The 52,275-nt window shown below is 59.8% G+C and carries 50 protein-coding genes and 9 pseudogenes; 29 read left to right on the top strand and 30 right to left on the bottom strand.

Annotation, left to right across the window (positions count from 1 at the left end; genetic code table 11):
• The first annotated feature begins 105 nt into the window (after positions 1-105).
• The 6 genes from C8024_RS11595 (at position 106) to C8024_RS11575 (ending at position 5,033) form a co-directional block, all read left to right on the top strand.
• On the top strand, positions 106-1,320 hold the full coding sequence (locus C8024_RS11595; RefSeq protein ID WP_173205303.1) for an acyl-CoA dehydrogenase family protein: 1,215 nt from the start codon (positions 106-108) through the stop codon (positions 1,318-1,320).
• 121 nt (positions 1,321-1,441) lie between these two features.
• The gene (locus C8024_RS21670) at positions 1,442-2,035 is read left to right on the top strand and encodes an acyl-CoA dehydrogenase family protein (RefSeq protein ID WP_254305834.1); all 594 of its coding nucleotides are present in this window, start codon (positions 1,442-1,444) and stop codon (positions 2,033-2,035) included.
• Positions 2,032-2,565 carry an acyl-CoA dehydrogenase family protein gene (locus C8024_RS21665; RefSeq protein ID WP_367947297.1) on the top strand — a complete coding sequence of 178 codons (534 nt, stop codon included), beginning with the start codon at positions 2,032-2,034 and terminating at the stop codon, positions 2,563-2,565. Before C8024_RS21670 ends, C8024_RS21665 begins: the two co-directional genes overlap by 4 nt.
• Before the next feature lie 164 nt (positions 2,566-2,729).
• Positions 2,730-3,488: a crotonase/enoyl-CoA hydratase family protein gene (locus tag C8024_RS11585; RefSeq protein WP_173205300.1), complete on the top strand. Its 759-nt coding sequence runs from the start codon at positions 2,730-2,732 to the stop codon at positions 3,486-3,488.
• Between the two features lie 9 nt (positions 3,489-3,497).
• Positions 3,498-4,457 carry an alpha/beta fold hydrolase gene (locus tag C8024_RS11580; protein WP_173205297.1) on the top strand — a complete coding sequence of 320 codons (960 nt, stop codon included), beginning with the start codon at positions 3,498-3,500 and terminating at the stop codon, positions 4,455-4,457.
• 150 nt (positions 4,458-4,607) lie between these two features.
• Positions 4,608-5,033, top strand: a complete 426-nt coding sequence (locus C8024_RS11575) for an RcnB family protein (RefSeq protein WP_254305833.1) — start codon at positions 4,608-4,610, stop codon at positions 5,031-5,033.
• 158 nt (positions 5,034-5,191) lie between these two features.
• On the opposite strand, the gene C8024_RS11570 is transcribed toward C8024_RS11575, so the two are convergent.
• From C8024_RS11570 to C8024_RS11540, 8 genes and pseudogenes are all read right to left on the bottom strand, one after another.
• Positions 5,192-5,836 (bottom strand): PspA/IM30 family protein, encoded by a 645-nt coding sequence (locus C8024_RS11570; RefSeq protein WP_173205295.1) that lies wholly within the window; start codon positions 5,834-5,836, stop codon positions 5,192-5,194.
• A gap of 80 nt (positions 5,837-5,916) precedes the next feature.
• The gene (locus tag C8024_RS11565; protein ID WP_100093517.1) at positions 5,917-6,894 is read right to left on the bottom strand and encodes a nitronate monooxygenase family protein; all 978 of its coding nucleotides are present in this window, start codon (positions 6,892-6,894) and stop codon (positions 5,917-5,919) included.
• Between the two features lie 70 nt (positions 6,895-6,964).
• A complete protein-coding gene (locus C8024_RS11560; protein WP_173205292.1) occupies positions 6,965-7,858 on the bottom strand; it encodes an acyl-CoA dehydrogenase family protein in 894 nt (297 codons plus the stop codon).
• 132 nt (positions 7,859-7,990) lie between these two features.
• Positions 7,991-8,986: an acyl-CoA dehydrogenase family protein gene (locus tag C8024_RS11555; protein ID WP_217272163.1), complete on the bottom strand. Its 996-nt coding sequence runs from the start codon at positions 8,984-8,986 to the stop codon at positions 7,991-7,993.
• Positions 8,959-9,144, bottom strand: coding sequence for a hypothetical protein (locus C8024_RS20275; protein ID WP_217272162.1), 186 nt, complete (start codon positions 9,142-9,144; stop codon positions 8,959-8,961). The genes C8024_RS11555 and C8024_RS20275 overlap by 28 nt, the downstream gene beginning before the upstream one ends.
• 108 nt (positions 9,145-9,252) lie before the next feature.
• Positions 9,253-9,621 (bottom strand): alkyl sulfatase C-terminal domain-containing protein, encoded by a 369-nt coding sequence (locus tag C8024_RS11550; protein WP_173205289.1) that lies wholly within the window; start codon positions 9,619-9,621, stop codon positions 9,253-9,255.
• A 99-nt stretch (positions 9,622-9,720) separates the two neighbouring features.
• A pseudogene (locus tag C8024_RS11545) lies at positions 9,721-10,844 on the bottom strand (alkyl/aryl-sulfatase); the annotation flags it as partial.
• A 478-nt stretch (positions 10,845-11,322) separates the two neighbouring features.
• Positions 11,323-12,120 (bottom strand): enoyl-CoA hydratase-related protein, encoded by a 798-nt coding sequence (locus tag C8024_RS11540; RefSeq protein ID WP_173205283.1) that lies wholly within the window; start codon positions 12,118-12,120, stop codon positions 11,323-11,325.
• A gap of 103 nt (positions 12,121-12,223) precedes the next feature.
• Between C8024_RS11540 and gspH the strand changes: the two genes are divergently transcribed.
• The 13 genes and pseudogenes from gspH to C8024_RS11480 all read left to right on the top strand — a co-directional run bounded on the left by gspH (position 12,224) and on the right by C8024_RS11480 (position 23,788).
• The gene (gspH, locus tag C8024_RS11535) at positions 12,224-12,703 is read left to right on the top strand and encodes a type II secretion system minor pseudopilin GspH (protein ID WP_173205280.1); all 480 of its coding nucleotides are present in this window, start codon (positions 12,224-12,226) and stop codon (positions 12,701-12,703) included.
• Entirely contained in the window at positions 12,700-13,104 is a 405-nt protein-coding gene (gene gspI / locus C8024_RS11530; RefSeq protein WP_173205276.1) for a type II secretion system minor pseudopilin GspI, read from the top strand. The genes gspH and gspI overlap by 4 nt, the downstream gene beginning before the upstream one ends.
• A 90-nt stretch (positions 13,105-13,194) precedes the next feature.
• A complete protein-coding gene (locus tag C8024_RS21660; protein WP_254305832.1) occupies positions 13,195-13,503 on the top strand; it encodes a hypothetical protein in 309 nt (102 codons plus the stop codon).
• On the top strand, positions 13,401-13,943 hold the full coding sequence (locus C8024_RS11525; RefSeq protein WP_367947296.1) for a 6-phosphogluconolactonase: 543 nt from the start codon (positions 13,401-13,403) through the stop codon (positions 13,941-13,943). The genes C8024_RS21660 and C8024_RS11525 overlap by 103 nt, the downstream gene beginning before the upstream one ends.
• A 127-nt stretch (positions 13,944-14,070) precedes the next feature.
• Complete coding sequence (locus C8024_RS11520; RefSeq protein ID WP_173205273.1) at positions 14,071-15,606, top strand: acyl-CoA synthetase; 1,536 nt, start codon at positions 14,071-14,073, stop codon at positions 15,604-15,606.
• A gap of 12 nt (positions 15,607-15,618) precedes the next feature.
• Positions 15,619-16,917, top strand: a complete 1,299-nt coding sequence (locus C8024_RS11515) for a cytochrome P450 (protein WP_173205270.1) — start codon at positions 15,619-15,621, stop codon at positions 16,915-16,917.
• A 74-nt stretch (positions 16,918-16,991) separates the two neighbouring features.
• Complete coding sequence (locus C8024_RS11510) at positions 16,992-18,422, top strand: aldehyde dehydrogenase family protein (protein ID WP_173205267.1); 1,431 nt, start codon at positions 16,992-16,994, stop codon at positions 18,420-18,422.
• A 134-nt stretch (positions 18,423-18,556) separates the two neighbouring features.
• Positions 18,557-19,728: pseudogene (locus tag C8024_RS11505) on the top strand (acetyl-CoA C-acetyltransferase).
• 62 nt (positions 19,729-19,790) lie between these two features.
• Positions 19,791-20,571 (top strand): annotated as a pseudogene (locus C8024_RS11500) (SDR family NAD(P)-dependent oxidoreductase).
• A gap of 62 nt (positions 20,572-20,633) precedes the next feature.
• Positions 20,634-21,505 (top strand): annotated as a pseudogene (locus tag C8024_RS11495) (crotonase/enoyl-CoA hydratase family protein).
• A gap of 34 nt (positions 21,506-21,539) precedes the next feature.
• On the top strand, positions 21,540-22,172 hold the full coding sequence (locus tag C8024_RS11490; RefSeq protein WP_173205264.1) for a TetR family transcriptional regulator: 633 nt from the start codon (positions 21,540-21,542) through the stop codon (positions 22,170-22,172).
• 24 nt (positions 22,173-22,196) lie between these two features.
• Positions 22,197-23,177, top strand: a complete 981-nt coding sequence (locus C8024_RS11485) for an MBL fold metallo-hydrolase (protein ID WP_173205261.1) — start codon at positions 22,197-22,199, stop codon at positions 23,175-23,177.
• 32 nt (positions 23,178-23,209) lie between these two features.
• On the top strand, positions 23,210-23,788 hold the full coding sequence (locus tag C8024_RS11480) for a hypothetical protein (protein WP_173205258.1): 579 nt from the start codon (positions 23,210-23,212) through the stop codon (positions 23,786-23,788).
• Here the strand turns inward: C8024_RS11480 and yghU are convergent.
• From yghU to C8024_RS11455, 5 genes are all read right to left on the bottom strand, one after another.
• Positions 23,704-24,594: a glutathione-dependent disulfide-bond oxidoreductase gene (gene yghU, locus C8024_RS11475; RefSeq protein WP_173205255.1), complete on the bottom strand. Its 891-nt coding sequence runs from the start codon at positions 24,592-24,594 to the stop codon at positions 23,704-23,706. The genes C8024_RS11480 and yghU overlap by 85 nt on opposite strands.
• Before the next feature lie 114 nt (positions 24,595-24,708).
• Positions 24,709-24,945, bottom strand: coding sequence for a DUF1330 domain-containing protein (locus tag C8024_RS11470; protein ID WP_367947299.1), 237 nt, complete (start codon positions 24,943-24,945; stop codon positions 24,709-24,711).
• 86 nt (positions 24,946-25,031) lie between these two features.
• Positions 25,032-26,228, bottom strand: coding sequence for an acyl-CoA dehydrogenase family protein (locus tag C8024_RS11465; RefSeq protein ID WP_173205252.1), 1,197 nt, complete (start codon positions 26,226-26,228; stop codon positions 25,032-25,034).
• A gap of 3 nt (positions 26,229-26,231) precedes the next feature.
• A complete protein-coding gene (locus tag C8024_RS11460) occupies positions 26,232-27,464 on the bottom strand; it encodes an acyl-CoA dehydrogenase family protein (RefSeq protein ID WP_173205249.1) in 1,233 nt (410 codons plus the stop codon).
• Between the two features lie 35 nt (positions 27,465-27,499).
• A complete protein-coding gene (locus C8024_RS11455; protein ID WP_173205246.1) occupies positions 27,500-28,711 on the bottom strand; it encodes a CaiB/BaiF CoA-transferase family protein in 1,212 nt (403 codons plus the stop codon).
• A 91-nt stretch (positions 28,712-28,802) separates the two neighbouring features.
• On the opposite strand from C8024_RS11455, the gene C8024_RS11450 reads away from it, so the two are divergent.
• Positions 28,803-30,326 (top strand): hypothetical protein, encoded by a 1,524-nt coding sequence (locus tag C8024_RS11450; protein ID WP_173205243.1) that lies wholly within the window; start codon positions 28,803-28,805, stop codon positions 30,324-30,326.
• Here C8024_RS11450 and C8024_RS11445 read toward each other — a convergent pair.
• Positions 30,316-31,353, bottom strand: coding sequence for a PLP-dependent cysteine synthase family protein (locus C8024_RS11445; protein WP_173205240.1), 1,038 nt, complete (start codon positions 31,351-31,353; stop codon positions 30,316-30,318). The two genes, C8024_RS11450 and C8024_RS11445, sit on opposite strands and share 11 nt — an antisense overlap.
• Before the next feature lie 103 nt (positions 31,354-31,456).
• On the opposite strand from C8024_RS11445, the gene C8024_RS11440 reads away from it, so the two are divergent.
• Positions 31,457-31,927: an Lrp/AsnC family transcriptional regulator gene (locus tag C8024_RS11440; RefSeq protein WP_173205237.1), complete on the top strand. Its 471-nt coding sequence runs from the start codon at positions 31,457-31,459 to the stop codon at positions 31,925-31,927.
• Between the two features lie 31 nt (positions 31,928-31,958).
• On the opposite strand, the gene C8024_RS11435 is transcribed toward C8024_RS11440, so the two are convergent.
• Positions 31,959-32,276: a hypothetical protein gene (locus C8024_RS11435; RefSeq protein WP_173205234.1), complete on the bottom strand. Its 318-nt coding sequence runs from the start codon at positions 32,274-32,276 to the stop codon at positions 31,959-31,961.
• A 98-nt stretch (positions 32,277-32,374) separates the two neighbouring features.
• Entirely contained in the window at positions 32,375-32,503 is a 129-nt protein-coding gene (locus C8024_RS22575) for a hypothetical protein (protein ID WP_302051624.1), read from the bottom strand.
• Positions 32,504-32,707: 204 nt separating this feature from the next.
• Between C8024_RS22575 and C8024_RS11425 the strand changes: the two genes are divergently transcribed.
• Positions 32,708-33,430: an amino acid permease gene (locus C8024_RS11425; protein WP_173205232.1), complete on the top strand. Its 723-nt coding sequence runs from the start codon at positions 32,708-32,710 to the stop codon at positions 33,428-33,430.
• Positions 33,340-33,999, top strand: coding sequence for an APC family permease (locus tag C8024_RS11420; RefSeq protein ID WP_367947295.1), 660 nt, complete (start codon positions 33,340-33,342; stop codon positions 33,997-33,999). The genes C8024_RS11425 and C8024_RS11420 overlap by 91 nt, the downstream gene beginning before the upstream one ends.
• Before the next feature lie 69 nt (positions 34,000-34,068).
• On the opposite strand, the pseudogene C8024_RS11415 reads toward C8024_RS11420, so the two are convergent.
• The 3 genes and pseudogenes from C8024_RS11415 to hppD form a co-directional block, all read right to left on the bottom strand.
• Positions 34,069-35,076: pseudogene (locus C8024_RS11415) on the bottom strand (fumarylacetoacetate hydrolase family protein).
• 129 nt (positions 35,077-35,205) lie between these two features.
• Positions 35,206-35,754, bottom strand: a complete 549-nt coding sequence (locus C8024_RS11410; protein WP_173205226.1) for a VOC family protein — start codon at positions 35,752-35,754, stop codon at positions 35,206-35,208.
• A pseudogene (gene hppD, locus C8024_RS11405) lies at positions 35,754-36,853 on the bottom strand (4-hydroxyphenylpyruvate dioxygenase). The gene C8024_RS11410 and the pseudogene hppD overlap by 1 nt, the downstream one beginning before the upstream one ends.
• A gap of 275 nt (positions 36,854-37,128) precedes the next feature.
• Here hppD and C8024_RS11400 point away from each other — a divergent pair.
• The 4 genes from C8024_RS11400 (at position 37,129) to C8024_RS11385 (ending at position 40,371) form a co-directional block, all read left to right on the top strand.
• Positions 37,129-37,593, top strand: a complete 465-nt coding sequence (locus tag C8024_RS11400; protein WP_173205220.1) for an MFS transporter — start codon at positions 37,129-37,131, stop codon at positions 37,591-37,593.
• A complete protein-coding gene (locus C8024_RS11395; RefSeq protein WP_173205217.1) occupies positions 37,518-38,252 on the top strand; it encodes an MFS transporter in 735 nt (244 codons plus the stop codon). Before C8024_RS11400 ends, C8024_RS11395 begins: the two co-directional genes overlap by 76 nt.
• Positions 38,253-38,455: 203 nt before the next feature.
• A complete protein-coding gene (locus C8024_RS23390) occupies positions 38,456-39,715 on the top strand; it encodes a diguanylate cyclase (protein ID WP_173205214.1) in 1,260 nt (419 codons plus the stop codon).
• Positions 39,670-40,371, top strand: coding sequence for an EAL domain-containing protein (locus C8024_RS11385; protein WP_367947298.1), 702 nt, complete (start codon positions 39,670-39,672; stop codon positions 40,369-40,371). Before C8024_RS23390 ends, C8024_RS11385 begins: the two co-directional genes overlap by 46 nt.
• A gap of 33 nt (positions 40,372-40,404) precedes the next feature.
• On the opposite strand, the pseudogene C8024_RS11380 reads toward C8024_RS11385, so the two are convergent.
• The 9 genes and pseudogenes from C8024_RS11380 to C8024_RS11340 form a co-directional block, all read right to left on the bottom strand.
• Positions 40,405-42,089, bottom strand: a pseudogene (locus C8024_RS11380) (error-prone DNA polymerase); the annotation flags it as partial.
• 185 nt (positions 42,090-42,274) lie between these two features.
• Positions 42,275-43,458, bottom strand: a pseudogene (locus C8024_RS11375) (error-prone DNA polymerase); the annotation flags it as partial.
• 183 nt (positions 43,459-43,641) lie between these two features.
• Positions 43,642-44,021, bottom strand: a pseudogene (locus tag C8024_RS11370) (PHP domain-containing protein); the annotation flags it as partial.
• 99 nt (positions 44,022-44,120) lie between these two features.
• Entirely contained in the window at positions 44,121-45,677 is a 1,557-nt protein-coding gene (locus C8024_RS11365; protein WP_367947294.1) for a DNA polymerase Y family protein, read from the bottom strand.
• Entirely contained in the window at positions 45,565-46,419 is an 855-nt protein-coding gene (locus tag C8024_RS11360) for an ImuA family protein (RefSeq protein WP_217272159.1), read from the bottom strand. The genes C8024_RS11365 and C8024_RS11360 overlap by 113 nt, the downstream gene beginning before the upstream one ends.
• Positions 46,420-46,608: 189 nt before the next feature.
• Entirely contained in the window at positions 46,609-46,746 is a 138-nt protein-coding gene (locus tag C8024_RS11355) for a hypothetical protein (protein ID WP_173205189.1), read from the bottom strand.
• Positions 46,747-46,829: 83 nt separating this feature from the next.
• Positions 46,830-47,099, bottom strand: coding sequence for a hypothetical protein (locus tag C8024_RS11350; RefSeq protein ID WP_173205186.1), 270 nt, complete (start codon positions 47,097-47,099; stop codon positions 46,830-46,832).
• Positions 47,100-47,167: 68 nt separating this feature from the next.
• Positions 47,168-47,605 (bottom strand): glycerophosphodiester phosphodiesterase family protein, encoded by a 438-nt coding sequence (locus C8024_RS11345; RefSeq protein ID WP_173205184.1) that lies wholly within the window; start codon positions 47,603-47,605, stop codon positions 47,168-47,170.
• Positions 47,606-47,935: 330 nt separating this feature from the next.
• The gene (locus C8024_RS11340) at positions 47,936-48,430 is read right to left on the bottom strand and encodes a Dps family protein (protein ID WP_100093554.1); all 495 of its coding nucleotides are present in this window, start codon (positions 48,428-48,430) and stop codon (positions 47,936-47,938) included.
• Positions 48,431-48,678: 248 nt separating this feature from the next.
• Here C8024_RS11340 and C8024_RS11335 point away from each other — a divergent pair, with 248 nt between their 5' ends.
• Together C8024_RS11335 and C8024_RS11330 are read left to right on the top strand one after the other, a co-directional pair.
• Positions 48,679-49,416: a type 1 glutamine amidotransferase domain-containing protein gene (locus C8024_RS11335; protein ID WP_173205181.1), complete on the top strand. Its 738-nt coding sequence runs from the start codon at positions 48,679-48,681 to the stop codon at positions 49,414-49,416.
• Positions 49,417-49,432: 16 nt separating this feature from the next.
• The gene (locus C8024_RS11330) at positions 49,433-49,951 is read left to right on the top strand and encodes a hypothetical protein (protein ID WP_100093556.1); all 519 of its coding nucleotides are present in this window, start codon (positions 49,433-49,435) and stop codon (positions 49,949-49,951) included.
• A gap of 42 nt (positions 49,952-49,993) precedes the next feature.
• Here C8024_RS11330 and ribH read toward each other — a convergent pair whose 3' ends face one another.
• Both ribH and ribB read right to left on the bottom strand, forming a co-directional pair.
• Positions 49,994-50,416 carry a 6,7-dimethyl-8-ribityllumazine synthase gene (gene ribH, locus C8024_RS11325; protein WP_100093557.1) on the bottom strand — a complete coding sequence of 141 codons (423 nt, stop codon included), beginning with the start codon at positions 50,414-50,416 and terminating at the stop codon, positions 49,994-49,996.
• Between the two features lie 94 nt (positions 50,417-50,510).
• On the bottom strand, positions 50,511-51,827 hold the full coding sequence (gene ribB / locus C8024_RS11320) for a 3,4-dihydroxy-2-butanone-4-phosphate synthase (RefSeq protein ID WP_173205178.1): 1,317 nt from the start codon (positions 51,825-51,827) through the stop codon (positions 50,511-50,513).
• Positions 51,828-52,275: the final 448 nt, after the last annotated feature.

Genomic DNA, 52,275 nt, shown 5'->3' with positions numbered 1-52,275 from the left:
TTTTGCAATTTAATCGTTCAATTAACCCGCTATCGATTCAAGCAATATCGCAGGCAATGGGACCGTGCCACTGGCCCTATTGATAAGAAAACGGGAGCAAGACCTATGGCCGACAAACCGAGTGCAGCCGAACTGAAGGATTATGCCGAACAGGCGGACGCCTGGTTCAAGGAAAATACCGTCCGTGATCCCGGTTTCATGCTGCCGCTGACCTTCATGGAAGTGTCGACCGACCAGCAGTTCGATTTTCTCCGCGACTGGCAGCGCAAAGTCTATGAAGCGGGCTATCTCGGCGCCAGCTGGCCAAAGGAATATGGCGGTGGCGGACTGCACAGCGAATTTCAGCGGGTCGCCACAAGGGCGATGAAGAAATATGACGCGCCGATCATGCTCAACGCGATCGGCAACGGCTGGGCCGGGCCGCTGATCCTCGATCTTGGCAGCGAGGAGCAGAAGCAGAAATATATCAAGCCGATGCTCAGCGCCGAGGATATCTGGTGCCAGGGCTTTTCCGAACCGGAAAACGGATCGGATTTGGGTAACGCACAGTTGAAGGCCGTCAGGGATGGCGATGAATATGTGCTCAACGGCTCGAAAATCTGGACCTCGCTTGGAGACCGCGCGAAATATATGATCCTGCTGGCGCGCACCGATTTCGATGCGCCGAACAAATATGCCGGCCTCAGCTTCTTCCTCAACCCGATGAAGATCGACGGCATCACCACCAGCCGGATCAAGAAGCTGACCGGCGAATATGGCTTCGTCCAGACCTTCTTCACCGACGCCCGTATATCCGCAGACTGCCTGTTCGGCGGCGAGGGCAATGGCTGGTCGATGGCGATGAAGACGCTGGAATATGAGCGCGGCGCCAAGGTCAAGCCGGTGGGCGGTTTCTTCGTCAAGGAACTCGACGTGATGGAGATTGTCGAGCTGGCCAAAAATTCGGTCCGCAACGGCAAGCCCTTGCTCGACGATCCGGTGATGCGCGACAAGATGACGCAATATATGATCGATATTCAGGCGCTGAATCTGAACAACACGCGCCGGCGGATGCCGCAACTGATGCAGGACAAGCCGATGGGGCTGCCGCTGATGAACAAGCTGGCGCGCACCGAGCTGATCCGCGAACTGACCGAATTTTCGCTGGCCTTCCAGGGTAGCAAGGCGGGATATTATGTCGGCGACGAAAATGCGATCGACGACGGTTACTGGCATCGCAGCTATTTGAACAGTTTCTCGGCCACGATCGGCGGCGGGACATCGGAGATCCAGCGCAACATTGTCGCAGAGCATGCGCTGGGACTGCCGAAAACGCGATAAATCTGAAGCCGTGAACCGCCGTTCGTCCTGAGCTTGTCGAAGGACATTTTTCGACGGGAGAAGTGGTTCGACAGGCTCACCACGAACGGTCTTGAGGCCAATTTGGGAATTGAGGATATATATGGATAATCTAGGCACAATCGGGACAACCGAAGAGCAGATCGAACTGATGGACGTGGCGACCAATTTCTGTCGCGACAAAAGCCCGGTCGACAAGGTGCGGGCGCTGATCGAAGATGATCTGGGCTATGATCCCGGCATCTGGAAAGAAATCGGCGAGCTCGGCTGGCTGGCGATCGCGATTCCCGAAGCGCATGACGGGGTTGGCCTGTCGATGGCCGAAGTCGTTCCGATTGCCGAGCAAATGGGCCGCAATCTGATGAGCACGCCTTTCGGATCGACAACGCTGGCGGCACAGGCCTTGCTGGCCGGTGGCAGCGAAGCACAGCAGGCCGAGTGGCTCCCAAAAATCGCGGCGGGTGCAGCGGCAACGCTGGCCCTGCGCGAAGACAATGGCGACTGGGACCTGTCCAACATAGACGCGACCGGCGATGTGAGCGGCGACAATGTGAGCCTGTCCGGCAAGAAGCAGCTGGTGCTCTGGGCCGACAGCGCGGAACTGATCATCGCTTCGGTGAAGATCGACGGCGCGGTGCGCTTTGCCCTGATCGAACGATCAGCCTGCCGGAAGGATCGCTGCGCCGTGAAACGGTGATCGACGAAACCGCGCGCAGCTATGAAGTGAATCTGGATGGCGTGACTCTGTCGGCCAATGCATTGTTCGACGCATCACGGACCCGCGAGACGCTGGAGAAAATCGATCTGGCAGCGGGCCTGATCCATGCGGCTGAAATGACCGGCGGGGCGCAGTCGGTGATCGACTATACGCTGGAATATCTCAAGACCCGCAAGCAGTTCGGCAAGATTATCGGCAGCTATCAGGCGCTGAAACACCCGACGGTGAACAATTATGTCGAATATGAAAAAGCGCGGACGCATCTCTACAGCGCGGCGCACAGCTGGGGCGAACAGGGACGCGGCGAGGTTGCTGTCCGTATGGCGGCGGCGCAATCCCATTCGAGCTATTCCACCGCGGCAGACCGGGCGATCCAGTTTCACGGCGGCTTTGGCTTCACCCATGATTGCGACGCCCAGCTGCACCGGCGCAAAGCGATTTTGTCAGGTGCCCTGATCGGCGACGCCGCCTACCAGCGGTCGAAACTGGCTAACCTGTTGTTTGATTGAAAAACATCCGCGGTAACGGAAAAGAAGGAAGATAAATTATCACGCGAAGACGCGAAGCCACGAAGAAGGATATCTTTGCGCCTTCGCGTCTTCGCGTGAGAAATTTGAAATCTGATTGAATGCGGTTCCAGCGCTTGCTGGGTCCGCTATAAAGGAGAAATAAAATGTCTGAAGTACTCACCGATATCCAGGACGGTTTCATCATCGTCACGATCAACCGGCCCGACGCGAAAAACGCGATGACCAAGGCGGCAGCCGAAGGCATTCGCGCGGCGATGGAACAGCTCGACAATGATAACAGCCTCAACGCGGGCATAATCACCGGAGCTGGCGGGACATTCTGTTCCGGCATGGATCTCAAGGGCTTTTTGCGCGGTGAAACGCCGTCGGTCAAAGGCTATGGCTTTGGCGGTATCACCGAAAAGGGTCCGGAAAAGCCGCTGATCGCTGCGGTCGAGGGCTATGCGCTGGCTGGCGGTCTCGAACTGGCTCTGGCCTGCGACCTGTGCGTTGCCAACGTCAACGCGAAATTCGGCATCCCCGAAGTGAAGCGCAGCCTCGTGGCAGCGGCTGGCGGCGTGATCAAGTTGCAGCAGATTGTCGGCAAGCGCATCGCCATGGAATGGGCCCTAACCGGTGATTTCTTTACCGCACAGCGCGCCTATGAGGTCGGCTTCGTCAACCGCGTGACCGAGGGCGCCGCTCTCGAGGCCGCAATCGAGCTGGCGACGACCGTTGCGGCCAATGGTCCACTGGCGCTGAAAGCGACAAAGAAGATCATCAACGAAAGCTATGACTGGACCAGCGAGGAAGCCTGGAAGAAACAGGCCGAAATCACCACGCCGGTCTTCACCTCCAAGGATGCGCAGGAAGGCTCGCTCGCCTTCGCCCAGAAGCGCAAGCCTGACTGGAAGGGTGAATAAGCCCGGCATATGGCAAACACAGATATTGTAGACCAGTGGGCAGCGTCGCATGACCTGCCCGCATGGTTCGTTCGCGCAATGGACGTCCCGCGCGAGGAAGCCTTTGTCGAAGTCGATGGGCACAAGGTCCATTATTTCCGCTGGGGCACGCGCGGCAAGCCGCCGCTGCTGATGACCCACGGCTTTCTGGCGCACGCGCGCTGCTTTGCCTTTATCGCACCGTTTCTGGCGGAAGACTATGATATCGTCGCCTATGACCTTGCCGGGATGGGCGAGAGCGAGATGATCCCGGACTGTGACGGGATCAAGCGGGCCAAGCGGATGGTGGCCATTGCAGACGCGCTGGACCTGTTCGCCGGACCGGTGAAGCCCAAGATCATCGCCCACAGCTTCGGTTCGGGCGTGGCCCTGCAGGCAATGGAACTGGCCGGTGACCGCTTCGGTGGTCTGGTTATCTGTGACCTGATGGTGTTGCGGCCCGAACGGCTGATGGCGCATTTCAAGGGCGGCGGCGGGCCTCCCGGATCGGGCCGCTCGGATCGGCCCAACAAGCTCTACCCCGACTATGAGGCGGCATATGGACGTTTCGTTCTCTCGCCGCCACAAGCGGTGCAGCAGCCGTTTCTGTTTGACTATATGGCCTATCATTCGCTGCGCCGGGTCGAGGACGGCGAGACGCAAGGCTGGTCCTGGAAATTCGATCCGATGGTATTCCATCGCCATGACGCCGATCAGGCCAAATGGCTGCAGACAGGCCAGCGGATCGTCGATCTGCCGCACCGGGTGGCGATCGTCTATGGCGAGAATAGCAAATTGTTCGACGGTGACAGCGCCGCCTATCTGCGCGAGCTCGGTGGCGACCATATTCCGATGATCGCGGTACCGGAGGCCGAACATCATCTGATGCTCGACCAGCCGCTGGCGCTGGTGACGGCTTTGCGGTCGGTATTGGCGCTTTGGGGGGAATGAGGCCCCGCTAGCTGATCGCCAGATGAACCGCATCGGGTTTCTGCGACACTCTAGTACAAAATAGCGCGAATCTGACAAAGGCCTGCGACAGGTCTCGCCTATTTCTGTTTGTGACGCCGCAGTTGGCGCCAGATAGAAAAGGATTTGAATATGAAAAAGTTTCTGATGGCTATGGCAGTAACAACCATGGCGGTGTCTCCAATGGTTACCGCCCAGGCTCAGGCTGCTCCGCGCGACAATGTCCAGCGCTCGCATAAAACGACGAGTCAGAAAACGGTGACCAACAAGCAGGGCAAGCGCACCGTGACCAAGACGGTTACCACGCAGAAAGCCGCTCCCGTTCGCTACAGCAAGACCCGTTATAGCACGAACCAGAACCACCGGAACTGGTCCAAGGGCCAGCGGTTCGACCGGCGCTATGCGACCAATTATCGGGTGATCGATAATCCCCGTGCCTATCGGCTCTCCAATGCGCCGCGCGGTTACCAGTGGGTCCGGTCCGGCAATGATGCGGTGCTGATCGCCGTGACCAGCGGCATCATCGGAGCGGTTATCGGCAACGCGATTTCCCGTTAAACCGAACGATCAACCACTAAACAAAAGCCCCCGGAAGCGATTCCGGGGGCTTTTTTGTGCTTATAGGAGACCGGTGTAAATGAAGAGTCTCCGGTCTGGAAATGCCGGAAGCCGTTGGCCGGTCTATTTGCTTTTGCCGCCTTTGCCGCTTTTGGCTTTCATCGCTTTTTCATCGCCGCCAGCCGCTCTTCGACTTCGGAGTGTCGCTGCATTTTGCCGATTTCCGTAGCATGTTTTGAAGTGCCATTCACGCCGCCAGCCAGTTCCATGGTGCGGTCAAAGGTTGCTTCGGCACGTTCGACTTTCCGGTCAACGCTTCGGTCGGATTTGGATTTGCCGTCGCTGGCAGCATTATTCTCGCTCATCATCTTTTCAAACGCGGCGAGTTCATCTTCCATGACAGCTTTGCGGGCAGCAAGCTCTTCCAGCAAGCCGTCGAGACGGCTGGCATCTGTCTTTGCAGATGCTTCCTGACCCTTGAAATGCTTGACCTTGGCCTCAAATTCCATCTGCTGCATGATCGCGGCTTCGGCCAGATCCTCACGGCCTTTTTCCAGAGTGAACTGCACTTTGCCCAACCATTCTTCCGCCCGCTGGGCCGACAGTTTCTGCTGGCCAACGGCCTGGCTCTGGCGATCGAGGGCCTCCTCATGTTCGCCGCGAACCTTCTCTATCGCCCGGTCAACCTCCCGGATGGCTTCGCGCATCAGGCTGGTCCCGCTGGCGCGTTCGGCGTGATCGAGAGCGGACTCGATCCCCGCCGAAACAACCCGCTTTGCCCGCAAGTAAAATGGTTCTGCCATGTTCGGATGCTCCGGATATGATTAAAGTCCAATGGGTAACCGAAATTGGCTATTAGTCAATCCGGAGCAAATTGGAGCGATCAGCCCGCCAGAAAGCCCTTGAGCCGCTGGTTGATGATCTGGTCCGCTTCGGCCATGATCCGGTCGATCAGTTCCTGGCAGGTCGGGATGTCGTTGATCAGGCCGGCGACCATGCCGCAGCTCCAGGCACCGGCATCCATCGTGCCTTCCATCATGATTTTCGGATAGACGCCCGCAACCTGTTCGATAACATCGGAGAATTGCAGGTCGGCGCCCTTTTCCTTTTCGATCTCGAGCAGTTTTTCGACCGCCGGGTTGGTCAGCACCCGCTCGGTGTTGCGCAGTGGGCGCATGACAAGGCGGGTGTCGAGTTCGCTGGCCGCGACAATCGCATCCTTCACATTCTGGTGCACGGGTGCTTCCTTGGTGGCGATAAAGCGCGTGCCCATGTTCATGCCTTCTGCGCCCATGGCGAGCGAGGCGACAAGGCTGCGGCCATCGGCCTGACCACCGGAGGAGACAAAAGGAATATCCAGTTCGTCGGCCGCGCGGGGCAGCAGGATCATGTTCGGAATATCGTCTTCGCCGGGATGGCCGCCGCATTCGAAGCCGTCGACCGAGACCGCGTCACAACCGATGCTCTGCGCTTTCAGCGCGTGGCGGACGGCGGTGCATTTGTGGATCACCTTGATGCCGGCATCGTGCAGAGCGGGGAGCACCTGAACCGGATTGTTGCCGGCGGTTTCGACGACCTTGACGCCGCCTTCGATGATCGCCTTGACCATGCCTTCATAATCGGGCGCGTTGACGACCGGCAGGAAGGTCAGGTTCACGCCGAACGGCTTGTCGGTCATGTCGCGGCATTTGGCGATTTCGTCGGCCAGCGCGGCGGCAGATGGCTGGGTCAGCGCGGTGATGATGCCAAGGCCACCGGCGTTGGATACGGCTGCGGCGAGCTCGGCGAATCCGACATAATGCATGCCGCCCTGAATGATTGGATGTTCGATACCGAATAGCTCTGTGATACGTGTTTTCATGGGCTTGGCTCCTGTTTTTGGAAGAATTGGAAGCATCTCTGCCCCCTTCCGGAATCATTTAATCGCGCGATTAACTAGCAATCCATTGGCCGGTTGTCACGCCTTTCCAGATTTGGTCCGGTGACGTTACGGCAAGCGCTTCACCCAGCCGCTTTGACCAGTGAAATTCGTTGCCCAGCGCGTCGCGCCAGGCCCAAAAGCGGCGGGTATAATGGTGCAGATCATATTCCTGCGTATAGCCCATTGCGCCATGGACCTGATGGAAGGGTACGGTGACCGCCTCGACGCTGTGGCCAATCTGGACCTTGGCGATCACCGCCTCGTGCCAGGCCTGTTCCGGATCGTCGCTGTGCCGGGCAATGGCGCTGGCCGCCTGCGTAGCCGCCATGGTCGCGGCAGCGCATTCGGAGGCGGCGACCGCCAGTTGCTGCTGAATCGCCTGGAACTTCGACAGCGGCCGGCCAAATTGCTCGCGCTGGGTGACATAGTCGATCGACAGGTTCAGCGCGCTCTCCATTGCCGCGGCCATCTGTACCGCCCGGACGGTCAGAATCAGCGCTTCAAACGCCTGGCGCGACAGATCGGTTTTGGCCGATTGCTCGGCGACATGGCCGGAGAAGACGAATTGCGTCATGCCGTCGGGCGACAGCGATTCTTCCGGCGAGCGGACGGCAGCGCGATTATCGAACAGCGAAATTTCGTGATGCGCCTCGTCGAAGAGAACTATCTTGTCGGCGTGCATGCCGAAAGGAATGTCGGCGCTCGGCGTGTGGCCGCTGAGGGCGAAGCTGGCGCTGCCGTCTGCAGGTTCCAGTCCGGCCCGGTCGAGCATCCAGTTGGCGATCAAAGTCTCGGCGAAGGGCACCGGTGATGCCGCCTGCGCCGAAGCCCATATCGCGCCAAAGACTTCATCATGGTCCGCGCCAAAGCCGCCATTGGCTTCGCTGACCCAAGCGAGCGGCAAGCCATTTTCTGCGAGCGCATCCCATAGCGCCTGCGGATATTCACCGGCCTCGGCCTTATGCGGGACTCGCGGTCACACAGATCTGTGTATATTTCGTCGCGGTTTCAGCGACCATGCCTTCGGTGTTGATCATCAGCGTAGCCCCAATTGCCGCGCGGTGATCCCGCGCATGACCTCGGTGGTGCCGCCGCGCAATGTATTGGGCGGCGAGCGCAGCACGCCGATATTCATGATTCGGCGCATATCCGGGCTCCAGTCCTCGGACGGCAGGTCGTTGAGCATCGCGCGCACCTGTTGGGTCAGGTCATTTTCCAGCCGGTTGCCAAGATCCTTGACCAATGCTGCTTCGGTCTCGGGCGAGACGCCCTGCTTGAGCAGATTGGCAATGCCCCAGGACATGCCTTTCAGCGTGCGGAGACTGGCGATCAGCTTGCCGAGACGGGCATGGCTGTCCGAACCCATTTTCCCGCTGAGCTGATATAATGCGGTTTCCAGCGTGATATAGCTCGACAGGAACCGTTCCGGCCCGGAGCGTTCCATCGCCAGTTCGCCGGTCACCTGCGCCCAGCCGCCACCTTCTTCGCCGAGCAGGCAGTCGTCCGGCACGATGACATCCTCGAAATAGACTTCGTTGAAATGCGCATCGCCGGACAGGTCGACAATCGGCTTTATCGTGACGCCGGGCAGGCTGAGGTCGATCATGATCTGCGACAGGCCGACATGGCGGTTGCGGCCGTCGGCCGGCGAGGTGCGCAGCAAAGCGACCATATAATGCGAGATATGCGCGCCGGAGGACCAGATTTTCTGGCCGTTGATCCTCCAGCCGTCGGAAACCTTCTCGGCCTTGGTTTTGACATTGGCAAGATCAGAACCCGCGCCCGGTTCGCTCAGACCAATGGCGAAATAGCATTCCCCGGCGGCGATGCGCGGCAAGATGTCGAGCTTCTGTTCCTCGGTGCCGTGGGCGAGCAGCATCGGCGCGTGCTGCCGGTCGGCGATCCAGTGGGCGGCGACGGGCGCGCCCGATCGCAGGGTTTCCTCGGTGACAATATAGCGTTCCAGCGCGCTCTTGTCGTGCCCGCCATATTGGCTCGACCAGGTCAGGCCGATCCAGCCGCGCTTGCCCATTTTTTGGAGAATTCGGGATCGGCGGAGGCCATCCAGCATTCCGGTTCGGGACGGAAATTGCCGGCCTCGCGCTCTTCCTTGAGGAAGGCCTGCAATTCGCCGCGCAATTCTTCGAGCGCCGGATCGGGCTGGACGACGGGGAAATTAAATCTTTGCATGTCTTGGGCCTTTGTTGCTCTCGCCGTTCGCCCTGAGCCTGTCGAAGGGCGCCTGGCAAGGTGCTTCGACAGGCTCAGCACGAACGGATATGGTCTGTCCCCCGATGGTCACGGCGTCACAATATCAAATTGCGGGTCTACCGCGTCAAGCGCGCCGAACATAGATGCCATTAAGGCCGCATTGCCGCTGATGACCATTTCCTTGTTCTGGATCAGCTCCAGCGGATTGGCCTGACGCATCAGCAATTTCGTGAATAGCGCCCGGCTGATGGTGATCTGCGTATCCGATCCGTCCGCGGTGATGTCATAATCCTCGCCGCGCGGGAACATCACACTCTTGCCAAGATCGATACTGACCGCCTCTTTGCGGTCCGGGAACCAGAAGCGGATGATGCCGCCATCGCCCTGCATCTTGTCCGGATTGAAGCGGGTCGCCATGGCGTCGAACAGGTCGACCGCCGGGATGCCGCTCAGCACTTTCTCATTGGCCGTGCTGATCGAGTCCTTGACGTCATTGCCCTCGCGCAGCTCCTTCGCGCCGACCAGATAGATATTGCGCCAGGTCCCGGCCTCGGCCTGGAAGCCGAGCTGTTCGTAAGTCGACGCCAGCCAGTTCTTGGCACTTTGGTCGGTGGGATCGGCGAAGACCAGATGGTTGAAGACGGTCGCCGCCCAGCGATAGTCGCCTGCGGCAAAGGCCTTTTCACCGACCGCCAGCGCCTTGTCTGCGCCGCCCATCGCCGCCACATATTTTTCGAGGCTTCGACCGGCGGCAGCGCATGATAATGGGCCGGCACCGCGTCCCACCAGCCGAAATAGCGCTGGTAGACCGCCTTGCTGTTGTGGTTGAGCGTCCCGTAATAATCGCGCACACCAAAGTCGGTTGCAGCGAAATCCGGTTCGCCGATATTTTCGGCAATCTCGTGCATCGTGGCGCCCTGATTGGCCTGCCGCATGGTCTGGTCGTGGACATAGCGATAGATGCCGCGCTGGTTTTTCAGCGCCGCCTGCACATTGTCGCTGCCCCAGGTCGGCCAGTGGTGCGAGGCCAGCATCAGGTCGGATTTCGCGCCATAGCGGGCGAGCATATCGTCGATCACCTTGCTCCATTTCAGCGTATCGCGCACCAGCGCACCGCGCGGGGTCAGGACATTGTGGAAGGTACGGGTCACAACCTCGGCGGTGTGCAGCGCCTTGAACTGGGGCAGATAGAAGACCAGCTCGGCCGGTGCTTCGGTTTCGCCGGCGTCCATGAAGTCAAAGGCGATGCCGTCCACCGTCAGCGTCTCGCCATTCTTGCTGATCGACCGGGTTGGTGGCACCAGCGCGACATCGCCGCTCGACAGTTTCTGGCCGAGGCCGCCACCGACATGACCGGTCTTGCCGACGGGCAGGGCAGTTCCGAACTGGAATTGCACCCGCCGGTTCATCGCGGTGCCGGCGATCACGCTTTCGCCGATCGACTCGGCCAGCCAGCCGTGCGGGGCGATTATCTGTATCTTGCCGGACTGGATATCCTCGGCCGAAGCGACACCGGAGACGCCGCCAAAATGGTCGCCATGGCTATGGGTGAAAACAACCGCCACGACCGGCCGGTTGCCCAGCGTCTTGTTGGCCAGCGCCACGCCGGCCTTGGCCGGAGCGGGCGTGGTCAGCGGATCGATAACGATCCAGCCGGTCTTGCCGGCTATCAAGGTCATCTGCGCCAGATCATAGCCGCGAATCTGGTAGATGCCGGGCACGACCTCGAACAGGCCGTGGATGCTGTTGAGCTTGCCCTGCCGCCAGAGCGATGGATTGACCGTGTCGGGTGCTGGGCCGTCGATAAAGTCGAACTGGCGCGAATCCCAGGCGACGGAGCCGTCCGCGTTGAGAATCTGGTCCTCTTCGATCCGGGCGAGAAAGCCGCGATTGGCATTTTCGAAATCCGTCTGGTCGGCGATCGGGAGGCTTGCGGCCACTTCGGCATTGGCCGCTTTGGTTGCTTCTGTGGCAACGCCTTGCGGGGGAGCGGCCATTATTGGGGCAGCCGACAGCAGGACTGCGACCAGAATTGCGGATTTTTCATATTTTCTCTCCTTCATGTACCCCTGCGCAGGCAGGGGCCCATCTCCCGAAATTTCTTCTACGCACTTGTGGGAGATGGACTCCCGCCTTCGCGGGAGAACGCTCCACCAATCACGCGCCCTTGAACACAGGCTTTCGTTTCTCGAGTATCGCATCAATCGCTTCGCGATGGTCATCCAGCTGTTGCAAAACACCCTGAAACAGAGCCGCCTGGTCAAGATTTTCCTTCAGCGTCACGCTCTGCGCAGTCCGCACCAGTTCCTTGGTCTTGCGGATCGCCAGTGGCGGCAGGCCGACGACCATTTCGGCCAGTTCATAGGCGCGGGCGAGCAGCTTGTCGTTCGCCACGACTTCCGACACCAGACCATAGTCCAGCGCCTTGGCGGCATCGATAAATTCGCCGGTGAACAGCATCTGGTTGGCCCGCGCCTGGCCGATGATCCGCGGCAGCAGCCATGCGCCGCCGTCACCCGGAATGATCCCGACGCGCAGGAAGCTCTCGGCGAAAATCGCGTCTTCGCCGGCAATCCGGATATCGCACATCGTGGTCAGATCATTGCCCGCGCCGATCGCATGGCCGTTGACCGCCGCGATCACCGGCACCGAAATTTGCGAGAAGGCGAGCGGGATGCGCTGGATGCCGGTCTTGTACCAATTCTCTATTTCCAGCGGCGTCATATTCTGCTCGGCGGTCATCGCCTTGATCTCGTGGAGATTGCCGCCGGAGGAGAAGCTCTTGCCATTGGCCGCGAGCACGACGCAGCTGACACCCGCGTCTGCATCGGCCCGGTTGATCGCGTCGACCAGCGCCTCGCACAGGTCTTTGGACAGTGCGTTGCGCGTTTCCGGCTTGTTCAATGTGATTGTAACGATGCGGTCATTTTTCTCGTAGAGAGCGACGTCAGACATCAAGATTTCCTTTTCCCAGCGTTTCTTTTCTTATGCCGCCGTCATTGCAGGGGATAATGGATTCTGCAAGACTCGCTCCGGCCAACTCGCTAAATGAACGATAATGATCCGACAGAACAACCTGATGATACGGCAGAATGTTGCGGGTTTCACCCTGGTGGAGCTGATGGTCGTGCTGCTGATCATCGGGCTGATGGCATCAATCGTGGTCTTTTCCTTTCCCGGCGGCAGCAGCGCTCTGGAAGAAGATGCCCAGCGCTTCGCCGCGCGCACCGCGGCGCTGCGCGACAATGCGATATTGCAATCGCGGCCGATGGCGGTGCAGGTCACGCCCTCTGGCTACAGCTTTCTCGAGCGGCGCAAGGGCAGCTGGTCGGTGATCGAGGACAAGCCTTTCGTCTCGACCGACTGGTCCGGCGGCGTCAGCGCTGCCACCGGCGAGACCGGACCGATGATGATCAGTTTCGAAAGCACCGGCCTGCCGAGCGAGCAGGCCGAGCTGGTCTTGCAATATGATGACCAGAGCCGCCGCGTGCTGATCGCGCCGATGGGCGACGTGACGCTGGCCGGAGCGGCGCCATGAACCGGTCCGGCGAGCGCGGCTTTACCCTGATCGAAATGCTGGTCGCGCTGTCGGTGTTCAGTCTCGCTGCGCTGGCCCTGATCCGGCTGCAGGCTTTCACGACCCACAATGCCGCGGAGCTGGAACTGCGCGTGGTGGCGCAATCGGTGGTCCGAAACCGGGCGGTCGAAATCCTCACCGACCCGCGTCCGCCTTCGCTGGGCGAGCAGGGCGGATCGGTCGACAATGGCGGTTGGCAATGGCAATGGACGCAGGACGCGAAGCTGACCGAAGACCAGAATTTCATCCAGGTCGATATCAGCGCGCGAGAAGAACAAAGCGGCGCTCCCGCGTCGCTGACCATCTTGCGTCCGTCCGGGCTGGTGCTTGACGAACCGCCAGGCGCAGCACCCGCCGACTAGCAAAGCCTCGGGAAAATTCTCATGTTTGACCTTTGTTTCGACCGGAACAGGGGTTAGAAGCGCAAGAAAATTTGGATGACGGACAGAAACATGAGCAAACTCGAAGATGCATTAGAAGATTTCGACATGGACGACATTCCGGAAGAGGAAGAGTCGATGCTGGAATGGTGGGATTTTGACGATCGCGACGAAATGGTCGATGCGGTCGCCGGCGACATCCAGTTCATCATCGAGAGCGCTCTCGCGCGCGCGGTGATGCGCTGCTGGCGCTGCCCGCCAGCGATGAAGCCATGCCGGTGCTCGAGGCCCTGGCGGAAAAGCCGATCAAATGGAAATATGTCACGATCGTCCCGACCGATGATCTGCTGGTGCCGCTCGACGATCCGCGCAGCCATGTGAAAAAGCTGGCACAACTGTTTTTGACGCGCGGCGCCCGCGTCTTGCCGCTGGCGCCCGAGCATGAAGATTATCATATGGCGGGCGCGGCTGCCGACGCCCGGTTGCGCGACACGAAATGGCCGCCGGATCTGGTCCTGCTCGGCATGGGCCCCGACGGCAGCACCGCCGGCATCCGGGAAAGCGCGGATATGGAAGAAGCGCTTGACGGTCCGCCGGAGAAAATCGCCGTTGGCCTGCTGCCCGACGACGGGGATACGCCACTGGTTACAATTACCAAGGCGGCGATTTGCGAAGCGCGGACCGTGGTGGTCCTGCTCAAGGGCGCCGCTAGCCAGACCATGCTCGAGTCGGAAATCGAACAGGGTGCCACCAGCATGGCGCCAATCGGCCGGATATTTGCCGATCTGAGCGTGCCTGTGGATATCTATGTGGAGAATTAAGGGGTAATTGCCGCTTTCTATCGCAGTCCGGTGTGACTAGCGATTGATTTAACTGTGCGATTAAACCATGGTGCCGGGAAAGCGAATCGTCGAATCAGGCGATCGGTATCTTGGAGAACGCCAGACTATGCATCCTTCCGTCCACGCTCAGGAAAATCCTGACAAGCCAGCCGTGATCATGGCGACATCCGGGCAAGTCATCACTTATGGCGAGCTGGACAGGCTTTCGAACAAGGTCGCCCAGCTCTATCGCAGCCGCGGCCTGCAGATTGGCGATACGGTCGCCATCTGCATGGAAAACCATCCGCAATTTTTCCCCGTCACCTGGGGATCACAGCGGTCCGGCCTGTTTCAGGTCGCTATTTCCAGCCGTCTTACACCCGAAGAGGTCAGCTATATCCTGAAGGATTCCGGCGCCAAGCTGCTGGTCAGTTCGGAAAAGATGCTGCCGGTTGTCGATCAGCTGCGCGAGCTCAACCCCGATGTCGAGCAGCTGGTCTATGGCGCGGATGACGAACGCAATATGGAAGCGGCGCTCGAACCGATGCCCGATACGCCGATTGCCGACCAGCGTGCCGGTGTCGACATGCTTTATTCGTCCGGCACCACGGGACAGCCCAAGGGCGTCAAGCTGCCGCTGCCGGAAGACGAGGATATCGCCGGTCCCAATGCCATTGCCGCGCTGGCCCAGATGATCTTCGGCTTTCACAAGGATTGCGTCTATCTCTCGCCGGCGCCGCTTTATCATGCCGCGCCGCTGCGCTGGAATATCGCCGTCCAGGCGCTCGGCGGGACCAGCGTCATCATGGAGAAATTTGATCCCGAACACGCGCTGCAGCTGATCGAGAAATATAAATGCGATGTCGGCCAGTGGGTGCCGACGCATTTCGTCCGGATGCTGAAACTGCCGGAAGAAGTGCGCGCCAAATATGACGTGTCCTCGATCAAGAGCGCGGTCCACGCCGCGGCGCCCGTGCCGGTGCCGATCAAGGAAGCGATGATCGACTGGTGGGGGCCGGTGCTCAATGAATATTATGCCGGAACCGAAGGCAATGGCTTTGTCTTCTGCAACAGCGAAGGCTGGCTGGGCCACAAGGGATCGGTGGGACAGCCGATCAATTGCGTGATCCACATCTGCGACGAAAAAGGCGAGGAAGTGCCGGTCGGCGAAGAAGGCCAGATCTATTTCGAGAGCGGTTCCAAATTCGAATATCATAATGATCCGGAGAAAACCAAGGCGGCGACGCATGAAAAGGGCTGGACTTCGCTCGGCGATGTCGGGAAGCTGGACGAGGACGGCTTTCTCTATCTGACCGACCGCAAGAGCTTCATGATCATTTCCGGCGGGGTGAATATCTATCCGCAGGAAATCGAAAATCTGCTGGTCACCCATGACAAGGTGGCGGACGCCGCCGTTATCGGCGCGCCGGACGAGGATATGGGCGAGAAGGTGGTCGCGGTCGTGCAGCCGATGGATATGGCGGAAGCCGGAGAGGAACTGGCGCAGGAGCTGGAAACCTATCTCCGCCAGTCGCTCTCCGGAGTGAAAGTGCCACGGCGGATCGATTTCCGCCCGGAACTGCCGCGCCACGCCACGGGCAAGCTCTACAAGCGGCTGCTGCGCGACGAATATTGGGACAAGCAGAACGGCCAAACCAGCTAAAGGACCGAGATGATGGCAACCGAAGCATATCCAACCTTGTCAGCGGAAATGGGGACAAAGGTGATCGACCCGCAAAGCTATGCCGAATGGGATGGCCTGCTCGACACATTCGACTGGCTCCGCGGCAATATGCCGGTTGCACGGGTTGTAGCGGAGGATGACAGCTTCGATCCGTTCTGGCTGATCACTCGTTATGATGATGCCATGCATGTGTCCAAGGACAACAAGACTTTCCTCAACCGCCCCCGGTCGACCGTGTTCACGACGAAAGAGGCTATCGCCTTTTCGGAGCGCGTGACCGGTAGCAAGATGCTGGTGGATTCTCTGGTGACATTCGATGCGCCCATCCACCCCAAATATCGCCGGCTGACCCAGGAATGGTTCATGCCGAAGAATCTGAAAACCATGGAAGCGGAAATCGAGGCCCTGGCCAGAACCACCGTCGACCGGCTGGTGAATGCGGGTACCGAGGCCGATTTTGTCCCGCTGGTCTCCGCGCCTTATCCGCTGCACGTGGTGATGCAGATTCTGGGCGTGCCGGAAGAAGACGAGCAGCGCATGCTCTTTCTCACCCAGCAGATGTTCGGCGGACAGGACGAGGACCTGTCGGGTACCGGCATGAAAGACATGACACCGGAACAGATCACCCAGGTGGTCGCGGGCGCGGTAGCCGAATTTGAACGCTATTTTGCGGCCCTGGCAGCCGACCGGCGGGCAAATCCGACCGATGATGTGGCGAGCGTCATCGCCAATGCCACGGTCGACGGCGAGCCGCTGAATGACCGCGATATGGCCGGCTATTATATCATCGTCGCCAGCGCCGGCCACGACACGACATCGGCTTCCACGGCCGGTGCGATGATGGCGCTGGCACAGGACCCGGAACAGTTCGCGCGGGTCAAGGCGGACCGGAGCCTGCTGCCCGGCATCGTCGAGGAAGCGATCCGCTGGACCAGCCCGGTGCAGCATTTCATGCGCACCGCGGCCGAAGATACCGAGGTTGGTGGCCAGAAGATCGCCAAGGACGACTGGCTGATGATCAACTATGTTGCGGCCAATCATGATCCGGCCCAATTTGATGATCCGCGCAAGTTCGACGCGGCGCGCTCGCCCAACCGGCATCTCGCTTTCGGTGCGGGATCGCATCAGTGCCTCGGACTGCATATGGCGCGGATGGAGATGAAGATATTGTTCAACGAGCTGCTCGACCGGATCGAGACGCTCGAGCTGGCGGGCGAACCGGTGCGCGCCAAATCGACCTTTGTCGGCGGGCTCAAGACCCTGCCGATCCGTTACACTCTATCAAAATGAAGGACGCACGCGCCCTTGTAATACAGTATAGACGACTCAATTAGAATGCATGGCACAGCCCAAAGGAGAGCAAGATGGTTACCCAATACAAGAATTTGATCAACGGCGAGATGGTCGGCACGGCGGAAATGCTGGACGTCGTCAATCCGGCCAATGAAGAAGTGATCGGGCAGGTTCCCGCTTGCGGCGAAGCCGAGCTCAACCAGGCGGTGGCCGCCGCCCGTGCCGCGTTCAAGAGCTGGTCGAAAACCCCGATCGATGATCGCCGCAAGGTGGTCCAGGCGATTGCCGGGGTGATCAATGAAAATAATGACGAGCTGTTCCGTCTGCTGACCGCCGAGCAGGGCAAACCCCACGCGCAGGCGCAGGGCGAGATCATGGGCGCTGCCTATATGGCCGGTTCGCAGGCCACGCTGGAACTGGAAGACGAGATCAACGAGGATAGCGACGAACGGTTGAGCCGTACCCGCCGCGTGCCCGTCGGCGTCGTCGGCGGTATCGTGCCGTGGAATTTCCCGGTGATGATGGCGGTGCAGAAAATTGCCCCCGCTTTGCTGTCCGGTTGCACGATCGTGCTCAAACCGTCCCCGTTCACGCCATTGACCACCTTGCGTCTGGCTGAACTGATCAAGGATGTTGCACCGGCTGGCGTTGTCAATATTATCACCGGCGAGGACAGCCTCGGACCGTTGATCACATCGCATCCCGATATCGACAAGATCACCTTCACCGGCTCCACCGCTACGGGCAAGAAGATCATGGAAGGCGCGTCCAAGGATCTCAAGCGGATCACGCTCGAACTGGGCGGCAACGACGCTTCGATCGTCCTGCCCGACGCCAATGTCGAGAAGGTCGCGGAGCAATTGTTCTGGTCGAGTTTCACCAATGCCGGACAGATCTGCGTCGCTGCGAAGCGCATCTATATCCACGAGGATATTTATGACGAGCTGAGCGCCGCAATTGCCGCCTTTGCCAAAAATGTGAAAGTCGGTGACGGCTCGCAACAGGGCACGGCGGTCGGCCCGATCCAGAACAAGAAGCAATATGAGCGGGTGCTGGAGCTGATCCAGGACGCCAAGGATAATGACTATAAATTCCTGGTCGGCGGCGATACGCCCGACGACAGCATCCCGGGCTATTATGTGCCGATCACGATCCTCGACAACCCGCCGGAAGACGCCCGGATTGTGGCCGAGGAACAATTCGGTCCGGTCATGCCGCTGATGAAGTTCAGCACCACCGACGAAGCCATCGCCCGCGCCAATGACAGCGAATATGGTCTGGCCGGTGCGGTCTGGACGGCCAATCCCGACGAAGGCGTTCGCGTTGCCGAACAGCTGGAAACCGGCACGGTATGGGTCAATGAATTTCTGCACCTGTCACCTTTCGCGCCTTTTGGCGGACATAAACAGTCCGGCTTCGGCGCCGAATATGGCAAGGAAGGCCTGCTCGAATTCACCTATCCGCAGGTGATCACGGTCAAGAAAGACAATGTGCCGGCCTAAGCGCTGTTGATGCGTCTGGAACAAAGCCGGTTATCACTATTGTGATGACCGGCTTTTTCATTTGACGCTAGCGGCTGTGCGGTTTAACCGGTCAGTTAAATTTTCGACTCTCAACCAATCAAAGGAATAAGACTATGGCAGAAGCCTATATTGTTGACGCGGTTCGTACCGCTGGTGGCCGTCGCGGTGGCCGTTTGGCCGGTGTGCATCCGGTGGATCTGGGCGCTGCCACGCTGAACGCGATTGCCGACCGCAATGATTTCGACCCGAGCGCTATCGAAGATGTGATCACCGGCTGCGTCATGCAGGGCGGCGAGCAGAGCGGCGACGTCGGTCGCAATGCGGTTCTCGCGTCCAACCTGCCGGACAGCATTCCTTCGGTTTCGATCGACCGCCAGTGCGGTTCCTCGCAACAGTCGATCCAGTTCGCGGCGCAGGGCGTCATGTCCGGCACCCAGGACATGGTTCTGGCGCACGGCATCGAAAGCATGACCCGCGTGCCAATGGGCTCGACCTTCAAATTGTTCAAGGACGCCGGTCTGGGCACCAATATGTCGGAAGGGCTGCAGGCAGCTATCCCGGCATCCAGTTCAGCCAGTTCATGGGCGCGGAAATGCTGGTCAAGAAGCACGGCTTCACCCGTGATGATCTCGACCAGTTCGCGCTGGAAAGCCACCAGAAGGCGATCAAGGCCGTCGAATCCGGTGCATTTGACAATGAAATCGTCGCGGTCGAAATCGAAACCGCCGAAGGCAAGGAACAGCATAAGGTGGATGAAGGCATCCGCTTTGACGCAACCAAGGAAAGCATCGGCGCTGTTAAGCTGCTGCAGGAAGGCGGCGCAATCACCGCTGCCAACGCCAGCCAGATCTGCGACGGTTCTAGCGCGGTTCTGGTCTGCTCGGAACAGGCGCTGAAAGACCATGGCCTGACCCCGCGCGCCCGGATCGTCAATCTGACCGTGACCGCCGGTGACCCGGTGATCATGCTCGAAGAACCTCTGTTCGCCACCGACCGCGCATTGCAGCGGGCCGGTATGAACATCGGTGATATCGACCTTTATGAAGTGAACGAAGCCTTCGCGCCGGTTCCACTCGCATGGCTGAAACATGTCGGCGCGGATCGTGACAAGATCAATGTCAACGGCGGCGCGATCGCTCTGGGCCATCCGCTCGGCGCTTCGGGCACCAAATTGATGGCGACCCTGCTCAACGCGATGGAATCGCGCGGCAGCAAATATGGCTTGCAGACGATGTGCGAAGGCGGCGGTCAGGCGAACGTCACGATCATCGAACGCCTCGGTTAATGGAAATTATCGTCATCCTGAACCTGGTTCGGGATGACGAACGATAGAAGAAAGACAAGAATATGGAACTCAACAGCAATATCTCAGCGGTCATCACCGGTGGTGCATCGGGCCTTGGCGCCGCGACCGCCCGTCGTCTGGCTGCAAAAGGCGTGAAAGTCGCCCTGTTCGACCTCAACGAGGAAAAAGGCGAAGCGCTGGCATCCGAACTGGGCGGCGTTTTCTGCAAGGTCAATGTCACCGAAGACGACAGCGTTGACGCGGGCTTGAAAAAGCACGCGCGGCCAATGGTCAGGAACGTATCCTCGTGAACTGCGCCGGTATCGGCAACGCAATCAAGACCGTCAGCCGTTCCAAGGAAGACGGATCGATCAAGCATTTCCCGCTCGATGCCTTCAACTTCGTCATCCAGGTCAATCTGGTCGGCACCTTCCGCTGCATCGCCAAATCGGCGGCTGGCATGCTGACGCTCGACCCGCTCGCCGACGGCGATCGCGGCGCGATGGTCAACACCGCTTCGGTAGCGGCTGAAGATGGCCAGATCGGTCAGGCAGCCTATTCCGCTTCCAAGGGCGGCGTTGTCGGCATGACCCTGCCGATCGCGCGTGACCTGTCCCGCGAAGGCATTCGTCTTAACACCATCCTGCCCGGTATCTTTGATACGCCGCTGCTCGCCGGTGCACCGCAAAATGTCCGCGACGCGCTGGGCGCAATGGTGCCGCATCCGCCGCGGCTCGGCCAGCCGGACGAATATGCCGCTCTCGCCATGTGCATGATCGAGACGCAATATTTCAACGGCGAAGATGTCCGCCTCGATGGCGCATCCGGATGGCACCGCGCTAGACAAGAAAAATCAGGGGGCCGCGAGAAACTCGCGGCCCTTTTTGTATCTGATGGAGAAGTTCATGACCGACTATACGCAGATCCTCTATGACGTCGCCGACAATATCGCGACGATCACGATCAACCGGCCGGAAAAGATGAACGCCTTCACCGGGACGATGATCAGGGAAATGACCGACGCCTTCGACCGGATCGATGCCGATGATGATGTGCGGGCAGTGGTCGTGACCGGAGCGGGCGAGCGCGCCTTTTGCGCCGGTGCCGATCTGACTCCGGAAGACGGTAAGAAACCTTTCGCCAGCGAAGAGCCGGTGGAGGATTATTCCGATCCCCGCGTCCGCGATGGTGGCGGTCTGTTGATCCTGCGGATTTATCAATGCCTCAAGCCCGTGATCGGCGCGATCAACGGTGTCGCCGTGGGTGTCGGCGCGACGATGTTGCTACCGATGGACATGCGGCTAGCCAGCGAGACGGCCCGCTTCGGTTTTGTCTTTGCTAGACGCGGCATTGCCCCCGATGGTGCGGCCAGCTGGTTCCTGCCAAATCTCGTCGGTCGGGCGCAGGCGCTCGAATGGTGCCTGACCGGACGGGTCTTCGATGCCGAGGAGGCGCTGAAGGGCGGTCTGGTCCGTTCGCTGCATAAACCGGAAGACCTTCTCCCCGCCGCTTATGCCCTCGCGCGCGAGATTGTCGACAATACGCGCCGGTATCGATCGCCGTCACGCGGCAGATGCTGTGGCAATTGCCCGCCGCGGACCATCCGATGGAAGCGCACAAGGTCGACAGCCGGATCATCTATAATCGGGCAAAATCCGCCGATGCCAAAGAGGGTATTGCGAGCTTTCTGGAGAAGCGCAGTCCCAACTATCCGGATAAAGTGTCCAGCGACTTGCCAGACAGCTTTCCATGGTGGGAAGAACCTGCTTATAAGTGACAAAAATGTGACGAAGTGCGTATAGGGGAAGAATATGACCGTCGATAAAATGGTGGCCAAGGATGGTGAAGCCGGGGCGCGGGACAAGCTGATCGAGACCGCCAGCCAGATCATGCGCAAGGGCGACACGATCGATATATCGTTCAGCGAGCTGTCGGTCCTGTCGGGTCTCAACAGCGCGCTCGTCAAATATTATTTCGGCAACAAGGATGGCCTGCTCGAAGCCATTCTCGAGCGCGACATGGACAATATTCTCGATCAGGTCGGTCTGCTGATCAAGAAGGACATGCCGCCCGAGGACAAGCTGCGCCACCATATCGGTGCGGTGATCGATACCTATCACGAATTTCCCTATCTTAACCGCCTGACCATGCGGCTGATCCGGGACCTGCCGCCCGAAGGCGCGCGCAAGATTGCGGACAAATATCTGAAACCTTTGTCGGAAGCCTATAATATTTTTGTCGGCGCCGGCATCAAGTCGGGCGTGTTCCGCGAAATGAACCCGGATCTTTTCTATTCCGCGGTGACCGGCGCGGCCGACCGTTTCTTCACCGGCAAGCTGGTCTGGAAATATTGCTACGGCCGCGACGATTTCGACGAGCGGATGCGCGATTCCTATCGCGAGCAGACCGTTGACCTGATCATGGCGGGCATTCTCAAACAATAATCGACGCAAACGGGAGACGATCGCGTGACCAAGGCTGTAGGACTATTCGGACTGGCTTTATCATTGGCGATCGCTTCGCCGGCCCTCGCTCATGGCAGCAAGGCGGCAGACACCCCGTCCCACGGCCCGGTGATGAGCGCGGATCAGATCTATTCGGCCTTCGGCTGGGATTTTGACAAGGCCGAGATCAAAACCCAGAAAGTGGCCGACGGCCTCTATGTCCTGTTCGGACTGGGCGGCAATATCGCGGTGTCGGTCGGCAAGGACGGCACATTGATCGTCGATGACCAGTTCCCGCAGCTGATGCCGAAAATCAAGGCGGCGCTGAAGGAAATCGGCAGCGAAGACGTCGATTTCGTGGTCAACACCCACTGGCATTTTGACCATGCCGACGGGAATCTGGCGCTCGGCAAGGAAGGCAGCTGGATTGTCAGCCAGTCGAACAGCAGAGCGATGATGCTGGACGACCAGATCGTCAATTTCGGGCCCTTTGCCGGCGAGCAGAAAGCCTATCCTGCGCACGCCCTGTCCGACATCACCTTTGACCGGACCATGCAGTTTCATATCAACGGCCAGAAGATCGACCTGCTGCATGTCGGCCCGGCGCACACCAATGGTGATACGGCGGTCCTTTTCCGCGGGACGAACGCCGTCCATCTCGGCGATGTTTTCAACAATAGCGGCTATCCCTTCATCGACGCCGACAATGGCGGCGACCTCGCCGGGATGATCGCTTTCTGTCAGGCCGTCCACGACACGATCGACGATGATACCATCGTGATTCCGGGGCACGGGCCGGTCACCGACCGCGCCAAGCTGGCCCGCTATATCGAGGTGCTGACCATCATCCAGGGCCGCGTGCAGGCGCTGATCGACGATGGCAAAAGCCTGACGGAAATCATGGCCGCAAAACCGACGGCGGATTTCGATGAGGAATTTCAGGCCAACGAGATGATGCTGCCAAGCTTTCTGAGCCGTGTTTACGCCAGCCTGACGCGGGAATGATAAGCGCTGCGACTTCCGCAGTCGCTTTTGCGATGGCCTTGACAGTAACTGCGCCAATGAATGCTCAACCCGATCTCGTTGGCAATTATCTCTGCACGATCGTGGAAAAAGCTTCCATCGCGACAACGCATTTGGAAGGCGCTCCGCCTCCCAAGGCTTTTATCGATGATCAATTGCCGACGCGCTTCGGGTTACGAATTACCAGCGACGACGAGAATCCAGCCACCTACAAAATGGCCGAAATTCGTTATCAGGGGCCCGATCGAGATCCAATTGAGTGGCATACCGAAAATAGCGTTCTGCATGGCGTTTATGTTGGAGACGGCGTCACATTCAAAGCATCAGACAGCGAAGCATTTGTGACCTTCCATGCGACTGTGCATTCAAACGAGGATGGTGATTTTTCTTTCCATCATGCTGGCTTCGAATGGGCGGGCGGCGAAGATGGCCATTTGTCCATCCGCTGGGGGCGTTGCAAAAACTTCAATAAGTTTTCAGCATTTGGCCGCTCGCTATCAAGGGATGGCTATTCCGCCGCTTCGCCTGCCGGTTCCAGCTTGTCTTGTGTGCGCAATTCGAAATCGCTGGCGTCGTGCCGTTCGCGTAGCTGACTTTCGAGATCACCCCAGGCGCGGTTGACCATCTTGCCGCGCTGCACGGCGGGGCGCTTGCCGATCATGTCGGTCCAGCGGTTCATATGCTTGTAGGAAGCGGTGTCGAGAAATTCGGCGGCTTCGTAGACCACATTCTTGACCAGCGCGCCATACCAGGGCCAGATCGCGATATCGGCGATGCTGTACTCGTCGCCGGCCATATATTCATTGTCGGCCAGATGGCGGTCGAGCACGTCGAGCTGGCGTTTCACCTCCATCGCAAAGCGGTCGATGCAATATTCGATCTTCACCGGCGCATAGGCATAGAAATGGCCAAAGCCGCCGCCGAGATAGGGGGCGCTGCCCATTTGCCAGAACAGCCAGTTGAGCGCTTCGGTGCGCTTGTTGTGATCGCTGGGGAGGAATGCACCAAATTTTTCGGCGAGATAGAGGAGCATCGAGCCGGATTCGAAAAGCCGCGTCGGCTTGTCGGTGCTGTGGTCCATCAATGCCGGGATCTTGCTGTTCGGGTTGATGTCGACAAAGCCGCTGCCGAACTGGTCGCCTTCGCCGATATTGATGAAATAAGCGTCATATTCCGCGCCCTTGTGGCCGAGCGCCAGCAGCTCCTCGAGCATCACCGTGACCTTCACGCCATTGGGCGTCGCCATCGAATAGAGTTGCAGCGGATGCTTGCCGACCGGCAGTTCTACCTCTTTGGTCGGGCCGGCAATCGGGCGGTTGATATTGGCGAAGCGGCCGCCATTGGCCTTGTCCCATTTCCAGACTTTCGGGGGCGTGTAATCGGGCAGATTGTCGGTCATGGGATCATTCCTTTTGGATTGGCCTGTGTTGCTCTGGACAAGCGGTAGCATTTGCCATCGCCCCGATCACGCAAGTTTTTCTGCGTCCGCTCCAAGCGGACTTTTGGTCGCAGCCTAGTCCTTCGGCGGGATGCTGTGCACCATGGTCAGAAACTGCAGCGTCGTGCCGGCGCGGCGATGTTCGGACAAAGTCTGATAATCGGGATCATTATACCAGGCCGTGGCCGCCGCCTCGTTGGGGAAGCGGAACATCACCACCCGGCCTTCGGGCGGAGCCGCGCCTTCGAAGGTGACGCTGCCGTCATCATAGGTGACGAACTCCCCGCCATGTTTTTCAGGATCGGGAAAAATCCCTTTTCATATTCGCGATATTTCGCCGCGTCCTGCACGGTGAAATTGGCGACGACATGGACGGGTTGTTCGGTCATCATCGGTTCCTAGTTCATTTCCGCGAAGGTCTTGTCCTTGTCGACGCGGACATCCTGCGGCAGGCCGAGGACCCGTTCGGCGATGATATTCTTCAGGATTTCATCGGTGCCGCCGGCGATCCGCAGACCCGGCGCCCACATGAAGCTTTCCTGGAAAATCGCGTCGGAGGGCGCTTCGTCCTTGTCGACGATCAGGCCGAAATGGTCCTGCATCTCGATCGCGCTGTTGCAGATGTCCTGCAGATGGTTGGCGTTGATGATCTTGCCGATGGCATTTTCCGGACCCGGTGTTTCGCCGCGCGACAGGGCGGTCTGGGTGCGGAATTTGGTCAGCTTGTAACCCTGCGCCGCGACATACCAGTCGGCCAGTTTGGCGCGGAAGGCCTGGTCGGACAATGTGCCGGCGGACCGCGCATAATCCATGATTTCCTTCCAGTCGGGACCCGGTGAACCACCAACCGCGAGCCGTTCGTTCATCAGGGTGACGAGCGCGACTTTCCAGCCCATGCCGGGCTCGCCGAGCCGGTCGCTGTCGGGAATACGAACGTCGGTGAAATAGACCTCGTTAAATTCCTTGCCGCCGGACGCCTGATGGATCGGTCGCACGTCAACGCCCTTCTGCTTCATGTCGACGATGAACATGGTCAGGCCCTTGTGCTTGGGCACATTGGGGTCGGTACGGACCAGAAGGATACCATAATCGGAATAATGGGCACCGGAAGTCCACACTTTCTGACCATTTATGACCCATTCGTCGCCATCTTTGACCGCTTTTGTCTTGAGACCGGCAACATCCGACCCGGCAGCCGGCTCGGAGAAAAGCTGGCACCAGATTTCCTCGCCCATCAGGGCCTTCTGGACATAGCGCTTCTTGTGCTCGTCCGATCCGAAGGCAATCACCGTCGGTACGCACATCCCGAGGCCGATGGCAAAGGGGCCGGTTGGAGCATCAAATTTCGCTTCTTCCTGGCCCCAGATGACCTGCTGCATCACGGTGCCGCCGCGGCCGCCCATTTCCTTGGGCCAGGTGATCTGCGCAAAGCCGCCTTCCGCCTTGGTCTTCTGCCAGGCCTTGGCGCGCTCGAGAAAATCCTCGCGGCCACCCGAGCGCAGGGCACCCGGCGTTTTGGCCTTCAGATGCTGCGAGAGAAAGGCGTTCGCTTCGGCGCGAAATTCTGCTTCTTCTGCTGTGTCGTTGAAATCCATAGTCTATTCCTTCACTTTGTGGCCCGGGCGCGAATGTCCGTTCGCGCTGAGCGTGTCGAAGTCCGAGTGCGCGCCAACCTGTCCTTCGACAGGCTCAGGCCGAACGGCACTCCGGGTTCGGGATTCAGTCATTTTTGCTTCGAGCGCGCTGACCAGCTTTTCTTTCCAGACGGCCGGGCTGCCCGCCTGCACGGCGAGCAATTTGGCGCGGCGATAGAAGAGGTGGCAATCCACCTCCCAGGTGAAGCCCATGCCGCCATGCGTCTGGATATTCTCTTTCGAGGCAAACCAGTAAGCTTCCGAGGCCGCGACCCGGGCGGCCGCTGCCGCTTCGGGCAGTTCGGCGGCGTCGCTCGACAGCGCCCATGCGCCATAATAAGCGTTGGAGCGGGCGACTTCATTCTTCACATACATGTCGGCCAGCTTGTGTTTGATCGCCTGATTGCCGCCGATGGCGCGGCCGAAAGCGACGCGCTCCTTGGCGTAGGCATTGGCCATTTCCAGACAGCGGGACGCGCCGCCCAGTTGCTCAAAGGCGATCAATACCGCTGCGCGATCGTTGATCTGGTCGAGCAGCGCCATGCCATTGCCCGCTTCGCCGAGAAGCTCGGCCGATGCGCCGTCGAAGCTGATCGTGGCGTGGCTGCGCGTGGGTTCGAGCGTCTTGACCGGCTCGCGCGATACGCCGCTCTGGTTGAGGTCGACAATGACGAGGCTCTCGCCGCTGCCGTCCTTCACAAGCACGATGGCGTGGGTTGCGATATCTCCATCGGTGACAGGGATCTTCTTGCCCGTGATGCTACCGTCCTTCAGCCGGGTAGCAATATTGCCGGCCTTGATTTCGCCCGGTCCTTCGCTGATCGCGATGCAGCCGATCAGGCTGCCGTCGGCCACTTTCGGCAATAGTTGCGATTTCTGGTCTTCACTGCCCGCGATTTTCAGCGCTTCGGCAAAGAAATAGGCGGATGATCCGAAGGGCACCGGCGCCAGCGCCCGGCCCAGTTCCTCGGCAATCACGCAAAGCTCGAGCATGCCGAGGCCAAGCCCGCCATATTCTTCTGGAATGGCAGCACCAAGCCAGCCCATTTCGACAATCTGTTTCCAGACGCCTTCATTGTGGCTCTTGCTGTCATCATCCAGCACTTCGCGGACATGCGCGGTCGTGCATTGCGCTTCGAGAAACTTGCGTGCTTCGTCTCGAAGAAATTTTTGATCGTCGGAAAAATCAAAATTCATAGTTCAGGCCTCATCCCGTTGTTTATATTATTATGTCAGTCGTCGTTGGCGGGCATATTGAGCGCGCCGCGTATTTCGTCATTGTCCGCGCCCAGCGTCGGCGGATCGGCATAGATATTCGCCGGGCTGGCGGAATAGTGCACCGGATGTTTGATCGTTCTATATTTGCCGATCTTCTCGCCCTCACGTTCCTGCCAGAAACCGACCTGCTGGAGATGGGGATCGGTCAGAACGTCCTCCATCTTGTTGTAGCGCATCGCCGGAATATTATGCTCGTCGAGCAGCGGCAGCCATTCGTCCGTGGTCTTGGTCGCAGCAATCTCCTCGATCAGGGCGTAGAGCGCGGTGATATTCTTGGTCCGCTGGGAATAGTCGGAAAAGCGGGGCTCGTCAAAGACGCCCGGTTTGCCGCCCAGTTCAAAGAACTTCCGCCACTGCGCGTCATTATAGGGGACCAGACCGATATAGCCGTCCTTGGTCGGATAGGGTTTGCGGTTTTCGTTGATCGAGCGGGTGTAGGCCAGCTTGCCATTGCCCGGAATGAAGGTTTCGCCCCAGAGATTCTCGACCATGTTGAACCAGGTGAAGGCCTCGAACATCGGCACCTGGACAAATTGGCCTTCGCCGGTCTTTTCCTTGTGATACATCGCCGCGAGCGTCGCGTTGACCGCGAACAGGCCGATGGTCTTGTCGGCCACAAGCGATGGCATATAGAGCGGCCGCCCGCTGTCGCCGCGCATCTCGAACAGGCTGGCAAAGCCGGAGGCGCACTGGATCAGGTCGTCATAGGCCTGGCGCTTTTCATATTCGCCGCCCTGGCCGAACCCTGCGCAATGGAGATAGACGATGCCGGGATTGATTGCCTTGACGCTTTCATAGTCGAGGCCCAGCCGCTCCATGCCGGCCAGCCGGACATTGTGGAAGAACACGTCGGCATGTTTCAGCAGCTCGAGGATGACGGCCTTGTCATCGTCATTCTTGCCGTTGAGGGTCACCGATTTCTTGTTGCGGTTGAGCGCGGTGAAGATCGGGCCGAGGTCGCCGGTCGGATTGTCGCCGGCGTGGCGCATCATGTCGCCGCCGAACTTGCCATCGCCATTTTCGATCTTGATGACGTCGGCGCCCATGTCAGCGAAATTGAGAGTGGCGAAGGGGCCGAGGACCACGGTAGACATGTCGACGATTTTCAAACCCTTCAGCGGGCCTGTCGGTTCCGTATCCCATTTTAGTTCCGGCCAGCCGCTCATCCAATATTCTCCATTTTAGCTAGTGCATGATTCCAGCATGCTGTTATCATGTTTAATCGATTGATGAACTGTTTATTTTGAGGGAATTAGGATGGTATTGGCAGATCCCAAGGCACCGGTGCTGATCGGTGTCGGCGAGGCAAGCGGCGCGAAATTGAAGCAATCGCAAGGGCTTGAGTGGCCATCGACGGTCGACCTCGCGTCGGCGGCGATCGGGGAAGCACTGGCCGATAGCGGCGCTGGCGAAAAACTGGCTGCCTCGATCGATTGCCTGCTTTCGATTCGCCTGTTCCACGACAGCGGTCTGCCGCATGATTTCGGCTCGCCGGCGAATCACCCGGAAGCGGTGGCCGCGGCTGCCGGTCTCGATCCCGCGCATCTGCTCTATGGCGATGTCGGAGGACAGAGCCCGCAGAAACATCTCAACAAGCTCGCCTGCCAGGTGCATGACGGCGAATATAAGGCGGTGGTCCTGTCGAGCGCCGAGAATATGGGCACCGTCAAACGGGCGCGGCGCAGCGGTCACAAGCTGGACTGGAACCAGCCGGCGACCCGCGCAATGACCGATCTGATCACCAATGAAGACAAGATGCTGACCGCCTATGAATGGCGGCAGGGCATTATCAACATGCCGATGGCTTACGGGATTGTCGAAAATGCCCGGCGCGCGCGGCTGGGGATGGACCGCGACAGCTATGCGCAGAGCATGGCCGAACTGTGGGAGGCCTTTGCCGGCGTGTCGCTGACGCGCGAACATGCCCAATTTGCCCGCGACTGGACGGCGGAAGAATTGCTGGCCGATGATCATGGCAATTACCGGCTCAACGACCCTTATCGCCGCTGGATGGTGGCGCAGGATGCGGTCGAACTGGGCGCTGCGGTGATCCTGACCACGGCGGGCCATGCGGAAGAGCTGGGCATAGCCGAAGACAAGATCATCTATCTGCATAGCGGCGCCGACGCGAGCGTGCCGTTGATGAGCCTGCAGGACGACCTGTCGGTCTCGCCGGCGATGCAGGTCGCTTTCCCCAAGGCGCTGGAACTGGCCGAAGTCGAAGCCGCGGATCTCGGTCCGATCGATATTTATAGCTGTTTCCCCGTCGCGGTCTCGCTGGCGATGGACGCGCTCGGTTCGCCGGATCGCTCGCTGGCTTCCTATACGCTGACCGGTGGCCTCAGCTTCTTTGGCGGTCCAGGCAACAGCTATAGCGCCCACGGCATGGTCGCTCTGGTCCAGGCGTTGCGCAAGGATGGCAGCAAGCCCGGCATGATCTCTGCCAATGGCGGCGTGATCAACAAGGAATCGGTCGGTATTTACGCGGCTCAGCCCGTCGCGGGTGGCTGGTCTCCCGAGCGGATCGCCGCGCCGGTGCGGATTCCGAAACCCGACCATGTCAAAGCGGACCATTTCTTCAACGGCAAGGCGGTGATCAAAAGCTATGCCATGCCTTATGGCAAGGCCAGCCGCGGCGCGGCCAGTGTCTGGCTGGAGGATGAGCAGGGCTTGCCCGCCATCGGAATCTTGCCGGACGCGCCGGAAGATACGGATCTGATTGGTCTGGCGGTCGATGTGACCACCGCTGATGACCGCAATATCGCGAAACTCAGCGGATAGTCTGCATATCCACCAGCTCGATTTGCGGCGTTAGATAGCCGTCGCGGCACGGTTCTTCCTTCGCCAGATCGGTCGACAGATATTTGCTGTTGCTGTCCGGGAACACGGTCGCCACGGCGCGCATGTCTGCGCCGGCGGCCGCGTCCTGCGCGAGGGCGCAGCGGACCGCGGCGATCAGATTGCCGCCGCTCGAAATGCCGACGCCGAGCCCGAGCTGCTTGCACAGTTTCTGCGCCATCAGGATGGAATCGCCATCGTTCACGCCGATCACGGCATCGACCTGGTCGAGTTTCACGATTTCCGGGATAAATTCGTCGGACACGCCCTGGATGCGATGGTGGCCGACCTTGTGGCCGGTTGACAGGGTCGGCGATTCGACCGGCTCGACTGGATGGACCGATATGCCGGCGTCGCGTTCTTTCAGGAAACGCCCGACGCCCATCACCGTGCCGCCGGTGCCGACGCCGGCGACAAAACCGCCGATCTGTCCGCCGTCTGGCGTGACCTGGTTCCAGATTTCCGGTGCGGTGCCCTGGCAATGGGCGCTGCAATTATCCTCGTTGGAAAATTGGCGCGGCAGAAACGCCCCTGCGTTTTTGCCCAATGCTTCGGCCATCGCGATGGAGCCGAGAAAACCGCCTTCTTCCTTCGACACCAGCCGGATCTCTGCGCCATGGCTGGCGAGAATCGCGCGGCGCTCCACGCTCATCCAGTCGGGCATGAAGATGGTCACCGGGTGACCGAGCGCGGTCCCGAGCGCCGCTATCGCGATTCCGGCATTGCCGCTGGTCGCCTCGGCAATCCGCTGGCCGGGCTTCAGCGCGCCCGAGCGCGTCGCGTTGCGGAGAATGTTGAGCGCCATCCGGTCCTTGATGCTGCCGGAGAAATTATACATTTCGGCCTTGGCATAGACGGTGATGTCCTTCCCTGCGCAGCGGAGTTTGATGCGCAGCATCGGCGTGTTGCCGATCAGTCCGGCAAGGCAGTGAAATTTATCGTCTGATGTGCGGCCGACGCGGTCGAGCATATGGGGTCCTCCTTGAACAAGACCCTCTTATGGCCAGGCAAATGACAAATATCTTCGTCAATAATCCTTTGAAGCCGCAGGATATTGTGATAAATTTCTATAAATGAGCGAAAATATAAAAAATATTGATGATAATGACCGCAATATCCTGAAAGCCTTGCAGCGCGACGCCAGCCTGTCGCTGGAAAATCTCGCGGCGCAGCTCAGCCTCTCGACCAATGCCTGCTGGCGGCGGATCAAGCGGATGGAGGCGGATGGCATCATCGCTCGCCGGGTGGCGATCGTCGATCCGGAAGCGGTCGGCCTGAACATGACCGTGTTCGTCGCCGTGCGGACCAGCGACCATAGCGACAAATGGCTGACAAAATTCGCCGCAGCGGCGTCGGCAATCGAGGAAGTGGTCGAATTCTACCGGATGGCGGGCGAGGTCGACTATATGCTCAAGCTGCTGGTCCGCGATGTCGCCGACTATGACCGGGTGTACAAGAAACTGATCAAGGCGGTGCCCTTGTCCGATGTGTCGGCGAGTTTCGCGATGGAGCGGATCAAATATGAGACGGCGGTGCCGGTTTGAGAGGGCGGCGGATGAAAAGTGATGAAATCAGTCAAATGGGAGTCGATGTTCGCCAATTAATTTCTTCCTCTGAGCATATATCACGCTGATATTTTGCTTTAATTTCATCGCAAATGAAATCTGCTCCTGCCTCGAAATCTCGCTCTAGATATTTTGGCGACCCAGAACGGAATGATTGTGGGTACAGCGCCGACATCGCTTCATTACTGATTACCCTGCCGTCTTTTTCCGCTTGTTTGGCTTCTTCGACCAGTGAAGAATTGCACGCTGTAGTTAGCGCGAGCGCAGGCAATAACATCCAATGCCTTACAGTGAAGTTTAATCCCCTAATGCGCTTCAAATTATTCATCTCAACTTCCCCGCCTCTTGTGTTCGGTAATAGGTTTGACGTTATCAGCGACTCATATCAATGAAATCCGATGTTGGCTGTCGGCGTGGATATCAATATCACTTGATGATCAACCTCATCAAACCGTCACAAGAATGCCCATCCGCATCCTGCATCCGGATTTCCACGCTGTCGCCAGCGCTCATGAACGGCGTCTTGGCCTCGCCGTCGTTGATCGTCTCGACCATCCGCATTTCGGTGATGCAGCTATAGCCGAGGCCGCCTTTGCTGACCGGTTTGCATGATGGTGACAGTGCACTCTATTTCAGGCGCAGGAACAAATTGGTGCGCTGTCACCGCAAGTCAGAACGCTCTACCGGAACCTCCCGATCCAAGAAATTTCTTTGAAAAAGAAAGTTACATGCAAGTCTCCGTCCGGGGGGACAAGTTACATGGCCAAATTGGAAAGACCATTCGGTGTCTGGACGGCGACCGCGATGGTCGTGGGGACGATGATTGGTGCGGGTATTTTTGTTCTGCCCGGACAGCTCGCGCCGCTTGGCTGGACCGGTGCGGTCAGCTGGATCGTCGGCGGCATGGGCGTATTGGCAATTGCCCGTATCATCGCCGATCTCACGATCCAGCGATCCAGGGAGCCCAGCATATTGACGATTTGCGGCGACATTCTTGGGCTGCTTCCGGGGCGGGTGATCGCCTGGAGCTACTGGGTTTCCCTGATCGGCAGTGTGTCGGTGGTCGCCATGGCCGGTGCCGCCTATCTGCTGCATCTGTTCCCGTCGCTTCCCCACGGCCCTCTGGAGCAAGCTATTGGCGGAACGGCAATCGTTGCCGCATTGACCACGATCAATATCCGCGGCGTGCGCAGCGCAGGCAATTTTCAGGTGACCGCTACGTTGCTCAAGCTCGTACCGCTCGTCGTTGTCATTGCAATCGTCGGGTGGCTCGCCGTGAGCGCACCGGCGACCTATAGTCAGGCTCCGCTGGCTCCCTTTTCGGCGGCGTCGCTGACGCCGGCGCTGGCCATCACATTTTTGCGCTGCTCGGCTTCGAATCCGCGGGTCTGGTGGCGGAACGGGTGCGCGACCCGGCTCGCAACGTCGTGCGTGGCACATTGCTGGGTCTCGCGCTGGTGCTTGTCATTTATATTATCGTGAGCACCGGTATCATGATGGCGAGCCCGGCGGACGAACTATCTGCCAGCTCAGCCCCGATCGCCTATTTCGTCACGCGTTTTCTGGGGCCGTGGGCCGGAGATGCCGTTGCATTATTCGCCGCGATCTCCGCGATCGGTTGTATCAACGGCATAGTCTTGTTCATGGGCGAGCTCCCGCTGGGCATGGTCCGCGATGGCCAGCTGCCCGACTATATGGCGCCGGCCAACCGCCACGACGTGGCGGCGCGACCCTTGCTACTGGGCAGCCTGTTGGCGATTATACTGATGCTCGGGAGCGCGACAGGAATAGGCGAGAGAGTGCTGGACTTCCTGCTGCGGCTGACGACCGCTTCGGCGATCTGGTTCTATGCCGCCATTTGCATCGCCGCTCTGGTGGCGCATGTTCAGCGCACCCTGGCGGTGGTTGGCCTCGGCTTCTGCTGCTGGGTGCTCTACGGAACCGGTTTGGAAGCGGGCGGTCTCGGCATCCTGCTGATTCTGGTCGCGGTGCCGCTGCATTTCCTTATCGGTGGACGGACGCGTGCCCGCGGGACGGCTCCTGCGGGCTGAATGTGGGGCAGGGCTTATGCCTCCAGCGTTTTCTCCACCGTCAGCATTATCTGCGTAGATTCAACACCGTCAAACCGCCACAACCTCCTGCCGGATTGCGCCAAAGATCGAATGGCCATCCGCATCCAGCATCTGGATTTTGACCGTATCGCCAGCGCTCATGAACGGGGTTTTGGGCGCGCCGTCGTTGATTGTTTCGATCATCCGGATTTCGGCGATACAGCTATAGCCCAGGCCGCCTTCGCTGACCGGCTTGCCGGGATCGCCGTCGGGGCCCTGGTTGGACACGGTGCCGGAACCGATGATTGTGCCGGCGGACAGGGGCGGGTTTTGGCGGCATGGCGACCAGATCGGCGAGGCTGAAGGTCGCGTCCTTGCCGGCATTGGCGCGGCCGAAGGGCTCGCGGTTATAGTCGACTTGCAGCGGCAGATGGATGACCGAACCCTTCCACGCGTCGCCGAGTTCATCGGGTGTGACGCAGACCGGGGAAAAGGCGGATGGCGGCTTCGACTGGAAGAAGCCGAAGCCCTTGGCCAGCTCGCCGGGGATCAGGCCGCGCAGGGAAACATCGTTGCACAGCATGACCAGCTTGATATGGCCGGCTGCGTCTTCGGCGCTGACGCCCGGTGGCACATCATCGGTGACGACCGCGACTTCGCCTTCCATGTCGCAGCCCCATTTGGGGTCGCCGAGCGGAATATCGTCGCGCGGGCCGAGGAAGGCGTCCGAGCCGCCCTGATACATCAGGGGATCGGAATAGAAACTCTCCGGCACTTCGGCGCCGCGCGCTTTGCGGACCAGTTCGACATGGTTGATATAGGCGCTGCCGTCGGCCCATTGATAGGCGCGGGGCAGGGGGGATTCGGCGAGCCGCTCGTGGAAGCGTTCGCAGGGCACGGTCTCATGTTCGACATCGCGGTAGAGCGCTTCGAGCTTCGGCGCGCATTGTTCCCAGTCGTCGAGGGCCGCCTGCAGGGTCGGGGCGATATGGCTCGCTTCGCAGCAGCGGGTGAGGTCTTTCGAGACCACGACCAGACGGCCGTCACGGGTGTCATTTTCAGGGTAGCGAGTTTCATGTGCGTTCCTTCATCCTGCTCCGTTCCCCCGCGAAGGCGGGGGCCCATCTCCGACCATTGCCTCTAGCGGAAACTTCGGGAGATGGACTCCTGCCTACGCAGGAGCACGGCATTGTTCAATGCGAAAACCTAATGCTCGTCGCGCGCTTTCTCGTGCAGCCAGGCGGCATGTTGCGGCGCCTTCTTGGTGCGGCTCCATTCCTCGAGCATCGCGGGAGCAACCCGGCGCAATTCGGCCATTTCCTCGTCGGTTCCGATATCGCAGGCCAGTTCCAGCCGGTGGCCGTTGGGGTCGAAGAAATAGATCGACTTGAAAATGCCGTGATGGGTCGGGCCGAGCACTTCGAGACCCTCAGCCTCTGCATTGGCCTTGGCCGCCATCAGATCGTCGAGCGAGTTCACCTTGAAGGCAATATGCTGGACCCAGGCCGGGGTATTCTGGTCGCGGTCCATGTCCGGTTGCTCGGGCAGCTCGAAAAAGGCGAGGACATTGCCGCCGCCGGCATCGAGGAAGATGTGCATATAGGGATCATATTCGCCGGTCGACGGCACTTCATTCTCGGCAAAGGCGAGCTGGAAATCCATGCCCATCACCCGCTGGTAGAAATCGACCGTCTCTTTCGCGTCCTTGCAGCGATAGGCGACATGGTGGATGCCATCGATCTTGGGTGCGGCCATTATACCGGCTCCTCTACATTCAGCACCCGCGCGATACCTGGTCGCGCTCGATGCTCTCGAACAGGGCCTTGAAATTGCCCTCGCCGAAACCGTCATCGCCCTTTCTCTGGATGAATTCAAAGAAAACCGGTCCGACCTGCGCTTCGGCAAAGATTTGCAGCAGCAAGCGCGGTTCGCCGCCTTCTGTGGTCCCGTCGAGCAATATGCCGCGGGTCTGCAGCGCGTTGACGTCTTCGCCATGGCCGGGCAGGCGGCCGTCGAGCATTTCGTAATAAGTGTTCGGCGGTGCGGTCATGAAGGGTACGCCGAGTGTCTTGAGCCGATCCCAGCAAGCGATTAGGTCATCACAAATCAGTGCAATATGCTGAATGCCTTCGCCGTTGAATTCGCGCAGGAATTCCTCGATCTGGCCCTTGCCGCCTTCGCCTTCCTCGTTGAGTGGAATGCGGATCTTGCCATCCGGCGCGGTCAGCGCCTTGGAGGTCAGGCCGGTATATTCGCCCTTGATGTCGAAGAAGCGGATTTCGCGGAAGTTGAACAGGGTCTCGTAATAATCCGCCCAATATTTCATCCGGCCGCCGTAGACATTATGGGTCAGGTGATCGATCGTGTGGAAGCCGGCGCCAACCGGGTTGCGGTCCACGCCGGGCAGATATTCAAAATCAATGTCATAGATCGACAGATTCTCGCCGCGCTCGCCGCCGTCATAGCGGTCGACCAGATAGAGAATGGCGCCGCCGATGCCGCGGATCGCCGGGATGTGCAATTCCATCGGTCCGGTTTCGACATGCACCGGCTCGGCGCCCTTTTCGAGCAGCCAGGCATAAGCCTTGCGCGCGTCTTTCACCCGGAAAGCCATGCCACAGGCCGAAGGACCATGTTCGCGAGCAAAATACCAGGCCGCCGATTTCGGCTCGTAATTGATGATCAGATTGATGCCGCCCTGCCGCCAGAGATGGACATCCTTGCTGCGATGCTGGGCGATGCGGGTGAAGCCCATGACTTCGAACACCGGTTCGAGCACACCGCGCTCGGGCGCGCAAAATTCGACAAATTCAAAGCCGTCGAGACCAACGGGATTTTCAAACAGATCAGCCACAATATTTCCTCGGGACAACAGGCGCCGTGGCGCGTTATAGTTACAAATGATACTATAGGGAATCCGCAGCGGATATGCAAGACATTAGCCGGTCGATCTGTCCGGGAAAACGAGACGGGCGGCGCATCGGGGAGGATGCACATGCAAAAACGCCATCAGCTGGCCTTCATGGCCTTTCTGGCTATTTTCATCTGTTATATGGACCGGGTTGCGATCTCGGTCGCGATCATTCCCATGGTCGAAACCTATGGCTGGGACCTGTCGACACAGGGCTGGTGCTCTCGAGTTTCTTCATCGGCTATCTGCTCACCCAGGTGGTCGGCGGAAAGCTGGCCGATCGCTATGGTGGCAAGGTCGTTCTGGGCTTCGGCGTATTGGTCTGGTCGCTCTTTACATTGGTCGCCCCTCCGGCAGCCGCACTGGGCATCGCCGTGCTGATCGTCGCCCGGATAGTAATGGGCATGGGAGAAGCCGTCACTTTCCCGGCGATTTATGCGCTCTACGCCCGCTGGATACCGGTCCGGGAGCGTTCGCGCTCCGCCGGCTTTTCGAACAGCGGCATTCCGCTGGGCACGGTCTTCGCGCTGCTGGCAACCCCGGTGATCGTGGCCGCCTGGGGCTGGGAATGGGTGTTCTATCTGTTCGGCGGCGTCGGTTTCATCTGGTGCGCCGTCTGGTATTTTGCATCGCATCGAGCCCCCGCCTGCAACCCGGTATCAGCCAGGCGGAACTGGACCTGATTGCCGCCGACACGATTGCCGATACGCCCGTCGGACCCACGCCGTGGCGGGCGCTGATGACCAACATGCCGGTCTGGGCCGTGATCGTGGCCCATTTCTGCAACAACTGGTGGTTCTATGTGCTGCTCGCCTGGCTGCCGACTTTTGTCACCAAGGGGCTGGGCGTCGACTATGCCTCGGTCGGCTATTTTGCGATGATGCCGCATATTGCGCTGTTCCTGTGCATCAATCTCTCCGGAGTGGTGGCCGACCGGCTGATCGGACGGGGCATGACCATCACCCATGTCCGCAAGCTGATGATGTTGATCGGCTTTGGTGGCAGCATCGCGGCGCTGCTGCTGGTTGCGCAGGCGGAGGATGCCGTTACCGCAATCACCATCATGACCGTCGGCAGCGCGCTTGGCGCCTTTGCGGTCAGCGGCTTTTTCGTCAACCATATGGACATCGCGCCGGAACATGCCGGCACGCTGATGGGGATCACCAACACCGCCGGCACTATTCCCGGCATCATCGGCGTGCTGGTCAGCGGCTGGATTTTGGACATAACCGGGTCCTGGGCGCTGGTTTTCCAGGTCGCGGCAGCCGTCGCCGCCTTCGGTCTGGTTTTCTATCTCATCTTCGGCAGCGGCGAGCGCCAGTTCGCGGCCGTTTCCGCCTAGCCATTACGGACTGCGCCAGCACCGGCGCGGATCGATGATCTGCAGCCCGTTCCCTCCTTCGCTGGCATGCCGGATATCCCGCCGCGCTCGACGGTCGCCGGCGAGCCACAGGCCCATGGAAAACAAGCGGCCTTAATCGCGCGGAAATAATGACGTAAATACAGATTATTAACTTTATCTGGATATGCCCGCCGCGGGAACATATGACCATTGCATCCACCTCGAGCAGTCCGGACATCGCTCCGTACGTCGCCAAAATTTACCGTCCCATGATCCGGGGGTATTTCGGGGTTGCCGCTGTCTATTATGCCGTTCTGACGCTGCTGCACTTCGGCGTGCACAGCGGGTCCGGTCTGCTGGTCATCGTCACCGCATCGTCCATCGCCAGCATGGTGCTCGCATTTTTCTGGTACGGACTGCGCAAACCCGACGCTTTTGCCGATCTGCACATTATCACGACCATCGCCAATCTGTTCATGCTGGCCAATGTCATGATCGCGATGGAAATCAAATTCGCCCAGGCCGATCTGGTCTATTTCATCATCATGGTCATGGTCTTCGCTCTGGCCTGTACCAGCATGAAGCAGGTGCTGGTCTCGATCGCCGCGGTGATAGCCGGATTATTCTACACATTGCTCAAAAACGCGCCGGAGCTTCTGGTCGACTATGCTTTCGTCACATCGGCTGCGGCGATGACCGCCATTGCCATCACTTTCTATCTTCGCCGGGCGGTCGGTCGTACCGCTCTGGCCAGATATGAAGCGGAGAACAGGCTGGAAGAGGCACAGGTGCTGAGTGAGGAAATGCGCCATCTCTCGCTGTCCGACAGTCTGACCGGCCTGCCGAACCGCCGGGCCTTTTTCGAAACCTTGCGCACGAGCAAGGGCGACAAGGGAGCGGGCTTTGCCACCTGGCTGGTCTTGCTCGACCTGGACGGATTCAAGGCGGTCAATGACGGTTACGGCCATCTGATCGGCGACGAGCTGCTGAAAGCGGTAGCCACCCGCATGCAGGACTATTGCGGTGCCAAGGCGCATCTCAGCCGCATGGGCGGTGACGAGTTCAACATCATCCTGCCCAACAGCGCCGAACCGTGCATCGTCGAGGCCTGGTGCCGGGGGCTGTTGGAATATATTGCCCGGGTCTATCTGATCGAGGATCGTCTGGTCCAGATCTCCGCATCCATCGGCTGTCACCAGATTGACCCGGTGGCAGGCGACGCGCAGCTTATCCGCGATACCGACTATGCGTTGCTGCACGCGAAGAAACAGGGCAAGAACCGGGTGGTTGTCTTCTGCGAGGAACATGCCGCAGTGGCCGCCGAACGGTTCCGGATCGAGCAAGCCCTGCGCGTGGCCGACTTCGACACCGAAATCGACCTGCTGTTCCAGCCGCAGTTCGATCTCGGCAAAACAGGATTGTCCGGGCGGAGGCGCTTGCCCGCTGGAAAAGCCCGGTCATAGGCGAGATCATGCCGACGCGATTCATCGAGGTTGCCGAGGAAAGCGGCCTGATTGCCAATATCACCCTGGCTGTCCTGAAACAGGCGATTGCGGCCCTGAAAAGCTGGAAGGACCCGATCCCGCTTTCGATCAACCTGTCGGGCCATGATCTTATCTCCGATCAGATCATCAGCCAGATTATCGCGCAGGTCCAGGCCAGCGAACTGGATCCGGCCCTGCTTGAATTCGAGGTCACTGAAACGGCGATGATGGCGGACACGCACAAGGCGAGCAGCAACATGTTGCGGCTGGCGGCGCTGGGTCACCCGCTGGCGCTCGATGATTTCGGCACCGGCTATTCCAATTTCAGCTATTTGCGGACGCTGCCGATCAGCAAGCTGAAGGTGGACCGTTCCTTCATGAAGGACGTCTCGGACCCGATGACCGAGAAAATTCTCCATTCGCTGGTGGGCATGGCCAGAACGCTTGGAGTAGACTGTCTCCTTGAAGGGGTCGAGGATGAAATCCAGCTGGTCCTTGCCAAGCGGGTTGGCACGCATATGGTGCAGGGCTATCTGTTCGGAATACCGATGACCGACGGGGAATTGCTCACCAGTCTTGCAGGGCAGGACGCGGTGGCTGAAGACGTTGTCGCGCTGGATGCGGTCAACGGCTGATCCGCCCGCGCGGCAAAGGATGTCTTCCGCCGGTCAATGAAAATCCCGCGACTTGGGTAATATCCGGACATTGCGCGGATGGCCGTGGCGCGGATAGGCAGGCTGCGGTCCTGTCGCCTGTTCGTCCTGCCGCGCCGCCCAGCGGTCCTCGTTGCGATAGATGGGCCGCTTGACCTCGTCGGCGCGGGATAGCGGCATGTCCGGCCGGTCGCGGTCACTTATATCGTCCAGCATGAAGGTATAATCCTCCACTCGGCTGGTCATCAAATGAGTCACGCCCTCGACGCTGCGCTGGACCTCGCCGGTGGCGAGCATCAGCCGGGCCGCCATCACCGGACGGCGCATTTTCTCGAACCGGCTGGCCCAGAGCAGCAGGTTGGCGACCCCGCTTTCGTCCTCCAGCGTGATGAACACCGCATTGCCCTTGCCGGGCCGCTGGCGGATCAGCACGACGCCGGCGACCTTTGCCTGCGACCCGTTTTGGCCCGCGCCAGTTCCGCGCAGCTGAGCACGCCCAAGTCCCGCAAGCGTTCGCGCAGAAATTCCATCGGATGGCCTTTCAGCGACAGGCGGACGCTTTGATAGTCGGCGACGACATGTTCGCCCTTGGTCATCGCGGGCAGACGGGGGTCCGCTTCCTGTCCCAGTTCCTTCGCCTGTGCGGCCTCGAACAGCGGCAATGTATTGACCGGAGTCCGGCGCACTTCCCACAAGGCCTGTCGCCGGTCCAGCCCCAGCGAGCGGCAGGCATCGGCATCGGCGAGCAGACGCAGCGCGCGGGCGGGGAGGTTGGCCTTATGGGCGAGTTCTTCGATAGTCTTAAAGGGCCGCGCGGCGAGGATTTGTTGCGCCCAGGTTTCACGGAAACCGTCGATCTGGCGCAAGCCGATGCGGAGGGAGGGGGATGGCGTGGAACGCCGTTCGTCCTGAGCCTGTCGAAGGACGCCTCCGCACACGCTGTCCAGGGGCTTCGACAAGCTCAGCCCGAACGGATCTTTTGAAACCCCCTGCTCCTCGACCTCCACCCGATTGTCCCACTCGCTAAAATTTACATCCGGCTCCCGCACCTCCACCCCGTGCTCGCGTGCATCCCTCACAAGCTGAGCCGGCGCATAAAATCCCATCGGCTGCGAATTGAGCAAAGCCGCCGCGAACACCGCCGGATGGTGGCATTTGATCCAGCTCGACACATAGACCAGCCGGGCAAAGCTGATCGCGTGGCTTTCGGGAAAGCCGTAGCTGCCGAAACCCTGGATCTGCTTGTAACAGCGCTCGGCGAAGTCCCGTTCATAGCCCTTTGCGGCCATGCCCTCGACCATCTTCGCCTCGAAATGGTGGATCGTGCCGACATTGCGAAAGGTCGCCATCGCCCGGCGCAGCTTGTTGGCGTCACCCGGAGAGAAATCGGCGGCGACGATCGCCAGTTTCATCGCCTGTTCCTGAAACAGCGGCACGCCGAAGGTCCGGCCGAGCACGGATTTCAACTCGTCCGGATCATGCGGCGGGGCGGGCGAGGGCAGGGTGACCTTCTCCATGCCGGAACGCCGCCGCAGATAGGGATGCACCATATCGCCCTCGATCGGTCCGGGGCGGACAATCGCCACCTGGATCACCAGATCATAAAATTCGCGCGGTTTCAGCCGCGGCAGCATGTTGATCTGGGCCCGGCTCTCGACCTGGAACACCCCGATACTGTCGCCCTTGCACAGCATGTCATAGGTTGTCGGGTCTTCGTGCGGTACATTCTGGAGGCTCCATTTTTCCTCCCCGAAGCGCAGCTTTGGGGAGGTGGCGCGCTGAAGGCGTGACGGAGGGGCATCTGGTTGAAGCCGGGACCCTCCACCACGCTTCGCGTGGTCCCCCTCCCCGAAGCTGGCGCTTCAGGGAGGATGTTGATGCTCTCCAGCATATCGAACGCTTTGCGGATGCAGGTCAGCATGCCGAGCGCCAATATATCGACCTTCATCAGGCCAAGCGTGTCGATATCATCCTTGTCCCACTCGATGAACGTACGGTCATCCATCGCGGCATTGTGGATCGGGACGGTCTCGTCGAGCCGGTCCTGGGTCAGCACAAAGCCGCCGACATGCTGCGACAGGTGGCGGGGAAATTGCAGGATCTGCTGCACCAGATCGCCGAGCCGCCGGATTTCCGGATTGTCCGGGTCGAGGCCGGTCTCGGCAAAGCGCTTGTCAGGCTGTTTGCCGCCGTGGCTGCCCCAGACGGTGCTCGACAGGCGGCTGGTAATATCCTCCGACAGGCCGAGCGCCTTGCCGACCTCGCGGATCGCGCTGCGCGAGCGATAGTGGATCACCGTCGCGGCAATCCCGGCGCGGTGGCGGCCATAGCGGGCATAGATATATTGGATCACTTCCTCGCGCCGTTCATGTTCGAAATCGACGTCGATATCCGGCGGCTCGCGGCGCTCCTCGGAGATGAAGCGCGAGAAGAGCAGGTCATGTTCCATCGGATCGGCCGAGGTGATGCCGAGCAGGTAGCAGACCGCGCTGTTCGCCGCCGACCCGCGGCCCTGGCAGAGTATGCCCTGGTCCTGGGCAAATTTCACAATATCGTGGACGGTCAGGAAATAGGGCGCATATTCCATTTTCGCGATGAGCCGCAATTCCTCCTCGACCTTGGCGCGCAACCGTTCGGGCAGTGTCTCGCCATGCCGCTCATGGGCGGCGGACCAGGTGAGATGTTCCAGCCAGTCTTGCGGCGTCCATCCTTTGGGCACCGGTTCGTCGGGATAATGGTAGCTCAGTTCGTCGAGCGTGAAGGTGATCAAGCTCAGCAGTTTCTGCGTTTCGGCCAGCGCCTCCGGATGGTCGCGAAACAGGCGCGCCATTTCTGCGGGGGGCTTGAGAAAGCGCTCGGCATTGGCGGCAAGCAGGCGGCCGGCTTTGGGAATCGTGGTCTTCTCGGCGATGCAGGTCAGGATGTCGTGGAGCGGACGCTGTTCGGGCGTCGCATAGAGCGGGTTATTGGTCGCCAGAAGCGGGATGCCGGTCGTTTGGAGAGACCGTGCAGCCTGGCGAGATGACGCTTGTCGGGGCCGGAGCGGGGCATGGCGGCGCCGAGCCAGATATGGGGGGTGCAGGAGTGGAGGTTCGTAATAAGCCCCTCCCTTTTAAGGGAGGGGGAAGGGGTGGGATATGAGGAAGCTGGCTCGATGCCAGCTTCTGAATTTCTTTGACGGACTTCCCCACCCCAACCCCTCCCCTGAAGGGGAGGGGCTAAAATAATCAGCGCCCAATCCTCGCTGCACCATTCCAGCAAATCCGCCGCATATAAAAACATGCCCCTTTCTCCGCGCGCAAATTGCCGGTCGAGAGCAGCCGCGTCAGCCGCCCCCAGCCGCGCCGGTTGCGGGGATAGACAATCACCTCCGGCGTCTCGTCGGCAAAGACCAGCCGCGACCCGACGATCAGCCTGAAGTCCGGCAGCGTCAGCCCCTCTTCCGCCGCATCCTCGCGCGCCCGGCGCAGGGCGGCATGGGCCCGCACGACACCGGCGACGCTGTTGCGGTCGGCGATACCGATACCGGTCATGCCGAGAGACATTGCCTGTATCACCATGTCGGCGGGGGAGGAGGCGCCGCGCAGAAAGCTGTAATGGGTGGAGGCCGCGAGTTCGGCGAATATCGTCATTGCGAGGAGCCGAAGGCGACGCGGCAATCCAGAGCCTCTGAACGCCGCACTGGATTGCTTCGCTGCGCTCGCAATGACGCGATCTCTATCCGTCCGATTTTACGCAAACAGCCCATGCACATACCAGTCCGGGTTCGCTTTCTCCTCGCCATAAAGCCCGTGCCGGAACAGCCAGTAGCGCCGGCCACGGGCGTCCTCGACGCGATAATAGTCGCGGGTCAGGCCGCCTTTGCCCGGCTGCTGTCCGTCCTTGCGCTGCCACCATTCCGAGGCGATGCGTTCGGGCCCTTCATAGCGCATCACCTGGTGGCTCTTGCGCCGCCAGGTGAAGCGATAGGGAGGGCCGTCGGGGACTTCGGCGATCACCTGCACGCGCTGCGGCGGGTCGAACATGTGCAGCGGCCGCATCGGCGGATTGTCGGGAGACTGCCGCTGCCACGGCACCGGCGGCGGGGCGTTGAGCGCGGGCAGGGCGAGCAGGCCCTGTTCGGGAATATGGCTGTCGGCGGCGGAAAATTTCTGCACCCGGTCGCGACCCATTCTGGTGCTGAGCTGGCTGACCAGGGCGACCTCATCGCCGCGCCGGTCCTCTCCGCCCTCGAGCCGCAACTGCTGCGGCGCCAGCACCTCCGACGCGACAACGCTCAGCCGGATCAGATCATAGCCGAAACCGGGGTTGAGTTCGTCGTTGAGCGCCTCGATTCGTTCGCGCAGCAGGCGTTTGAAAAGGGCTGTATCGCGGGTCGGCGCGCCGGTTTCCAGCCCGAGCCGCGCGATATCGCCATCGCAGCGGAACAGCATCATCCGGATCATCCGCGCGCCCTGGCCGCGCTCGTTGAGCCGCTCGGAGGCTTCGGCAAATAATTCCGACAGGCAGGTGAGCGCGCCGTCGATATGGGTGAGCGGTTCGGCAAAGCGGCGTTCGGTGACGACATTGCCGATCCGGCGCAGCGGGTCGATCGGCCGGTCTTCCATTCCGAGAATCCGGTCCAGCCGGACCGTCAGTTCCATCCCGAACCGCGCCGCCAGATTGGCACGCGGCCGTTCGGCCAGATCGCCAATATGATAGAGCCCGGCCCGTTCCAGCGACTGGTGGGTCTTTGCGTCCATGGCCAGCGCGCTCACCGGCAGCTGGGCTTCGGCGCCTTCCTTCAGGCCATGCCGCGCCAGCGCCAGCGCGGCATCTGCCGTTCCGGCCAAGGCCCAGCAGGCGCTATAGCCCGCAGCGTCGATCCGGTCCTCGGCATCCTGCGCCAGCTTTTCCTCATTGCCGTGCAGATGCGCCGCGCCGGTGATATCGAGGATCAAAGCATAAGGCGGCTCGACCGCCACCATCGGCGTATAGCGCTCGCAGGCTTCCGCCAGCCGCGACAGCAGGTCCGCGTCGGCCAGCGGCTGATGGTCAAAGGCAAGCAGATCCGGCACCCGCGCCCGCGCGTCGGCGAGCTTCATGCCCGGTCCCAGCCCCAGCGAAACGGCCTGCCGATCCGCCGCCATGATCACCATCGCGCCGCGGATTTTCTCGGTCAGCGCAAAGGGATGGTCAGGCGGCCCGTGTGCCTTGATGATCCGCTCGGACGGCAGCCAGGGCAGGGACAGCGCCAGTGTCCGGCGCTCTCTGCTCGCTCTGCTGCTCGCGGAAGATTTGATTCTCACGGTTCCACTCCAGTCGGGCGCTCAGCCCGTAAAGACCGCTGCGATGACGCAGCAATTTGATATCGAAAGCAGGATGACCCGGAGCATTGGCCTCCAGCGCGAGCGAAGGGGCGGCAGCCACTGACCAGCGGCTGAAAGCAGCGGTCGGCAGGGGATTGTCCGGATCACTGCCGGAGCGCAGGACCAGACTGAGCACGCCGGACTTTTGCGCCGACAGTGACAGGCGGCGGGTGGCGGTCATGTCGAGACCTTTGGGCTTTTTGCCCGACAGTTCGATAATCACCGCCGCCATCGCCGAAGACCGCACGCCGTCGGCTGCCGCGCGCAGCGCCGCGATGCTGTCCGGCGCATCGACATGGATGATGCTGTCGGGATCAATCCCCAGTTCCGCCAGCCCCGGCGGATAGAGCCGGCCCTGCCGCCGGGCTTCGCCGCTTTCGCTGATCCACAATATCGGTCGTTCCTCCTGATCCAGCTTCCGGCACCGCTGGGCCATCAGCAGCGCCATCGCCGCGGCGCTGGTCCGGTCATCCTTGCTCTCCGCATGCAGTTCATGCAGCGCCGCCCGCGGCAGGCCATCAGCCCCCGCATTGCCGCGCAAGGCGCTATCAATCGTCTCGACTCCGAAGCCGAAATACGTGGGCGCACCGTCATCTTCCGCTGTCCTGACACCCGACGCCGCCAATATCTTGGCGAGCCGGGCCCGCAAGACAGAGGCTTTCGCCGGTGTTGCCGGCGGCACAGCAGAGGGGTTGTCCGGGGGAGGCCCAAGAGCCTGACCCGAATCCGAATCGATATTGTTCATGATTTGTTCTAATTTAGAGAAGAACGGGACGGGGTCAAGCAGACTCCTTATTCCCGCTGATCAGACTATGCCTCTTGCGGATTATCCGCCGACAGACAAGATCATCGCCGCGTGGCCGATCGCCGCTCAGTCCGAGGCCCACGCCCGATAGCCGGTTGGCTTGTCCGTCAAAATGCCGTCAAAGCTGCCCGCTTCGAATGTCGACCATTGCTTCGCCGCATTCAATGTCCAGGGAATGACCGTCAGATCGCCACTGTCCTGCATGATATGGCGCTGAAATCCGCGGCGAAAGGGCAGGCTGGAGGCCTGGTCAAAATGCGGAATGAAAATGTCGATATCATTGTCATTCAGCCAGCCACGGACTTCCTCATAATCCGGGGTCCAGCAAAATCATAGCATTGGTTGCCGGTCACCAGTGCGGGGATCGTCATGGCAAAGGGGTTATAGTAGCCCTTGTACAGCAAACCGAATTCAAAAGGCTCGTCGGGCCGTTTCTGCTTGCGCAATTCCAGCAGCAGGCCACGACTGAACGTGTTGAACTGGATATTGGTTACCTCGGGAAAGCGTCGCAACAGCCGATAGACACTGCGCACGACTTCGGCATCGGGATAATGCATCTTGCCGATATCCAGCCCCTCATGCAGCGGGTTGTTTTCGATCAGTTCGTCCCAGACCTTGATTTCGATCAGCAGCTTTTGCTTTGGTCCGTGTTGCGGTAGATTTCCAGAAAATGATCCAGCGTGGCGATCCGGTATCGGGCGTTGACCTTGTGATTGATGCAATCGAGAGCAGCCAGAGTCTCAACCGTTTGTTGGGCGACGATGAGGCGGGTTTTGTCCCCCTTGGCAAAACAGTTATAGTCGGACAGCACCGGATCGTGATGCAGAATGATGCGGCTATCCCGCACCATATGCACATCCATCTCGATTGCCTCGACATCCATTGCGAGCGAGGCGCGGAAGCCTTCTTCGGCATTTTCAGGATATTCCAAGCCGGCGGTTTTGTGACTGATAAGCAGGTCGGTGGCGGTCTGTTTGCTGGCATAGCCGGGATCGGGTTTCATAATGAAATAGGTGCCCGCGCCGAGCAACAATAATATTGCCAATAAAACCAGTCGTCTCATTCCTCCGCTCCCCCCGGATAGGAGCGACCATATTCTTCATTTGGTCAAGCTTGCAAGTCTGCGCCCGGGTTGGGGGGCGACCAAAGGGCCGGAACATGCCAGTTTGAGGATCATAAACCCCCTTCTGCCAAGGCAGAAGCGGGCAAGTCGCACTTGGCAACCCTGTAACCGGTCTAGAAAAAGCCCGTCACCGCGGCCAGCGCCACGACCGCCAATGCGGTCGACAGGCCCAGCACGATGATCATGTGGCGAGTGGTAAAGCCTGGCGGGCTCTGGTTTTGTCCAATTGTTTCTTCATAGTTTTTCCTGAATTTTAATGGCGGACGCGGGCTACATGCTGGCCGACAGCATCCACGACGATTCTTCCAGCACTCCGATCCGCGCAGTCAGCAGATCCGCCGTAAAAACATCGTCTGCCTCTTCGGCGGTCTTGACGAATTCGCGCATCTGGTCGGCCACGGTGAGCGTGTCGTCCGAAAGCTGTTTGAGCATGGATTCGACATCGCCATATTTTACCTGGTCCTTGATCGCGCTATTCTCGATATAGGTGGACAGGCCAACCGGCGTTTTTGCGCCAAGCGCCCGGATCCGTTCAGCGATTTCGTCAATCGACGCGGCCAGATCTTCATATTGGGCTTCAGTCAGCTTGTGGACGCCGTGAAATTGCGGGCCGGTGACGTTCCAGTGCACCGCCTGCGTCTTCTGGTACAGCACATAGGTAGAGGCCAAAGCTTCGCCCAGCTTCTCTGCCATGGTGGCACGATCCGCCTTTTTGATGTCGCTTTTCATCTCGCGAAGTTCTGCAGATTTGATTGTTGCGGTCATTGTTATAATCTTCCTTTCATTCTGGTGCGCTCGACGAACGGGCGGAGCGCGGTTCCTGACCATGATTACGCCCTGCCTCCCGATTGGTTCCGTTTAACCGATGGAAAGATCGGCAAAAACCTGCCTATCGATAGCCGCCGAGAGCGGGGGCGACAGAAACAGCCCGGGAAGCGCCGGTGAAAAACGGGGAACCAATCCGCTTTCCGTTGCGTAGACCTGTCATAACCCCCAACGAAAGGACGACAGAAATGACGAACATTTCAAACGCAAAAATAGCCATATTGGCCACCGACGGCTTTGAAAAATCGGAGCTTTTCGAACCGAGAAAACAGCTCGCCGACGCCGGCGCGGATGTCACCATCGTGTCGCTGGAAAGCGGCTCGATCAAAAGCTGGGATGAAAAGGACTGGGGCGAGAGCATCGACGTCGATATCACCGTCGATAATGCCAAAGAAAGCGATTTTGACGCGCTGGTCCTGCCCGGCGGACAGATGAACCCGGACATATTACGGGTCGAGGACAAGGTCATCGACTTTGTGCAGGCCTTTTTCAATGCCGGCAAGCCGATAGCCGCGATCTGCCACGCGCCATGGCTGCTGATCGAGGCGGATCTGGTGCAGGGCCGCAATGTTACCGGCTATCCCTCGATCAAGACCGACCTGATCAACGCCGGCGCGAAATTTGAAGACAGCGAAGTGGTGGTCGACAACGGCCTGATCACCTCGCGCGATCCCGGCGATCTCGACGCATTTTGCGCCAAGATTATCGAGGAAGTCAAAGAAGGTATCCACAAGCGTACGAAAAAGCGGCCTGATGGTCGGGTAGCGAGGCGTTCGGGCCGGCTCTTTCCGGGCCGGCCTGTAGCGGCAAATAACGGCAGATTTGCCTTTTATCCTGCCTCTGCGTCGACTCGCCTCAATAACCTTAACAAAAGGGACCGTCGCTTTTTAGCCAGCATTTCGTATGGAAAAATGCCATTTTTGTAACCCCAAGGAGTAATATATGAAGAATTTTCTGACCCTCGTGACCGGCGCTGCATTGCTCGCGGCGACCCCGGCCCTGGCGCAAGAAGCAGCTCCCGCTGTCGACGTCCAGGCCGGCATGAAGGTATTCGGGCCCAATGGCGGGCCAGTGGGTACGGTGGAATCCGTGGCCGGTGGTGCCGTTGTCGTGGATACCGGTACCAACAAGGCGGCGCTTTCGCCGGACGCATTTGCCAAGGCTGAAAATGGCGTTTCGATCACCATGACCAAGGTTGATCTCGACGCGGCGGTGGAAAAAGCCGCGGCCGATGCCAGGGCCCAGCTGCTCGCTGCGCTGACCCCGGGCACAGAAGTGAAAACCGTAACCGGTGCTGCCGTCATCGGTACCATTCAGGAAAATGACGCCGAATATGTGACTGTCGACCATGAAGGCGTGCCGGTCAAACTGCCGGTCGAAGCCTTCATGGCCCAGGCCGACGGTGTTTCGATCACGATGACCGAAGACCAGTTCAAAGCCGCGCTTTCCGGTACCCAGTAAGCCAATCGCCCTGGCGGCGGCAGGACAGGGTTCCTGCCGCTGCTAGGAGCTGAATTTCAATCCCAGCTCGTACATGGCGATCGCCGCCTGGGCCGCTTCGCCGCCCTTGTTCTTCCGCGTCTTGTCCGCGCGGGCCAGCGCCTGCTCTTCATTTTCCGTCGTGATGATGCCGTTGCCGACCGCTGCGCCATCCATGGTCAATGCCATGATCCCGCGCGCGCTTTCACCGGCGACAATCTCGAAATGATAGGTCTCGCCGCGGATCACCACGCCGATCGCGACAAAGCCGTCATATTGTTCGCTGTCGATCGCCATCGAAATCGCGCCGGGAATTTCCAGCGCGCCGGGCACGGTGATGACCTCATGCTCGTGCCCCGCCGCCTTCAGCGCATCGGTCGCGCCTTCGATCAGCATGTCGTTGAGATGGTCGTAGAACCGCGCTTCGACGATCAGGAATTTTGCCATTTTATGTCTCTTTCAATTCGTCATCCTGAACTTGTTTCAGGATCTGGTGGATATTCGATGGAGGTCCTGAAACGAGTTCAGGATGACGAGCTTGTCAGGCCGTCTCCAACTGCTCGCTATTTGCACCGGCCTGCTTGCCCGGCACCGCGCGCTGGCCGACAATCCGCAGGCCATAAGCATCCAGCCCGACCAGATCATGGCTGGTGTTGGTCAGCAATTCCATATCATGGACGCCAAGCTCGCTGAGGATCTGCGCGCCGACGCCATAGTCGCGCTGCTGGTCCATCGGTGGCGGCTTGCCGCCTGCCAGGCTGCGGACCTGCTGAGAGAAAAAGTCGGGCTGGCGCGGATTGATGAACACGATCACGCCGGCCCCTTCCTCGCCAATGATCCTCATGGATTCCTCGATCATGCTGGGGCGGCCGTTGTCCTGCGCAAACAGGTCAGGGAACATCGTCGTGGCATGCATCCGCACCAGAGTCGGTTTGTCGGGGTCGACATGGCCCTTCTGCAGCACGATCTGCTCGCTCTCGGTCGCCATATTATAATAGGTAATGGCCGTCCATTCCCCGCCCCAGCGGCTGGTGAAACGGGCTTCTGCCCGGCGTTCGGTCAGATGGTCGTGGCGCAGGCGATAGGCAATCAGGTCCCGGATCGTGCCGATCTTCATGCCATGATGCTGGGCGAATTCGATCAGATCATCAAGCCGCGCCATCTCGCCGTCATCCTTCATGATCTCGCAGATCACGCCGGCCGGGTTCAGGCCGGCAAGCCGGGAGACATCGACCGCCGCTTCGGTGTGACCGGCACGGACCAGAACGCCGCCGTTGCGGGCCTGCAGCGGGAAGATATGGCCGGGGGTGACAATCTCTTCCTTGCCCTTGGTCCGGTCGATCGCGACAGCAACCGTGCGCGCGCGGTCGGCGGCGCTGATCCCGGTGGTGACACCGTCGCGCGCCTCGATCGAGATGGTGAAGGCGGTTTCATAAGCGCCGCGATTATTCTGGCTCATCATGTCGAGGCCCAGTTCCTCGACCCGGTCCCGCGTCATCGCCAGACAGATCAGCCCGCGACCATATTTGGCCATGAAGTTGATCGCGTCGGGCGTCGCCATCTGCGCCGGAATGATCAGATCGCCCTCGTTCTCGCGGTCCTCGTCATCGACCAGGATATACATCCGCCCGTTGCGCGCTTCGTTGATAATCTCTTCGGCGCTCGCCATTACCCCGCTGCCACCGCGCGCCAGATAGGTCTCCAGCTTGCCGAGCGTTTCCGCCGTCGGGTTCCAGTCATCCTGACCCAGGCTGCGCAGGCTATTGGCATGGAGGCCGGCAGCACGGGCGAGGCCAGCGCGGGTTTCTTCGCCGGAATCGATCAGTTCGATCAGTTGCTCGATCAGGATTTTGCTCATGGACTCGGCCTTTCAATGTGATGTTGCGAATCGACTATCACATTGTAATGTGACGGGTCTAGGGTAAATATCACATTGGGGTCACATGATGTGTTGCCGGCCGGGAAATTATATTTCAAACTTTACACACTTTACAGGGTTATAGAATTGAAAATCTGCTGGTTGATAAAAGCGGTCATTGGAGTGGTTTTGGCGCGGATTTGCAGGTGTTTGGGTCATAGTCGTATGTTAGCATTGGTGGCGTGATGTAGGAAAGAGCGGCTTGCGGATGAGGGGGCAGAGTGTTCGCACCCCGGCTTCAAATAGCACTATCGTCATTGCGAGCGCAGCGAAGCAATGCAGAGCGGCGCGCACGGCCCTGGATTGCCGCGTCGCTCCGCTCCTCGCAATGACGACTCTCTTTACTTCAGGAGGAACGCCATTTTTTAGCCCCTCCTTTTAAAGGAGG

The organism is Sphingopyxis sp. BSNA05 (assembly GCF_013265645.1).
In the GTDB taxonomy this organism is placed as follows: domain Bacteria; phylum Pseudomonadota; class Alphaproteobacteria; order Sphingomonadales; family Sphingomonadaceae; genus Parasphingorhabdus.
Note: the sequence above shows the minus strand (reverse complement) of the source record. Positions and strands in the feature narration are given on the sequence as shown.

Coding starts and splice junctions, on each gene's coding strand:
- C8024_RS11480 (WP_173205258.1), top strand. CDS start 23,210: ATGGCCTTGACAGTAACTGCGCCAATGAATGCTCAACCCGATCTCGTT.
- C8024_RS11515 (WP_173205270.1), top strand. CDS start 15,619: ATGGCAACCGAAGCATATCCAACCTTGTCAGCGGAAATGGGGACAAAG.
- ribH (WP_100093557.1), bottom strand. CDS start 50,416: ATGGCAAAATTCCTGATCGTCGAAGCGCGGTTCTACGACCATCTCAAC.
- C8024_RS11575 (WP_254305833.1), top strand. CDS start 4,608: ATGAAAAAGTTTCTGATGGCTATGGCAGTAACAACCATGGCGGTGTCT.
- C8024_RS11565 (WP_100093517.1), bottom strand. CDS start 6,894: ATGAAAACACGTATCACAGAGCTATTCGGTATCGAACATCCAATCATT.
- C8024_RS21670 (WP_254305834.1), top strand. CDS start 1,442: ATGGATAATCTAGGCACAATCGGGACAACCGAAGAGCAGATCGAACTG.
- C8024_RS11460 (WP_173205249.1), bottom strand. CDS start 27,464: ATGAATTTTGATTTTTCCGACGATCAAAAATTTCTTCGAGACGAAGCA.
- ribB (WP_173205178.1), bottom strand. CDS start 51,827: ATGAGCAAAATCCTGATCGAGCAACTGATCGAACTGATCGATTCCGGC.
- gspH (WP_173205280.1), top strand. CDS start 12,224: ATGATCCGACAGAACAACCTGATGATACGGCAGAATGTTGCGGGTTTC.
- C8024_RS11595 (WP_173205303.1), top strand. CDS start 106: ATGGCCGACAAACCGAGTGCAGCCGAACTGAAGGATTATGCCGAACAG.
- C8024_RS11465 (WP_173205252.1), bottom strand. CDS start 26,228: ATGGATTTCAACGACACAGCAGAAGAAGCAGAATTTCGCGCCGAAGCG.
- C8024_RS11585 (WP_173205300.1), top strand. CDS start 2,730: ATGTCTGAAGTACTCACCGATATCCAGGACGGTTTCATCATCGTCACG.
- C8024_RS21660 (WP_254305832.1), top strand. CDS start 13,195: ATGAGCAAACTCGAAGATGCATTAGAAGATTTCGACATGGACGACATT.
- C8024_RS23390 (WP_173205214.1), top strand. CDS start 38,456: ATGACCATTGCATCCACCTCGAGCAGTCCGGACATCGCTCCGTACGTC.
- C8024_RS11440 (WP_173205237.1), top strand. CDS start 31,457: ATGAGCGAAAATATAAAAAATATTGATGATAATGACCGCAATATCCTG.
- C8024_RS11570 (WP_173205295.1), bottom strand. CDS start 5,836: ATGGCAGAACCATTTTACTTGCGGGCAAAGCGGGTTGTTTCGGCGGGG.
- C8024_RS11345 (WP_173205184.1), bottom strand. CDS start 47,605: ATGAGACGACTGGTTTTATTGGCAATATTATTGTTGCTCGGCGCGGGC.
- C8024_RS11335 (WP_173205181.1), top strand. CDS start 48,679: ATGACGAACATTTCAAACGCAAAAATAGCCATATTGGCCACCGACGGC.
- C8024_RS11555 (WP_217272163.1), bottom strand. CDS start 8,986: ATGGGCAAGCGCGGCTGGATCGGCCTGACCTGGTCGAGCCAATATGGC.
- C8024_RS11340 (WP_100093554.1), bottom strand. CDS start 48,430: ATGACCGCAACAATCAAATCTGCAGAACTTCGCGAGATGAAAAGCGAC.
- C8024_RS11410 (WP_173205226.1), bottom strand. CDS start 35,754: ATGGCCGCACCCAAGATCGATGGCATCCACCATGTCGCCTATCGCTGC.
- yghU (WP_173205255.1), bottom strand. CDS start 24,594: ATGACCGACAATCTGCCCGATTACACGCCCCCGAAAGTCTGGAAATGG.
- C8024_RS11510 (WP_173205267.1), top strand. CDS start 16,992: ATGGTTACCCAATACAAGAATTTGATCAACGGCGAGATGGTCGGCACG.
- C8024_RS11540 (WP_173205283.1), bottom strand. CDS start 12,120: ATGTCTGACGTCGCTCTCTACGAGAAAAATGACCGCATCGTTACAATC.
- C8024_RS11425 (WP_173205232.1), top strand. CDS start 32,708: ATGGCCAAATTGGAAAGACCATTCGGTGTCTGGACGGCGACCGCGATG.
- C8024_RS11455 (WP_173205246.1), bottom strand. CDS start 28,711: ATGAGCGGCTGGCCGGAACTAAAATGGGATACGGAACCGACAGGCCCG.
- gspI (WP_173205276.1), top strand. CDS start 12,700: ATGAACCGGTCCGGCGAGCGCGGCTTTACCCTGATCGAAATGCTGGTC.
- C8024_RS11445 (WP_173205240.1), bottom strand. CDS start 31,353: ATGCTCGACCGCGTCGGCCGCACATCAGACGATAAATTTCACTGCCTT.
- C8024_RS22575 (WP_302051624.1), bottom strand. CDS start 32,503: ATGGTCGAGACGATCAACGACGGCGAGGCCAAGACGCCGTTCATGAGC.
- C8024_RS20275 (WP_217272162.1), bottom strand. CDS start 9,144: ATGCAAAGATTTAATTTCCCCGTCGTCCAGCCCGATCCGGCGCTCGAA.
- C8024_RS11350 (WP_173205186.1), bottom strand. CDS start 47,099: ATGCATTATCCCGATGCCGAAGTCGTGCGCAGTGTCTATCGGCTGTTG.
- C8024_RS11450 (WP_173205243.1), top strand. CDS start 28,803: ATGGTATTGGCAGATCCCAAGGCACCGGTGCTGATCGGTGTCGGCGAG.
- C8024_RS11580 (WP_173205297.1), top strand. CDS start 3,498: ATGGCAAACACAGATATTGTAGACCAGTGGGCAGCGTCGCATGACCTG.
- C8024_RS11490 (WP_173205264.1), top strand. CDS start 21,540: ATGACCGTCGATAAAATGGTGGCCAAGGATGGTGAAGCCGGGGCGCGG.
- C8024_RS11520 (WP_173205273.1), top strand. CDS start 14,071: ATGCATCCTTCCGTCCACGCTCAGGAAAATCCTGACAAGCCAGCCGTG.
- C8024_RS11355 (WP_173205189.1), bottom strand. CDS start 46,746: ATGCAGGACAGTGGCGATCTGACGGTCATTCCCTGGACATTGAATGCG.
- C8024_RS11330 (WP_100093556.1), top strand. CDS start 49,433: ATGAAGAATTTTCTGACCCTCGTGACCGGCGCTGCATTGCTCGCGGCG.
- C8024_RS11435 (WP_173205234.1), bottom strand. CDS start 32,276: ATGAATAATTTGAAGCGCATTAGGGGATTAAACTTCACTGTAAGGCAT.